At 73.7% G+C, this 57,402-nt stretch carries 46 protein-coding genes and 1 pseudogene; 33 read left to right on the top strand and 14 right to left on the bottom strand.

What is annotated here, in order from left to right; translation table 11 throughout:
• Positions 1-67: 67 nt before the first annotated feature.
• Positions 68-496: a DUF4395 domain-containing protein gene (locus ACFV6E_RS34150; RefSeq protein ID WP_385173364.1), complete on the top strand. Its 429-nt coding sequence runs from the start codon at positions 68-70 to the stop codon at positions 494-496.
• A gap of 185 nt (positions 497-681) precedes the next feature.
• Positions 682-1,410 (top strand): lysophospholipid acyltransferase family protein, encoded by a 729-nt coding sequence (locus tag ACFV6E_RS34145; protein WP_385173361.1) that lies wholly within the window; start codon positions 682-684, stop codon positions 1,408-1,410.
• 61 nt (positions 1,411-1,471) lie between these two features.
• Here the strand turns inward: ACFV6E_RS34145 and ACFV6E_RS34140 are convergent, their stop codons facing one another.
• The gene (locus ACFV6E_RS34140; protein ID WP_385466997.1) at positions 1,472-2,074 is read right to left on the bottom strand and encodes a transglutaminase domain-containing protein; all 603 of its coding nucleotides are present in this window, start codon (positions 2,072-2,074) and stop codon (positions 1,472-1,474) included.
• A 185-nt stretch (positions 2,075-2,259) separates the two neighbouring features.
• Here ACFV6E_RS34140 and ACFV6E_RS34135 point away from each other — a divergent pair, with 185 nt between their 5' ends.
• The gene (locus ACFV6E_RS34135) at positions 2,260-3,216 is read left to right on the top strand and encodes an SDR family NAD(P)-dependent oxidoreductase (protein ID WP_385173356.1); all 957 of its coding nucleotides are present in this window, start codon (positions 2,260-2,262) and stop codon (positions 3,214-3,216) included.
• 109 nt (positions 3,217-3,325) lie between these two features.
• On the opposite strand, the gene ACFV6E_RS34130 is transcribed toward ACFV6E_RS34135, so the two are convergent.
• Genes ACFV6E_RS34130 through ACFV6E_RS34120 form a run of 3 tightly spaced genes read right to left on the bottom strand, consistent with a single transcriptional unit; the run spans position 3,326 to position 6,590 of the window.
• Positions 3,326-4,405 (bottom strand): threonine aldolase family protein, encoded by a 1,080-nt coding sequence (locus ACFV6E_RS34130; protein ID WP_385173354.1) that lies wholly within the window; start codon positions 4,403-4,405, stop codon positions 3,326-3,328.
• Positions 4,402-5,196, bottom strand: coding sequence for an SDR family NAD(P)-dependent oxidoreductase (locus ACFV6E_RS34125; RefSeq protein ID WP_385173351.1), 795 nt, complete (start codon positions 5,194-5,196; stop codon positions 4,402-4,404). Before ACFV6E_RS34125 ends, ACFV6E_RS34130 begins: the two co-directional genes overlap by 4 nt.
• A complete protein-coding gene (locus ACFV6E_RS34120) occupies positions 5,193-6,590 on the bottom strand; it encodes a DUF6421 family protein (protein ID WP_385173348.1) in 1,398 nt (465 codons plus the stop codon). The genes ACFV6E_RS34125 and ACFV6E_RS34120 overlap by 4 nt, the downstream gene beginning before the upstream one ends.
• Positions 6,591-7,077: 487 nt before the next feature.
• Between ACFV6E_RS34120 and ACFV6E_RS34115 the strand changes: the two genes are divergently transcribed.
• On the top strand, positions 7,078-7,761 hold the full coding sequence (locus tag ACFV6E_RS34115; protein WP_385173345.1) for a glycerophosphodiester phosphodiesterase: 684 nt from the start codon (positions 7,078-7,080) through the stop codon (positions 7,759-7,761).
• 45 nt (positions 7,762-7,806) lie between these two features.
• Here the strand turns inward: ACFV6E_RS34115 and ACFV6E_RS34110 are convergent, their stop codons facing one another.
• Entirely contained in the window at positions 7,807-8,430 is a 624-nt protein-coding gene (locus tag ACFV6E_RS34110) for a GNAT family N-acetyltransferase (RefSeq protein ID WP_385173342.1), read from the bottom strand.
• Positions 8,431-8,501: 71 nt separating this feature from the next.
• On the opposite strand from ACFV6E_RS34110, the gene ACFV6E_RS34105 reads away from it, so the two are divergent.
• Both ACFV6E_RS34105 and ACFV6E_RS34100 read left to right on the top strand, forming a co-directional pair.
• On the top strand, positions 8,502-8,894 hold the full coding sequence (locus tag ACFV6E_RS34105) for a VOC family protein (protein WP_385173339.1): 393 nt from the start codon (positions 8,502-8,504) through the stop codon (positions 8,892-8,894).
• Positions 8,895-8,958: 64 nt separating this feature from the next.
• Positions 8,959-9,399 (top strand): annotated as a pseudogene (locus ACFV6E_RS34100) (hypothetical protein); the annotation flags it as partial.
• Positions 9,400-9,471: 72 nt separating this feature from the next.
• On the opposite strand, the gene ACFV6E_RS34095 reads toward ACFV6E_RS34100, so the two are convergent.
• Together ACFV6E_RS34095 and ACFV6E_RS34090 are read right to left on the bottom strand one after the other, a co-directional pair.
• Positions 9,472-10,005, bottom strand: a complete 534-nt coding sequence (locus tag ACFV6E_RS34095; RefSeq protein ID WP_385173379.1) for a MarR family winged helix-turn-helix transcriptional regulator — start codon at positions 10,003-10,005, stop codon at positions 9,472-9,474.
• Positions 10,006-10,694: 689 nt separating this feature from the next.
• Entirely contained in the window at positions 10,695-12,380 is a 1,686-nt protein-coding gene (locus ACFV6E_RS34090) for an FUSC family protein (protein ID WP_385173336.1), read from the bottom strand.
• A 254-nt stretch (positions 12,381-12,634) separates the two neighbouring features.
• On the opposite strand from ACFV6E_RS34090, the gene ACFV6E_RS34085 reads away from it, so the two are divergent.
• The 4 genes from ACFV6E_RS34085 to ACFV6E_RS34070 all read left to right on the top strand — a co-directional run bounded on the left by ACFV6E_RS34085 (position 12,635) and on the right by ACFV6E_RS34070 (position 16,275).
• Positions 12,635-13,192: a DUF5134 domain-containing protein gene (locus ACFV6E_RS34085; protein WP_385173334.1), complete on the top strand. Its 558-nt coding sequence runs from the start codon at positions 12,635-12,637 to the stop codon at positions 13,190-13,192.
• Positions 13,193-13,429: 237 nt separating this feature from the next.
• A complete protein-coding gene (locus tag ACFV6E_RS34080) occupies positions 13,430-14,365 on the top strand; it encodes a M56 family metallopeptidase (RefSeq protein ID WP_385173331.1) in 936 nt (311 codons plus the stop codon).
• A 136-nt stretch (positions 14,366-14,501) separates the two neighbouring features.
• Entirely contained in the window at positions 14,502-15,185 is a 684-nt protein-coding gene (locus tag ACFV6E_RS34075; RefSeq protein ID WP_385466994.1) for a phosphatase PAP2 family protein, read from the top strand.
• Between the two features lie 391 nt (positions 15,186-15,576).
• A complete protein-coding gene (locus ACFV6E_RS34070) occupies positions 15,577-16,275 on the top strand; it encodes an HAD family hydrolase (RefSeq protein WP_385173327.1) in 699 nt (232 codons plus the stop codon).
• Between the two features lie 268 nt (positions 16,276-16,543).
• On the opposite strand, the gene ACFV6E_RS34065 is transcribed toward ACFV6E_RS34070, so the two are convergent.
• The gene (locus ACFV6E_RS34065; protein ID WP_385173792.1) at positions 16,544-16,795 is read right to left on the bottom strand and encodes a DUF2630 family protein; all 252 of its coding nucleotides are present in this window, start codon (positions 16,793-16,795) and stop codon (positions 16,544-16,546) included.
• Between the two features lie 267 nt (positions 16,796-17,062).
• Between ACFV6E_RS34065 and ACFV6E_RS34060 the strand changes: the two genes are divergently transcribed.
• Complete coding sequence (locus ACFV6E_RS34060) at positions 17,063-17,755, top strand: TetR/AcrR family transcriptional regulator (protein ID WP_385173795.1); 693 nt, start codon at positions 17,063-17,065, stop codon at positions 17,753-17,755.
• Between the two features lie 70 nt (positions 17,756-17,825).
• Here the strand turns inward: ACFV6E_RS34060 and ACFV6E_RS34055 are convergent, their stop codons facing one another.
• A complete protein-coding gene (locus ACFV6E_RS34055; RefSeq protein ID WP_385173797.1) occupies positions 17,826-19,328 on the bottom strand; it encodes an LVIVD repeat-containing protein in 1,503 nt (500 codons plus the stop codon).
• 201 nt (positions 19,329-19,529) lie between these two features.
• Between ACFV6E_RS34055 and ACFV6E_RS34050 the strand changes: the two genes are divergently transcribed.
• Positions 19,530-20,216, top strand: a complete 687-nt coding sequence (locus ACFV6E_RS34050) for a DUF305 domain-containing protein (protein WP_385173800.1) — start codon at positions 19,530-19,532, stop codon at positions 20,214-20,216.
• Positions 20,217-20,249: 33 nt separating this feature from the next.
• On the opposite strand, the gene ACFV6E_RS34045 is transcribed toward ACFV6E_RS34050, so the two are convergent.
• Entirely contained in the window at positions 20,250-20,720 is a 471-nt protein-coding gene (locus tag ACFV6E_RS34045; RefSeq protein WP_385466991.1) for a DUF6214 family protein, read from the bottom strand.
• Positions 20,721-20,951: 231 nt separating this feature from the next.
• On the opposite strand from ACFV6E_RS34045, the gene ACFV6E_RS34040 reads away from it, so the two are divergent.
• Together ACFV6E_RS34040 and ACFV6E_RS34035 are read left to right on the top strand one after the other, a co-directional pair.
• Positions 20,952-22,301, top strand: coding sequence for an FAD-dependent oxidoreductase (locus ACFV6E_RS34040; protein WP_385466989.1), 1,350 nt, complete (start codon positions 20,952-20,954; stop codon positions 22,299-22,301).
• Between the two features lie 261 nt (positions 22,302-22,562).
• Positions 22,563-24,005 carry a nucleobase:cation symporter-2 family protein gene (locus ACFV6E_RS34035; RefSeq protein ID WP_385466986.1) on the top strand — a complete coding sequence of 481 codons (1,443 nt, stop codon included), beginning with the start codon at positions 22,563-22,565 and terminating at the stop codon, positions 24,003-24,005.
• Here the strand turns inward: ACFV6E_RS34035 and ACFV6E_RS34030 are convergent.
• Positions 23,925-24,287, bottom strand: coding sequence for an ArsR/SmtB family transcription factor (locus tag ACFV6E_RS34030; RefSeq protein WP_385173812.1), 363 nt, complete (start codon positions 24,285-24,287; stop codon positions 23,925-23,927). The genes ACFV6E_RS34035 and ACFV6E_RS34030 overlap by 81 nt on opposite strands.
• Before the next feature lie 188 nt (positions 24,288-24,475).
• Here ACFV6E_RS34030 and ACFV6E_RS34025 point away from each other — a divergent pair, with 188 nt between their 5' ends.
• The 3 genes from ACFV6E_RS34025 (at position 24,476) to ACFV6E_RS34015 (ending at position 32,484) form a co-directional block, all read left to right on the top strand.
• A complete protein-coding gene (locus ACFV6E_RS34025; protein WP_385466984.1) occupies positions 24,476-25,555 on the top strand; it encodes an NADH:flavin oxidoreductase/NADH oxidase in 1,080 nt (359 codons plus the stop codon).
• Positions 25,556-25,664: 109 nt separating this feature from the next.
• Positions 25,665-26,585, top strand: a complete 921-nt coding sequence (locus tag ACFV6E_RS34020) for a hypothetical protein (protein WP_385173817.1) — start codon at positions 25,665-25,667, stop codon at positions 26,583-26,585.
• A gap of 262 nt (positions 26,586-26,847) precedes the next feature.
• On the top strand, positions 26,848-32,484 hold the full coding sequence (locus tag ACFV6E_RS34015; protein ID WP_385466981.1) for a hypothetical protein: 5,637 nt from the start codon (positions 26,848-26,850) through the stop codon (positions 32,482-32,484).
• A gap of 56 nt (positions 32,485-32,540) precedes the next feature.
• Here ACFV6E_RS34015 and ACFV6E_RS34010 read toward each other — a convergent pair whose 3' ends face one another.
• The gene (locus ACFV6E_RS34010; RefSeq protein WP_385466978.1) at positions 32,541-35,372 is read right to left on the bottom strand and encodes an AAA family ATPase; all 2,832 of its coding nucleotides are present in this window, start codon (positions 35,370-35,372) and stop codon (positions 32,541-32,543) included.
• A gap of 186 nt (positions 35,373-35,558) precedes the next feature.
• On the opposite strand from ACFV6E_RS34010, the gene ACFV6E_RS34005 reads away from it, so the two are divergent.
• From ACFV6E_RS34005 to ACFV6E_RS33995, 3 genes are all read left to right on the top strand, one after another.
• The gene (locus tag ACFV6E_RS34005) at positions 35,559-36,221 is read left to right on the top strand and encodes a LuxR C-terminal-related transcriptional regulator (protein WP_385466975.1); all 663 of its coding nucleotides are present in this window, start codon (positions 35,559-35,561) and stop codon (positions 36,219-36,221) included.
• Between the two features lie 145 nt (positions 36,222-36,366).
• A complete protein-coding gene (locus tag ACFV6E_RS34000; RefSeq protein ID WP_385466972.1) occupies positions 36,367-37,074 on the top strand; it encodes a DUF4255 domain-containing protein in 708 nt (235 codons plus the stop codon).
• A complete protein-coding gene (locus ACFV6E_RS33995; protein WP_385466969.1) occupies positions 37,071-39,155 on the top strand; it encodes an ATP-binding protein in 2,085 nt (694 codons plus the stop codon). The genes ACFV6E_RS34000 and ACFV6E_RS33995 overlap by 4 nt, the downstream gene beginning before the upstream one ends.
• A 46-nt stretch (positions 39,156-39,201) precedes the next feature.
• Here the strand turns inward: ACFV6E_RS33995 and ACFV6E_RS33990 are convergent, their stop codons facing one another.
• A complete protein-coding gene (locus ACFV6E_RS33990) occupies positions 39,202-40,581 on the bottom strand; it encodes a ricin-type beta-trefoil lectin domain protein (protein WP_385176891.1) in 1,380 nt (459 codons plus the stop codon).
• A gap of 672 nt (positions 40,582-41,253) precedes the next feature.
• Here ACFV6E_RS33990 and ACFV6E_RS33985 point away from each other — a divergent pair.
• From ACFV6E_RS33985 to ACFV6E_RS33965, 5 genes are all read left to right on the top strand, one after another.
• On the top strand, positions 41,254-42,627 hold the full coding sequence (locus ACFV6E_RS33985) for a DUF4157 domain-containing protein (protein ID WP_385176890.1): 1,374 nt from the start codon (positions 41,254-41,256) through the stop codon (positions 42,625-42,627).
• Between the two features lie 151 nt (positions 42,628-42,778).
• On the top strand, positions 42,779-44,371 hold the full coding sequence (locus ACFV6E_RS33980) for a phage tail sheath subtilisin-like domain-containing protein (RefSeq protein ID WP_385466966.1): 1,593 nt from the start codon (positions 42,779-42,781) through the stop codon (positions 44,369-44,371).
• Between the two features lie 60 nt (positions 44,372-44,431).
• A complete protein-coding gene (locus tag ACFV6E_RS33975; RefSeq protein ID WP_385176886.1) occupies positions 44,432-44,875 on the top strand; it encodes a phage tail protein in 444 nt (147 codons plus the stop codon).
• Positions 44,875-45,369 carry a hypothetical protein gene (locus tag ACFV6E_RS33970; protein ID WP_385466963.1) on the top strand — a complete coding sequence of 165 codons (495 nt, stop codon included), beginning with the start codon at positions 44,875-44,877 and terminating at the stop codon, positions 45,367-45,369. Before ACFV6E_RS33975 ends, ACFV6E_RS33970 begins: the two co-directional genes overlap by 1 nt.
• Positions 45,366-45,524 (top strand): DUF6760 family protein, encoded by a 159-nt coding sequence (locus tag ACFV6E_RS33965; protein ID WP_385466960.1) that lies wholly within the window; start codon positions 45,366-45,368, stop codon positions 45,522-45,524. Before ACFV6E_RS33970 ends, ACFV6E_RS33965 begins: the two co-directional genes overlap by 4 nt.
• Before the next feature lie 1,250 nt (positions 45,525-46,774).
• On the opposite strand, the gene ACFV6E_RS33960 is transcribed toward ACFV6E_RS33965, so the two are convergent.
• The gene (locus ACFV6E_RS33960) at positions 46,775-47,221 is read right to left on the bottom strand and encodes a hypothetical protein (RefSeq protein WP_385176538.1); all 447 of its coding nucleotides are present in this window, start codon (positions 47,219-47,221) and stop codon (positions 46,775-46,777) included.
• 1,636 nt (positions 47,222-48,857) lie between these two features.
• On the opposite strand from ACFV6E_RS33960, the gene ACFV6E_RS33955 reads away from it, so the two are divergent.
• The 8 genes from ACFV6E_RS33955 to ACFV6E_RS33920 all read left to right on the top strand — a co-directional run bounded on the left by ACFV6E_RS33955 (position 48,858) and on the right by ACFV6E_RS33920 (position 57,226).
• On the top strand, positions 48,858-49,352 hold the full coding sequence (locus ACFV6E_RS33955) for an extensin (protein WP_385466957.1): 495 nt from the start codon (positions 48,858-48,860) through the stop codon (positions 49,350-49,352).
• Between the two features lie 99 nt (positions 49,353-49,451).
• The gene (locus ACFV6E_RS33950) at positions 49,452-49,877 is read left to right on the top strand and encodes a phage tail protein (RefSeq protein ID WP_385176533.1); all 426 of its coding nucleotides are present in this window, start codon (positions 49,452-49,454) and stop codon (positions 49,875-49,877) included.
• A 14-nt stretch (positions 49,878-49,891) separates the two neighbouring features.
• The gene (locus ACFV6E_RS33945; protein ID WP_385176530.1) at positions 49,892-50,623 is read left to right on the top strand and encodes a LysM peptidoglycan-binding domain-containing protein; all 732 of its coding nucleotides are present in this window, start codon (positions 49,892-49,894) and stop codon (positions 50,621-50,623) included.
• Positions 50,623-52,527, top strand: a complete 1,905-nt coding sequence (locus ACFV6E_RS33940; protein WP_385176527.1) for a VgrG-related protein — start codon at positions 50,623-50,625, stop codon at positions 52,525-52,527. The genes ACFV6E_RS33945 and ACFV6E_RS33940 overlap by 1 nt, the downstream gene beginning before the upstream one ends.
• Positions 52,528-52,648: 121 nt before the next feature.
• A complete protein-coding gene (locus ACFV6E_RS33935; protein ID WP_385176524.1) occupies positions 52,649-53,101 on the top strand; it encodes a GPW/gp25 family protein in 453 nt (150 codons plus the stop codon).
• A complete protein-coding gene (locus ACFV6E_RS33930) occupies positions 53,101-55,059 on the top strand; it encodes a putative baseplate assembly protein (protein ID WP_385466954.1) in 1,959 nt (652 codons plus the stop codon). Before ACFV6E_RS33935 ends, ACFV6E_RS33930 begins: the two co-directional genes overlap by 1 nt.
• Positions 55,056-55,613 carry a phage tail protein gene (locus ACFV6E_RS33925; RefSeq protein ID WP_385176519.1) on the top strand — a complete coding sequence of 186 codons (558 nt, stop codon included), beginning with the start codon at positions 55,056-55,058 and terminating at the stop codon, positions 55,611-55,613. Before ACFV6E_RS33930 ends, ACFV6E_RS33925 begins: the two co-directional genes overlap by 4 nt.
• Positions 55,614-56,209: 596 nt before the next feature.
• Positions 56,210-57,226, top strand: a complete 1,017-nt coding sequence (locus tag ACFV6E_RS33920) for an NADase-type glycan-binding domain-containing protein (RefSeq protein WP_385466951.1) — start codon at positions 56,210-56,212, stop codon at positions 57,224-57,226.
• Positions 57,227-57,402 lie beyond the last annotated feature (176 nt).

Raw genomic sequence — 57,402 nt, 5'->3', positions numbered from 1 at the left:
GCAGCATTCACGAGACCGCAATGATTCCCGGCGCCGGACATCCCGGTGGATACGGAATGCTTGATTCATGGATATCGACGTCAGGGGGCCGCGGTTCGGTGCGGCCGTGACGACCGCCGTACTCGCGGTCGTACTGATCACCGGCAGCGCCTGGCTGCTGGCCTGGCAGACGCTGGCCTTCGCGCTGGGCGCGGCGGGCGGCGTGGCCCGCTCCCCCTACGGGCTGCTCTTCCGCAGGCTGGTGCGTCCCCGGCTCGGGCCGCCGACGGAGTTCGAGGCGCCCGAGCCGCCGCGGTTCGCCCAGGTCGTCGGCTTCGTCTTCGCCGTGACCGGACTGGCGGGTTACGCGGTGGGACCGCAGTGGCTCGGCCTCGCGGCCACGGCGGCCGCGCTCGCCGCGGCGTTCCTCAACGCCGCTTTCGGGTACTGCCTCGGCTGCGAGACGTATCTGCTCCTACGCCGGACGACGGTGCGGGCGGGGCAGCGGACGGAGTAAAGGACGGGGAAAACACCGAGGTCGATCACGCAGTCGACGTGACGAGGATCTCGCCGTTCACAGGCACCAGGGGTGGTCCCCCGGGCGTTCTTGGGGCACGATCTGCGCAATGCCGTAAACCTACGGCTGCGTAACTTCCCGCCGGGAACCCCCTTCCCAGGCAGAGAGAAGGGTCCACCCCGTCCATGGCAGAGCTTGTCTACCGTCCCGTCGTCGGTTTCGCCCGCACGCTGTTCAAGGTCTGGGACCTCAAAATCGACTGCCGGGGATCGGAGAACATTCCGCGCTCGGGCGGTGCCGTGCTGGTGAGCAACCACATCAGCTATCTGGACTTCGTCTTCGACGGTCTGGCCGCGCTGCCGCAGAAGCGCCTGGTGCGCTTCATGGCGAAGGAGTCGGTGTTCCGGCACCGGATCTCCGGTCCGCTGATGCGCGGCATGAAGCACATCCCGGTGGACCGCAAGCAGGGCGAGGCGGCGTACGCGCACGCGCTGGACTCGCTGCGCTCCGGCGAGATCGTGGGCGTCTTCCCCGAGGCCACCATCTCGCAGTCGTTCACGCTGAAGAGCTTCAAGTCGGGCGCCGCGCGCCTGGCCCAGGAGGCCGGTGTCCCGCTGATCCCGATGGCGCTGTGGGGCACGCAGCGGCTGTGGACCAAGGGCCACCCGCGCAACTTCAAGCGCAGCCACATCCCGATCACGATCCGGGTCGGCGAGCCGGTCGAGGCGCCGGGCGACCAGTACGCGGGCGCGATCACCCGCCGCCTGCGCGAGCGCGTCCAGGAGCTGCTCGAAGCGGCCCAGCGCGCCTACCCCGTACGCCCCAAGGGCCCGGACGACACCTGGTGGATGCCCGCCCACCTGGGCGGCACGGCCCCGACGCCGGAGCAGGTGCGGGCGGCCGAGGCGAACTGAACGACGGCGCCGGGGTACGAGCGCACGGCTCACGCCGCTCGGGCCCCGGCCCGGACACCCGCTACGGGCAGAGCGCGCCGGGGAGGGTCTTCCACAGGTGCGGTCGGTCCGGAGCGTCTTTGAGCGCTCGCAGCACGGCCGGGTGCGGTTCGGCGTACAGGACCGGGTAGTCCATCTCGCTGGACTCCGGATCGGGGATCCAGGCCAGCCGCTCGCCCGTCAGCGAGAACTGCGCGTCGACGCCCGGCTTGTTGCCGCGGGGGTCCTGCCGGTGCCAGGCCCCGTTGAACCGCACGGCCACCAGCCCGTGCACCGCGAGCGCGCCACCCTCGTCGTCATCCAGCAGCCGCTGGTAGCACAGCGCCGTCGGGATGTCCTCCGCGCGCAGCAGCGCGGCCAGCGCGTGCGCCTTGGCGTAACAAATGCCGGTACGCAGCTCCAGCACGTCGGAGGCGCGCCAGGTGACCCGCGCGTCCCCGACGTCCTGCGAGTGCGGAATCTCGTCGCGTACGTACTCGAAGGCGGCCCGCGCATAGGCATACGAGTCGGCCGCACCGCGAGCAAGCCGCGCAGACACCTCGCGCACGACCGGATGGTGATGGTCGACGACCTCGTCAGCGGCCAGATACGCGGACAGGTCGGATGTTTCCTGGATCAGCTCCATGACCGCAGAGCTTAGGAAGTGAACGATCCCTGCGTCAATCAATTTACGTTGCAGTGCATAGCTATGCATTCAGTCCTCGGCGAGCGATCTGTCGGTGAGATGTCGGTGAGGTGTCGGTGGCGACTGCGACCTTGAGGGAGCAGGCGCCGCCCAGGAGGGGGCGCCCCGAGAGCAAGGAGCCCGCCGTGTCTTCCGCTTCCCAGAACCGGCCGTGGGACGTGCACCGGCTGCCGTCCGCCGCCGGCCTGACCGTCCTGGTCACCGGCGGCAACGCCGGCATCGGCTACTTCGTCGCCGAGCAGCTCGCCGGGGCGGGAGCCGACGTCGTACTGGGCAGCCGGACCCCGGCCAGGGCCGAGGCCGCCGAGGCCTCGATCCGCTCACGCGTGCCCGGCGCCCGGGTGCGGCACCTGCGTCTCGACCTCGCCGACCTGCCCTCCCTGGAGACCGCCGTACAGGCCCTGGACCTCGGTCACCTCGACGCGGTGGTCCACAACGCCGGGGTCGCCTTCGACGATCCGCCGCGCCGGGAGAGCAAGGACGGCCATGAGCTGATGTTCGCCACCAACCACCTCGGCCACTTCGCGCTGACCCGGTGGCTGGCCCCGCTGCTGGCCGCGGCGCCCGCGGGCCGCGTCGTGACAGTGGGCAGCTTCGCGGCCCGGTCCGAGCGCCTCGACCTGGACGACCTCCAGTCCCTCCGGGACTACCGGCCCAAGCGGACCTACGGCCGGTCGAAGCTGGCCCAGATGTCCTTCGGCTTCGAGCTCGACCGCCGCCTGCGGGCGGCAGGCAGTCCGGTGCTCAGCGTGGTGGCCCATCCCGGCGGTGCGCTGGACTCGCTCACGCCCTCCCGCCCGCAGGTGCACGAGACGACCGCCGGCGAGCGGCTGCGGGGCCTGCCCGCGGGCCTGCTCGTCCAGGGCAAGTACGCCGGGGCGTGGCCCATCGTGCGGGCCGTCCTCGACCCGGGCGTGCAGGGCGGGCAGTTGTGGGGACCCAGGGTCTTCGGCCTGCGCGGCACACCCCGGGCCGAGCCGGTCCCGCCCCACATGGCCGACCCCGGCGTCGCGGCCCGGCTGTGGACCGCGAGCCGCGACCTGACCGGCACCGATCCGGAACTCGGCTTCCGGAGGCGATAAGGCGACGGAGGCGACAAGCCGACAGGGGCGGCAGAGGCGGCAGAGGCGACAACGGTCACCCGGCGTCGCGGCGTCCGGCCGACGCGCCGACCGCCGCCGAGCGCGCTTTCTAGCGCGCCATCTCTTCCTTCAGCGCCACCACGAACGCGTCCACGTCGTCCTCCGTCGTGTCGAAGGCGCACATCCAGCGGACGTCGCCCGCGGCCTCGTCCCAGAAGTAGAAGCGGAAGCGCTTCTGGAGGCGTTCGGTCACGTCGTGCGGCAGGCGTGCGAAGACCGCGTTGGCCTGGACCGGGTGGAGGATCTCCACGCCGTGGACGGCGCGGACGCCCTCGGCGAGCCGCTGGGCCATCTCGTTGGCGTGGCGGGCGTTGCGCAGCCACAGGTCCTTGGCGAGCAGCGCCTCCAACTGCACGGACACGAACCGCATCTTGGAGGCGAGCTGCATGGACAGCTTGCGCAGGTGCTTCATATGCCGCACGGCGTCCTGGTTGAGGACGACGACGGCCTCGCCGTAGAGCGCGCCGTTCTTCGTCCCGCCCAGGGAGAGCAGGTCGACGCCGACGGCGTTGGTGAACGTCCGCATCGGGACGTCGAGGGCGGCGGCGGCGTTGGCTATGCGGGAGCCGTCGAGGTGCACCCGCATCCCGTGGCCGTGGGCGTGCTCGCAGATCGCCCGGATCTCGTCCGGCGTGTAGAGCGTGCCGAGTTCGGTGCTCTGGGTGATCGAGACGACCTGCGGCATCGCGCGGTGCTCGTCGTCCCAGCCGTACGCCTGCCGGTCGATCAGCTCGGGGGTGAGCTTGCCGTCGGGCGTGGGGACGGTGAGCAGCTTCAGGCCGCCCATGCGCTCGGGGGCCCCGCCCTCGTCGACGTTGATGTGGGCGCTCTCCGCGCAGATCACCGCGCCCCAGCGGTCGGTGACCGCCTGGAGCGCGACAACGTTGGCGCCGGTGCCGTTGAACACCGGGAAAGCCTCGGCCGAGGCGCCGAAGTGGCTGCGGACGATCCGCTGGAGGTTGGCCGTGTAGTCGTCCTCGCCGTACGCCACCTGGTGCCCGCCGTTGGCCAGGGCCAGGGCGGCGAGCACCTCGGGGTGGGCGCCGGCGTAGTTGTCGCTGGCGAAGCCGCGGACGTCCGGGTCGTGGTGCCGCCGGGCTGCCGTTTTGGGGGGATTCGAGGGATTCACGGCTTCTCGGTCAGCCACAGACGGTTTCCGTTCACTTCCGCGGCGGGCTTGTCCCAGACGCCGGCCACGGCCTCGGCCAGGTCCTCGACGTCAGTGAAGCCCGCGAACTTCGCTTTCGGGCGCTCGGCGCGCATCGCGTCGTGCACCAGTGCCTTCACCACCAGGATCGCAGCCGCCGCACGCGGCCCGTCCTCGCCCCCCGCCTTGCGGAAGGCGTCGGCCATGGCGAGCGTCCAGGCCTCGGCCGCGGCCTTGGCGGCGGAGTAGGCGGCGTTGCCCGCGGTCGGTTTGCTCGCCCCGCTCGCGCTGATCAGCACGTAGCGGCCGCGGTCGCTGCGCAGCAGTCCCCCGTGGAAGGCGAGCGAGGTGTGCTGCACCGTGCGGATCAGCAGCTTCTCCAGCACGTCCCAGTCGGCGAGGTCGGTGTCCGCGAAGTTCGCGCTGCCGCGCCAGCCGCCGACCAGGTGGACCAGGCCGTCGACCCGTCCGAAGTCCTTCTCGATGCGGCCGGCCCAGTCGCGGGCGGCGCGCGCGTCGAGCAGGTCGACGGTGTCGCCGACGACGGTGGCGCCGCCGTGCGCGTAGCGCGCCGCGTCCACGGCCTCCGCGAGCCGTTCGGGATCCGCGTCGGAGCCGACGACCACCGCGCCCGCCTCGGCGAGCCGCAGCAGTGCGGCCCGCCCGGCCGGGCCGCCGGCGCCCGCCACCGCGATCACCGCGCCGTCGAGCGCACCACCGTTGGGCTGGACCATCGTCTCTGCCTCCTGCACGTCGTCGGTGCGGGCGGTCATGCGGCGGCCCGCTCGGCGCTGCCCCTGGTGATGCCCCGGGTGCCCGCGATCACTTTCTTCAGCTTCTTGGCGAGCGCCTCGTAGAACATGCTCAGCGGAAACTCGTCGGGCAGCACGTCGTCGACGAGCTTACGCGGGGGCAGGGTCAGGTCCAGGGCGTCCGGGCCCTTGGCCCAGCGGGAGCCGGGGTGCGGGGCGAGGTAGGTGGAGACCAGCTCGTAGCCGGCGAACCAGTGCACCAGCTTGGGGCGGTCGATGCCGTCGCGGTAGAGCTGCTCGATGTCGGCGCAGAGCTGGTTGGTGACCTGCGGGGCGCGCTGCCAGTCGATGTGCAGCGTGTTGTCGGTCCAGCGCACCACGTCGTGCTTGTGCAGGTACGCGAAGAGGAGCTGACCGCCGAGCCCGTCGTAGTTGCGGGTGCGCTCACCGGTCACCGGGAAGCGGAACATCCGGTCGAAGAGGACCGCGTACTGCACGTCGCGGGCCTGCGGTACGCCGTCCGCCTCCAGTTCCACGGCCTCCTTGAAGGCGGTGAGGTCGCAGCGCAGCTCCTCCAGGCCGTACATCCAGAACGGCTGGCGCTGCTTGATCATGAACGGGTCGAAGGGCAGGTCGCCGTGGCTGTGGGTGCGGTCGTGGACCATGTCCCAGAGCACGAACGCCTCTTCGCAGCGCTTCTGGTCGCCGACCATGCCGCGTACGTCCTCGGGCAGGTCGAGGCCGAGGATGTCCACGGCGGCCTCGGTGACCCGGCGGAAGCGGGCGGCCTCGCGGTCGCAGAAGATGCCGCCCCAGCTGAACCGCTCGGGGGCCTCGCGCACGGAGATGGTCTCCGGGAAGAGGACGGCCGAGTTGGTGTCGTAGCCGGCGGTGAAGTCCTCGAAGGTGATGCCGCAGAACAGCGGGTTGTCGTAGCGGGTGCGCTCCAGGTCGGCCAGCCACTCGGGCCAGACCATGCGCAGCACGACCGCTTCGAGGTTGCGGTCGGGGTTCCCGTTCTGCGTGTACATCGGGAAGACCACCAGGTGCTGGAGGCCGTCCTCGCGGCGGGCCGCCGGCTGGAAGGCCAGCAGCGAGTCGAGGAAGTCCGGCACCGCGAAGCCCTCGTCCGCCCACCGGCGCAGGTCCTTGACCAGCGCCTCGTGGTAGGCCGCGTCGTGCGGCAGCAGCGGTGCGAGCTGCTCGACGGCGTCTATGGCGCGGCGTACGGCGAGATCCGCGTCGGACGCGTCGGGGGCGCCCTCCGCCGCGAAGTCGATCGAGCCGTCCTTGGACTGCCAGGGCCGGATCTCCTCCACGGCATCCTTGAGAACGGGCCATGCCGGGTGCTCGACCACCCGCCTCGGGGAAGGAATCCGCTCCTCCTGGCCCACCTGCACAAGAATTTCCGTCATGTCCCATCCTCCACGGGAGAACCTCGCGTAAGGACACCGTATGCAGGCGCGACAGGTCACCACAAGTAGAGGTTCGGAAGATTATCCTGTGCGACCCCCGCATTCACCGCTCTTTTTCCTGTCGGACACCGCAGAAGTCAGGACTTCCTCTCTGCATCGCAGGGTCGTGCGGGGCACCGGCGGCAGCTCACGTCCGCCGGGGACCACGCCGCACACCGCGTCGGCACCGCGCCGGTCGACCGCCCCGCTCGACCGCCCTGCTCTCCCGCCCGGTCAACCGCCTCGGTCAACCGCCCCGGGAATCGCCCACCCCGGGGTGACACGCCCGGGTCCCGCGGTGCCGACGTGCCTTGCGGGACACCCGTACCGGCCCGGGTACGGGCGGGTACAACGCGGCGGCGGTCCGGTTAGGCTGCGGCCCTGCCGCGTGGGTGCCCGTCCGTCCCGCGCGGGACCCGAGCCGCCGTCGACGGAAGCGAGTTGAACCTTGAACTTCCTCACCATCGGTCATCGCGGGGTGATGGGTGTCGAACCCGAGAACACCCTCCGTTCCTTCATCGCCGCCCAGCACGCGGGCCTCGACGTGATCGAACTCGATCTGCATCTGAGCAAGGACGGCGCCCTCGTCGTCATGCACGACGCCGACGTGGACCGTACGACCGACGGTTCGGGACCGATCGCCGAGAAGACCCTCGCCGAGTTGCGCGCCCTGGACGCGGGCAACGGGGAACGGGTGCCCGTCTTCGAGGAGGTGCTGGACGCCGTACGGGCGCCCCTTCAGGCGGAGATCAAGGACGTGGCGGCGGCGCGGGCGCTCGCCGAAGTGATGCACCGGCGGGATCTGGTCGGCCGGGTCGAGGTGATCTCCTTCCACGACGAGGCGCTCGCGGAGATGTCCCGCCTGGTCCCGGGCGTGCGCACCGCCCTGGTCGCCAGCCGGTACGGCACCGACGTCGTCGACCGCGCGGTGGCGGTCGGCGCCGCGACGCTGGTCCTGAACATCCGGCGGCTGACCCTGGAGATCGCCGAACGCGCCCGGAAGGCCGACCTGCGGATCATCGGCTGGGTGGTCAACACCCAGGACCACCTGAGACTGGTCCGCGCCCTGCAACTGGACGGCGCGACCACCGACTACCCCGAGATCAAACGCACGGGCCGGTTCACCGCCTGAACCGCGGGCCGTGGGCCGTGGGCCGTGGGCCGTGCTGCGTGAGCACTACACCAGCGGCTTGACCAGCGGCTTGACCAGCAGCTCGAAGCACAGGTCGTCCCGGCGCGGCACGCCGAAGCGCTCGTCGCCGTACGGGAAGGGTGTCGTCCTCCCCGTACGGCGGTAGCCGCGCCGCTCGTACCAGGCGATGAGGTCCTCCCGTACGGAGATCACCGTCATGTGCATCTCCGTGACGTCCCAGAGCTCGCGCGCGCGGCGCTCCGCCTCCGCGATGATCACCTTGCCGAGGCCCGCGCCCTGGCGGGCCGGGCTCACCGCGAACATGCCGAAGTAGGCGTGGTCGCCGCGGTGCTCGAGCTGGCAGCAGGCGACGACGGCGCCGTCCCGCTCGACCGTCAGCAGCCGACTGTCCGGCGCCTCGATCACCGCGAGCACGCCCTCCGGGTCCGTCCGCTGCCCGTCGAGGATGTCCGCCTCGGTGGTCCAGCCCACCCGGCTGGCGTCCCCGCGGTAGGCGGACTCGATCAGCGCCACGAGGGCGCCGACGTCGGCGGCGGTGGCGTCGCGGAACGTGAGTCCGTCGGTGACGGTGGCGGTGGGGGTGGCGTCGATGCGAGTGGCCGCGGTGTCGGTGGGCGCCGGGGTGTCGACGGGGGCTGAGGTCTCCATGGGGGCGGTTCTCCGTTCTGTGGCGCGGCTCGGCCACTGGGCAGCGTAATACTCCCCTAGGCTGCGGGTGCATGGTGCATGTACTGAGCAGCCGGACGTTGTTGCGTCCCACCGATCCCGACCGTTCCCGGGCCTTCTACGGCGAGCAGCTCGGCCTGGCCGTCCACCGCGAGTTCGGCACCGGGCCCGAGCGCGGCACCGTCTACTTCCTCGGCGGCGGTTTCCTCGAGGTCTCGGGCCGCTCGGACACCCCGCCGTCGCCCGCGCTGAAGCTGTGGCTCCAGGTCGCGGACGCGGCCGCGGCGCACGAGGAGCTGACGGCGGCCGGCGTCGAGATCCGGCGCCCTCCGGTCAAGGAACCCTGGGGACTGATCGAGATGTGGATCGCGGACCCGGACGGTACGGAGATCGTGCTCGTGGAGATCCCGGGCGACCACCCGCTGCGCTACCGGCCGGGTATCTGACGCGGCCGACGCCGCCCGGTTCGCGCGCGGGACCACTGGAACGGGCCCCGCGCGCGGGCCGGGCGCGGCCGACCGGTTCCACACCACGCTGTTCGGCCGGCGCACCGAGACCGACCCGCGGCGGCCGGCCGGCGGCTACACCGTGGCGCGACTCGGCACGGAGGCCGTCGCGGCACTCGCCCCGGCGGAAGGGGCCTCCCGGCCGGAGGGCGACTCCCGGCCGGTCGGGTGGAACGTCACCTTCTCGGTGACCGACGCGGAGCCGCAGTGGAGCGTCGACGGCGCAGACTTCGGCGGCATGGTCGCCATGGACGACGGCTTCCCGCCGGACGTGCCTCCGCACTGGCTGCCGTACTTCGCCGTGGCCGACGTGGACATCACGACGCGCGCGGCGTCAGCCGTGGGCGGCACCGTACTGATGCAGCCCACCTCCGTCCCGGACGGCCCACGGATCGCAATCCTCAAGGACCCACAAAGCGCGGTGTTCGGCATTCATGTGGCGGGCGGAGGAGCTGGAGCCGGGCGGACGGAGGAGCTGGAGCCAGACGGACGGAGGAACTGCAGCCGGGCGGGAAGCTCAGGCGCGCGGGCCGCCCAGTCTGCCTTCGAGCTGGCCCAGCAGGTCGCCGAGGAGCGCGGCGAGTTGCCGCTGCCGGTCCGGGCCGATGCCGGACAGCACCGCCGTCTCGTACGAGAGCTGGTCGGGCAGGATGCCGTCGACGAGGTCGCGCCCTGCGTCGGTCAGCCGGACGTGGGCGACTCGGCGGTCCCGGGTGTCGCCGCGGCGCTCGACCAGCCCGCGCTCGGCGAGCTGCTTGAGGCGCTTGGTGACGGCGGCGCCCGAGGAGAACGTCTCGCGGGCGAGTTCGCCGGGCGTCAGCTCGTGGCCGGTACGCCGCAGGGTGCCGAGCACGTCGAACTCGGGGCGGGTGAGCCCGGCCCGGCGCAGCGGGGCGTCCTCGGCCTGTTGCAGGAGGGCGGCGCTGCGGTTGATCCGGCCGATGATCTCCATGGGCCCGGTGTCCAGCTCCGGGTGCACCTTGCGCCACTGCCCCACCACAACACCGAGCGTGTCCACGGGCACGGCCCCGCCCCACGCGGCCCGAGGCACCTCTTCGCCACCCGCCGCCGTTCCGGCACCGGTGTCCGCCGGAGGCACCACGTCCGCGAGGCCCGCCGGATCAGGCACGTCGCCGCGGTCCGCCGCCACTGCCGCCTCGGCGCCCGCCGCCGGACCGAGCGCGTCATCGCCGGCCGCCGCCACTCCCGGCTCAGCGCCCGCTGCCGCTCCAGCCCCGGCGCCCGCCGGGAGTGGCGTGTCCGCGGGGGCCACCGGGCCCAGCCCGGCAGCGCCAGTCGCCACCGGCCCCGACCCGGCGCCCGCCGCAGGCATGGCACCCGCAAACGCCGCCGGGGCCGGTCCGGCGGCGCCGACCGCCACCGGTTCGGACCCGCCGTCCGTCGCCGGCTCCACGTCCGCGGGCGTCGCCGGACCAGGCGCGACACGGCGGTCCGCCGCCACTCCCGGCTCAGCGCCCGCTGCCGCTCCGGCCCCGGCGCCCGCCGGAGGTACCCCGTCCGCTGAGGACCCCGGGCCCGGCTCCGTAGCGCCGTCCGTCGTCGGACCGGACCCGGTGTCCGTCGGAGGCCGCCCCGCCGCCGCGGGCGCCGTCGAACCCCGACCGGCTTCGCCGCTCCCCGCCGGTTCGGACCCGCCGTCTGCCGCGGGCGTCGCCGGGGCCGGGGCGGCGGTGTGATCGTCGCCCGTGTTGCGGGGCGCTGCGGGTTCGTCTTCTGGCGTCATGCCTCCGCGTCCTCCAAGGAGTGCCGTCCCTGACGTCGTACCGTCGCCGCGAGCGTACGGTGTGCGGCCTGCTCGGTGAGCATCACCCGTTCCTCGGGCAGCGCACGCTGCCACCACTCGCCGGCCGCGGCGTCGGCCGTGGCCCGCAGGTCGACGACGGCGGCGGCCAGGGCACGGTGCGCCGACACCAGGGCGCCGGAGGTGCCGGCTCCCGACCCCAGGGCGCCAGAGGTGCCGGCTCCCGTCGCCAGGACGCGGGCCGCATGCTCCCGGGCGCGTTCGACGGCCTCGATGGCCGACTCGATGCGGTCGCCGGCCCGCCGGTTCGTGACGGCGATCGCGGCGACGAAGCCGACCAGCGCGCCGACGAGGGTGTCCACCACCCGGTCGGTCATCAGCTCCCCGGCCTGCTGCGGCCGGGCGAACTCGGTGATGAGCAGCGCCATGGGGGTCACGCAGATGCTGCCGAGCCAGTAGTTGCGGCCGATCAACGCCTCGGCGCCGAAATTGAAGGCGAGGCAGCACAGCACGAGGGCCGTCTGCCCGACGTGGGCGAGCGGGACGACGGCGGCGAAGACCAGCACCCCGATCAGGTTGCCGACGACGCGCTGGACGCCCCGGTTCCAGGTCAGCGTGACGTTGGCCTGGTAGAGCGAGGCCGCGGTGACCAGGGCCCAGTAGGGACGGCCGATGCCGAGCGCCAGCGACACGTACCCGGCGAGGGCGCAGCCGATCAGCGTGCGCAGCGCGATGGGGCCCAGCGGGCCGAGCCGCGCGGCCAGTGAGCGCGCGGGGCTGTCGAGCTCGGCCGCCACGCCGACCAGTTCGCCGTCGGCCGGTTCGGGCACCTGCGGGACGGGGCCCGTGCCGCGCACATCGCGGGCCCAGGCGCGCAGCCGCTCGGGGTCCGCGTCGGCGGGCGCCGCGATCGCGACCTCGGCACGGACCACGAGCCGTTCGAGCGCGTGCCGGGTACCGGCGCGGGCCCCCCGGGCGCCGGTGGACAGCAGCGACTGCCAGGCGGCCTGCACGGCGGCGGCCGCGGCGGCCCGGCCGCGGGCGTGGCCCTCGCCGGTGCCCCGGGTGTCCGCGAAGGCTGCGGCCGCGTTCAGGGCGTGCGCGGTGGCCCGCCGCTCCGGCCCGTGCGGGCGGACCAGACCGGGCACCATGCAGACGACCCAGGACCAGACGCCGGCGGCGAGCGCGAGCGCCAGGTGCCCGGGGATCTGCCCGGGGGTCTGCGGGGCGAAGAGGGAGGCGGAGGTGATGAAGGCCAGGACCACATGGGCGGGCGGCCCGAGCCGGGTCGCGTCGCACAGCGTCTTCTGCGCGGCGGCCAGCAGCGCGCCGACGGTGACCAGTACGACGGAGTTCGTGGTGAGCGAGGCGGTGACGAGGGCGACGGCCAGTCCGCCGACCATGCCGAGCACCACCCAGACCAGGACGCGGGCCCGGGCGGCGTACGGGCGGTTGTGGGCGTAGAGCGCGCACAGGGATCCGGCCATCGTGTACATCGCCAGGTCGAGGCGGCCGAGCGCGAGCAGCAGCAGGTTCGGCGGACCGGCCGCGGCGACGGCGCTGCACGCGGGCTTGAACCAGATGTCGGAGGGCCGGCCGAGGCGCAGCGCTCCGGCGAGCGGCAGTCGGCGGACGGATCGGGAAGCGGGGGACGCACTGCTCATACCCATAAGCTTAACAGGTGTTTTACTCGTAAAAGATATCGCGAGCTCCGCCACTGCCAAGCCGCTGACCTGCGGTGCACGCCTGTACGCTCCCCCGCTTGCACCCTTGCGCTCGCGTGCGCGCCGCGCGGCCGGGGCATGCCCTGACCGACCGGCCGGCGGACCGGAAGACTGGGATGACCGGCTGACCGGATCCCCGGTCCTGACCGGCCGACCGGCCGACCGGCCGAGAGCGTCGAGCGGGGAGGTGCGCGGTGCACGGACCGGCTTCGCCCGGATGGCTGCTCGTCGCGCTGTGCGCGGCGACCGGCGCCTACTGCCTGCTGCGGATGCGCAGCGCGCTGGAGGAACAGCGGCGTACCGCGGGGGGCGAGGCCCTCATGGGCTTCGGCATGGCGGCGATGGCCGTCCCCGCGGCGGTGGCGACGCCGCCGCGCTGGACCTGGCTGGTGTACGCGACCGTGTTCGGCGCGGCGGCGCTCCGCGCGCTGTGGGCCGCGCGCACCGGCCCCTGCCATCTGCACCACTCAATGGGCGCCGCCGCGATGGCGTACATGGGCGGAGCGATGGCCGCGGCGCCCGGGCACCACGGGCACGGCGGTTCGGGGACGCCGCTGGTGACGGGGGCCCTGCTGCTCTACTTCACCGGGTTCGTCCTGTGGGCGGGGGCCCGGCTGCTGCCCGTCACGGCCGTCGCGGCCGTCCCGGTGCCGCAGGGCGGGACGCTCGGCTGGGGCGACCGCCCGGAGGTCGCACGGGCATGCCGGCTGTCGATGGGAATCGCGATGGTCGCGATGCTGCTGACCCTCTGAGCGGAACGGCGACGCGGGCCGCGGCACAGAGCGGTGGCGCGAGCTGTGGCCCGAACCCGTGACGCGGAACAGCGGCACGGACCGCGACGCGAAACCGCGCTACGAGCCGGGGCGCGGAACAGCGATACGGGCCGTGATGCGTAACGGCGGTACAGCCCATCGTGCGAAACCGTGGTGTGCGTCACTTGCCGCCGCAGGTCGTATCCAGCGGCACGCACCCCTCATAGGCTGCACCCCATGATGCTCCCCGCGGCACTGTTGCTGCTCGGCGCCCTGACCGCCGTCGTCGCCCCGCGGCTGCTCGCCCGGGCCGACTGGCCGGATCGAGAGCCGGTGGTCGCGCTGTGGGTGTGGCAGTGCGTGGTGGCGGCCGTCCTGCTGTGCTGCGTGCTGTCGATGACGCTGAGCGCGGCCGCCGCCTGGGCCGCGGTGCGGGGCCATGTCTTCGCTCCGGCACCGCACTCGGTCGTGGACGCCTACGCCCTGCACACCGGCGACTCCTGGGCCGCCGCGACCGCCGTGGCCCTGGCCTGCGGCGGACTGTGGACGGCGACGATGCTGGCCCGCGAGATCGTACGGGCCCGGACGCGCCGTCGGCGGCGCCGGGCCGAACTCCTGGTCCGGGCGCCGTTGTTGCCCGGTGAGGAGCCCGGTACCGACCGTCTCGTGGTACTGGAGGGCGAGCGTCCCGACGCGTGGTGGCTGCCCGGAGCCGCGCCGCAACTCGTCATCACCACCGCCGCGTTGCGCCGGCTCAAGGGGCGGCGGCTCGATGCCGTGCTCGCCCATGAGCAGGGGCATGCGCAGGCGCGGCACGACTGGCTGCTGCACTGTTCGGCGGCGCTGGCGGGCGGCTTCCCGCAGGTACCGGTGTTCGCCGCCTTCCGCGACGAGATGCACCGCCTGGTCGAGCTGGCCGCCGACGACATGGCGTCCCGCCGCTTCGGCCGCCTCACCATCGCCCTGGCCCTGGTGGAACTGAACGAGGACCGCGGTGTGTTCGGTCCCTGCCCGGCCCAGCACGCGCACGTGCCGCAGCGCGTGCACCGGCTGCTGACCCCTCCGGACCGGCTCCCCGCCGCCCGCCGGCTGCGCCTGACGGCCGCCGCGGCGCTGGTCCCGGTGGTCCCGGTACTCGTGGCCTTCGTGCCGGGGCTGCGGGCGCTGGGCTAGGGCCGGCCACTCCGACCGCGCCGCCCCCGCTCCCGCCCATCTCCGCCCTCCTCCGTTCACTTTCCGGCATCCGGCCGTTGGCCTCGCCGTCCCCGTATGTTGGCGTTCGGGCCCGGGTGTCGGCGAGGATCTGCGTATGCACTCGCCGCCCACCGACTCACCGTCCCGCACGCCCTCCCCACGGGCCGTGGCGCCCGCCGCGCTGGTCCTGGCCGCTGCTTGCGTGGTGCTTCTGCTGCTGGTCGCCTTCTCCTGGGGGCCGCTGATCACGCTCGACGCCGACATCGCACGCGCCACGCACCGCTGGGCCGTCGACGAGCCGGCGCTCACCCGCGTGTTCCGCATCCTGTCGGACTGGGTGTGGGATCCGGCGACGATGCGTCTGCTGTGCCTGGCCGTCGCCGGGTGGCTGGGGTGGCGGCACGCGGCGTGGTGGGCGGCGTTGTGGCTGCTGGTCACCTGCGCGGTGGGCACCGTGCTGCAACAGGGCCTGAAGGCCGCCGTCGACCGTCCGCGTCCGGTCTGGCCCGACCCGGTGGACACCGCCCACTACTCCGCCTTCCCCTCCGGCCACGCCCTGACGGCGACCGTGGTCTGCGGACTGCTGCTCGGCGTGCTCCGCCATCACGGGGCCGGGCCCGTCCTGTGGCGTACGGCGGTCACCGTGGCCGTCGTCTCCGTGGTGGGCGTCGGACTGACCCGGGTGTGGCTGGGCGTCCACTGGCCCTCGGACGTCGTGGGCGGCTGGCTGCTCGGCGCGCTGGTGGTGACACTGGCGGTGGCGGCGTACGGGCGGTGGGTCCGGGCCCCACGGCCCTGACCTCGGGCCGGGGCGGCCCGGACTCGCGGCAGCGGCACGCGACGCCGGCCCGCCCCGAAGCGAGTCCGCCCCGCCCGGGAAGCCAGCACCGCCCCGCCCGGGAAGCCCGGGCCACCTCCGGACCACCCCCGGTCCGCCCCGGACCACCCCGGACCTCCCCGCCCGGGAAGCCCGGACCACCTCCGGACCACCCCCGGTCCGCCCCGGACCACCCCGCCCGGGAAGCCCGGACCACCTCCGGACCACCCCCGGTCCGCCCCGGTCCGCCCCGGACCTCCCCGCCCGGGAAGCCCGGTCCGCCCCGGACCACCCCGGACCACCCCGGTCCGCCCCCGGTCCGCCCGTCAGGCGTTCTTGACGGGTGCGGGGGCGCCCCGAAGGATCAGCCGGTATGACGATCAAAGCCGCGCTCTTCGATTTCTCCGGCACTCTCTTCCGTATCGAGTCCGCCGAGTCCTGGCTGCGGGCGGTGCTGGCGGAGACCGGTATCGCCCTGTCCGAGGGCGAGCTGACGCGTGCGGCACGGGAGCTGGACGCGGTGGGCGCGCTGCCCGGCGGGGGTTTCCCGTCCCGGCCGGTGCCCGGGGAACTGGCCGGGATATGGGACGAACGCGACCGCAGCGCCGCCCTCCACCGGGCCGCCTACACCGGCCTCTCCCGGCAGGTGCCGCTCCCCGATCCCCGGCTGCACGACGCGCTGTACGACCGGCACAGCACACCGGCGGCCTGGACCCCGTACCCCGACGCGCGTGACGTGCTCGCGGCGCTGCGCGAGCGCGGCGTCGCGATCGGCGTGGTCAGCAACATCGGCTGGGACCTGCGCCCGGTCTTCCGCGCGCACGGCCTCGACGCCTACGTCGACACGTACGTGCTGTCGTACGAGCACGGCATCCAGAAGCCCGACGCGCGGCTGTTCGCGACGGCCTGCGCGGCGCTCGGGGCGGACCCCCGGGAGACGGTGATGACCGGGGACGACCGCCGTGCGGACGGTGGCGCGGCGGCGCTGGGCTGCGCGGTGCACTTCGTCGACCATCTCCCCGCGGCCCAGCGTCCGGACGGCCTCCGCCCGCTGCTCGACCTGGCCGGCTGACGAACGGCGCGGCCCCGGTACGCCGGACGCGGCAGCCGGCGCCCGGCGGAATGCCGTAGCGGCCCCCGCACGGCCCGGCCCCGAACCCCCGGCCCGGTTCTCGCACGGTCCGGCCCCGTACCCCCGGCCCGGTTCTCGCGCGGCCCGGCCCCGAACCCCCGGCCCGGTTCTCGCGCGGCCCGGCCCCGAACCCCCGGCCCGGTTCTCGCACGGCCCGGCCCCGAACCCCCGGCCCGGTTCTCGCACGGTCCGGCCCCGTCCCCCCGGCTCAGCTCTCGTACTGCTCGACCTGGGCCGTGGGGCGGGCCCTCGCGTCGTCCGGGTTCTCGCCGAACTCGGTCTTCGCGCGGCGCTGTCGCAGCAGGTCCCAGCACTGGTCGAGGCCGCGTTCCAGTTCGGCGAGCCGGGTGCGCTCGGTGGCGGTGTCGATCGTGCCGGCGGCCACCGCGTCGCGCAGTCGCCGCTCCTCGTCCACCATCGCGGTGATGCTCTCCAGGATGCGGTCCTGGTTGCGGTCCATGTCCGGGCACCTCCTCCAGCCTCTGTGGGGTTTCCTGCCCACCCGCCCACTCCAGGAAGGGTCCGGCTCGACTGCGACAGCGGCAGGAGCAAGGTCGGGGACAAGGGCGGGGACAAGGGCGGGAACAGCGGCGATGCCCCGCCGTCCGCCCTGGACGATCCCCCGCGTCGCCCAGGGCGGACGGCGGCCGGGCGGACCCGCGCAAGGGCTTGGCCCGGACACGTTGAGTATAATTGGCTGGCAGCCAGTCAACGCAGGAGTTACAGCATGTCCCCGCGCAGCGCCTCGGTCAATGAAGAGTTGCGACGACGTTCCCGGGAACGGCTTCTGCAGGCCGCGGTGGAGCTCGTCCGCGAGCGCGGTTTCGAGGCGACGACGCTCACCGACATCGCGGACCGCGCGGGTTCGGCGCGGGGCCTGGTCTCGTACTACTTCCCCGGCAAGCGGCAGCTCCTTCAGTCGGCGGTGCACCGGCTGATGCACCGCACCCTGGAGGAGGCGCTGGAGCGGGAGCCGTGCACCGAGGACGGCCGGGAGCGGATGGCGCGCGCGATCGACGCGATCCTGGGGCTCACCGTGGACCATCCGGTCCTGATGCGCCAGCACATGGCGGGGCTGTTGCAGGCGCAGGGGTTCGTGCAGTGCCCGGAGCAGCAGCGGCTCGCGGAGCTGCTGCGGGAGACCGTCGCCCGGCACGGTTCGCCGGACGCCGCCACCGACTATCCGATGCTGCGGGCGCTGCTGATGGGCGCGGTGTACGCGGCTCTGGTGCCGGGTGCGCCGATGCCGGTCCCGGTGCTGCGGGCGGAGCTGTTCCAGCGCTACCGGCTCGACCTGGCCATGGGCGCCCCGCCGGCTGCCGGAACAGCCGACGGGGTGTGCGACGTGGACCTGTCACGGTTCTTCGCGACCGGCAGCCTCGACGCGGACGAACCGAGCCGTCCGGGCCGGCCGAAGTAACGCGCATCGGTCGTCACCCGAAGCGGTCAAGGCCGGTAGCCGTGATCCAGGTCAGCCGAAGCAGTCACGGTCAGTCGAAGTAGTCCGGCTGTGTCTGGACGTTGAGTTCGTCCAGCCGTACCCGCTTCGCCGGGTCCGTGCGCCGGTCGGTCAGCTTCAGCACGTCGAAGCCCTTGGCGATGTCGTTCGAGTAGATGTAGCCGTTGTAGTAGTACGCCGACCAGGAACCGCCGGTGACCAGGGACTCGGTGCTGATCGGACCGCGCTCGAAGTAGGCGATCTCCTTGGGCTTCGAGGAGTTGGTGAAGTCCCAGACGGAGACGCCGCCCTGGTACCACGCCTGGACCATGAGGTCCTTGCCCTTGACCGGGATCAGCGAGCCGTTGTGGGCGACGCAGTTCTCGGTGTCCGCCTGGTGGCGGGGGATCTTGTAGTAGTTGCGGAAGACGAGTTTGCGCTTGTCGCCCTTGCCGACGATGTCGTAGATGCCGTCGGCGCCGCGGTCCGGGCCGATCCCGGCGTTGCAGGTGGCCGCTCCGCCGCCGCCCAGTTCGTCGGTGAAGACGACCTTGTTCGCCTTCTGGTTGAAGGTCGCCGAGTGCCAGAACGCGAAGTTCACGTTGTCCTGGACCCGGTCGATGACCTTCGGGTGCTCCGGGTCCTTGATGGAGAACAGGATGCCGTCGCCCATGCAGGCGCCCGCGGCGATGTCCTCGGAGGGCAGCACGGTGATGTCGTGGCAGCCGGTGGTCTTGGAGACGCCGGGGTTGGTCGGGGAACCGGGGTTGCCGCCGCCGTCCTCGCCCTCACCGGGGAAGAGCACGGGGAAGCCGACCACCGCGGCCTTCTCCGGGTGGTTGCGCGGCACCTTGATGACGGAGATGCCGTCGTGCGGCGGCTGGCAGTCCGGGAAGGTCGCGCTCGGCGAGTACGAGGAGACGTAGATGTAGACGTATCTGCGCTCGGGCACCAGTGAGTGAGTGTGCGAGCCGCAGGCGGTCTCCACGGCGGCGACGTACTTCGGGTTCCGCTTGTCGCTGATGTCGAAGACCTTCATGCCCTCCCACGAGGACTTCTCGGTGGCGGGCTGCGACGTGCTGCTGCACGAGTCGTCGCTGCGCGAGGAGTCGGTGGACAGGAACAGCAGGTTCCCGGAGACGGAGACGTCGTTCTGCGAACCGGGGCAGAGCACCTGCGCGACGGTCTTCGGCGCCTTCGGGTTGCTGATGTCGAAGATGCGGAAGCCGTCGTAGTTGCCCGCGAAGGCGTACTTGCCCTGGAAGGCGAGGTCCGAGTTGGTGCCCGCGAGGGCGTCCTTCGGGATGTTCGTGAGGTGGGTGATGTTGTCGGAGTGGACGATCTCGTCCTGGCCGGGGATCTCGTCGGCGGCGATCGCCGCCTTCACCTCGGCGGCCTCGCTCTTCGAGACCTCCTCCCGCGCGGCGGGGCCGTCCCCGGGGTCGGGGGTCGCGGCCGCCGGTCCTGCCGTGAGCAGCGCCGCCAGGAGTCCGGCCGCGGCCGCGGCGACTCCCAGACGTCTGCGCCGTGTTCGGGGATCGTTCAACAGGGTCACTGTGCCCTCCCTTGTCTCCGCCCGGTTTCGGACGGTGCACGGACCTCCGAAGTATCGTCTTCATCATGCACAGATCAACAGAGGGCAACGAGCCCGTAATGAAAGTTTTCGATCAACCAAACGCCCGCCCGTGCTAGGACGGTGCCCAGCACGGAAAGAATCGAGAGGTGTCCGTCCACGCAAGGGCCACAGGAGGTCGTTGTGCTCGTTCGCCGTACGTCCCGCGCGTCCCTGCTCATGGCCGCGCTGGCGGCCGCCGTCCTGACCCTGGCGGCCTGCGACTCCGGATCGGACGGCGCCGCGAAGTCCGCCCCGGACAGCGGCCCTTCGGTGATCGCGCCCGGCAGACCGGGCGAGGCGGCCGAGACGCTCTCCGCCGAGGAGGCGGGCAGGCAGCGCTCCGACGACTCGCCCAACTCCGCGGACGTCTCGTACGCGCGGATGATGATCCAGCACCACGCCCAGGCTCTCGAGATGACCGAACTGGTCCCCGACCGCGCCGGGTCGGCGCCGGTGCGGCGGCTGGCCGAACGGATCTCGGCCGCCCAGGGGCCGGAGATCACCGTCATGGAGAGCTGGCTGAAAGCGCACGGCAAGGACACGGACAAGGACACGGAGGAAGGGAGTGACGGGGGCGGCGGTGCCGGGCACCAGCACGACGCCATGCCGGGGATGGCGACCGAGGCGCAGCTGAAGAAGTTGCGGGCCGCGAAGGGCGAGGCGTTCGACGAGCTGTTCCTGAAGCTGATGATCACCCATCACGAAGGGGCGGTCACGATGGCCACCGACGTGAAGGCGCAGGGGAACAACGTCCAGATCGAGGAGATGGCGGACGACGTGATCGCCCAGCAGACGACGGAGATCGGACGCATGCGCGACATGCTCTGACGCGCGGCCCCGACCAGCCCCTGTGTGCTGGTGTCAGCGGCGGGCGTGGCGCGAGGGCAGGAAACCCGCGTCGCGCGCCGCGGCGATCAGGCCGAGTGAGCGGCGGCGGCTGTGGCCGGTCGCGCCCATCACGGCGAGGACGGGATCCAGACCGTCCCGCTGGGCCGCCCGGTACTCCTCGGCGACGAGCCGCCACCCCTCGGTGCCGTGCGGCCAGGCGGGCCTGGCCCGGCGCGCCGGTGCCGTCCGCCGCGGCTTTCCGGAGGGCCCGTCGGCACCGGCGCAGCACGCCTCGAACAGCGGACCCTCCAGCCACTCGGGGAGCAGCGTCAGATCGTCCAGGGAGAGCGGCGGCCGGGCCCGTACGTCCTCGATGGACACCTGTTCCTCGTCGACCACGGCCAGTACGTCGATACGGGCGCCGTCCGCGAAGCCGAGCCGGACGTTGAACCACGACGTGGCGCTCTCGTGCTCCCGCACTTCCCACGCGGGCCATACGGACACCGCACCATCCGGTCGATCACGATCAGAAAGATTCAGAAAGGATGCTTTCAGCACCTGCCGAACGTAACCGCATGATCACACGTGTGCGCTGAGGCACGCATGCCGTGGCCGGGTCCGCACCCCGTCGGCCCACCTGCGTGCCGGTCCCCTCCCCTCCCCCGCCGCCCGGTGCCATGCTGGAACCATCACCGATCTCCTCTGCCCGTTCGGGCGTCGGGAGGGAGTCCGGCCGTGCTCAATGTCGCCGTCGTCGGATCGGGGCCCAGCGGGGTGTACACCGCTCAGGGACTCGTGCAGCAGAGTTCGACACCCGAGGTCCGGGTCGATGTCCTCGACCGGCTGCCGTGCCCGTACGGGCTGGTGCGCTACGGCGTGGCTCCCGACCACGAGAAGATCAAGTCGCTTCAGAACAATCTGCGCACCGTGCTGGAGGACGAGCGGGTCCGGTTCCTCGGCGGCGTGGAGATCGGGCCGGGCGGGCTGCCCGCCGCCCGGCTGCGGGAGCTGTACCACGCGGTCGTCTACTGCGTGGGCGCCGCCACCGACCGGCACCTCGGCATCCCGGGCGAGGAGCTGCCCGGAAGCTGGTCGGCCACCGAGTTCGTGTCCTGGTACAGCGCCCACCCGGACGCCGCCGCCGACGGCTTCGTGCGCGGCGCGCGCTCGGCCGTGGTCATCGGCGTCGGGAACGTCGCGGTCGACGTGACCCGGATGCTGGCCCGGGGCGCCGCCGAGCTGGGCCTGACCGACATGCCGCAGCCGGCCCTGACCGCGCTCGCGGCGAGCGAGGTGACCGAGGTCCACATGGTGGGCAGACGCGGCCCGTCCCAGGCCCGCTTCACCACCAAGGAACTGCGCGAGCTCGGCGGCCTCCCGGACACTCAAGTCGGCGTACGCGCGGCCGAGTTGGCGCTCGATCCGGCCTATCTCGATCCCTCGGGGCTGCCCGCCGCCGCCCGGCGGAACGTGGAGGTGCTGCGCGGCTGGGCCGCCGCGCCGGCCCCGGACGCGGCCCGCCGGGTCCGGCTGCGCTTCTTCCTGCGCCCGGTCGAACTGCTCGCCTCCGGCGGACGGGTCGGGGCGGTGCGCTTCGAGCGGACGGTGCCCGACGGCGCGGGCGGCGTGCGCGGCACGGGCCAGTACGAGGACATCGCGGCGGAGCTGGTGCTGCGCTCCGTCGGCTATCGCGGAGTGCCGCTGGAGGGGCTGCCGTTCGACGCCGCGCGCGGCACGGTCCCGCATCTGGCGGGGCGGGTGATCAGGGACGGCGCGGTCGCCCCCGGCGAGTACGTGGCGGGCTGGATCAAGCGCGGCCCGACCGGCGTCATCGGCACCAACCGGCCCTGCGCCAAGGAGACGGTCACCTCGCTGCTCGCGGATGCCCCGGCGCTCGTACGGCGGCCGGTGCCCGGGGATCCGCTCGCCGCGCTGCGTGCCACGGGGACGGCGCCCGTGGAGTGGGCGGGCTGGCAGGCGATCGAGCGGGCCGAGGCGGAACTGGGCGCGTCGCTCGGGCGCGGCGTGGTCAAGCTGCCCGACTGGGCCTCACTGCTGGCGGCGGCACGGGCGCAGCGAACGTAGCCCCGCCTTCTTCGGAAGCGCAGCCCAAGCCCAGCCCTTTACGGGGGCGCGCAGCCCCGCCTCCTCCGGGCGCGCAGCCCCGCCTCCTCCGGGCACATAGCCCCGCCTCCTCCGGGCGCGTAGCCCTGTCCCCTCCAGGCGCGTCGTCACACTTCCCGTGGGCATGACACACGGCGGCAACAGTCCCGAAATCAACAAATTGTGCAAGCCCCTTACGGTCTCGTGCTGTCCCCGCCCGACCCCGCCGCCCCTGGAGTGCCCATGGCCGAGAACACACCCGCGCGTCCCGTGGACGAGGTGCATCCCGTGGACGAGGTGCCGCCCCTGCGCCGGCTGGCGGCCTTCGGGCTCCAGCACGTGCTCGCGATGTACGCGGGCGCGGTGGCGGTGCCGCTGATCGTGGGCGGGGCGATGAAGCTGTCGCCCGCCGACCTGGCGTACCTCATCACCGCCGACCTGCTGGTGTGCGGGATCGCGACGCTCATCCAGTGCGTGGGCTGCTGGCGCTTCGGCGTACGCCTGCCGATCATGCAGGGCTGCACCTTCGCCGCCGTGTCACCGATGGTGCTCATCGGGACCACGGGCGGCGGACTGCCCGCGATCTACGGCTCGGTGATCGTCGCGGGGCTCGCGATCATGCTGCTCGCCCCGGTCTTCGGCAAGCTGCTGCGCTTCTTCCCGCCGCTGGTCACCGGCACCGTGATCCTGATCATCGGCGTCTCACTGCTGCCGGTGGCGGGCGACTGGGCCGCGGGCGGCGCCGGCGCCGGGGACTTCGGTGCCCCGCGCAATCTGGCACTGGCCGGCTTCGTGCTGGTCGTAGTGGTGGCGGTGCAGCGGTTCGCGCCGCCCTTCCTCAGCCGGATCGCGGTGCTCGTCGGCATCGCCGTGGGCCTGGCGGTCGCGGTGCCGTTCGGGTTCACCGACTTCGGCGGGGTCCCGGACGCCGACTGGCTCGGCATCAGCACACCGTTCCACTTCGGCGCGCCCACCTTCCACGTCTCCGCCGTCGTCTCGATGCTCGTGGTGGCGCTGGTGACGATGACCGAGACAACCGGTGACCTGATCGCGGTGGGCGAGATGACCGAGCGCCGGGTCCGGCCCCGTACGCTCGCCGACGGCCTGCGCGCCGACGGTTTCTCCACGGTGCTGGGCGGCGTGTTCAACACCTTCCCGTACACGGCGTTCGCGCAGAACGTGGGCCTGGTCGGGATGACGCGGGTGCGCAGCCGCTGGGTGGTCGCCGCCGCGGGCGGCATCCTGGTCCTGCTCGGCCTGGAGCCGAAGCTCGGCGCGGTGGTCGCGGCGATACCGGCCCCGGTGCTCGGCGGCGCGGGCCTGGTGATGTTCGGGACGGTCGCCGCGAGCGGTCTGCGCACCCTGGCCGAGGTGGACTTCAAGGGCAACCACAACCTGACGGTGGTGGCCGTCTCGCTGGCCGTGGGCACCCTGCCGGTGGGCGTGCCCGCCGTCTACGAGAAGTTCCCCGACTGGTTCCGGACGGTGATGAACAGCGGGATCAGCGCGGGCTGTCTGACGGCGATCGTGCTCAACCTGCTCTTCAACCACCTGCCGGGCGGAACGGCACCCGAGACGCCCGCGACCCCTTCGGCCGACGGCCTGTCAGCCGTCGCCGAGCCGGACCGCCTGCCGGGCGGCCGCATCGAGGACCCGGTCGAGAAGCCCGGGGAACAGCGCGTCTAGGTCGTCCTTGCGCAGCCCGTTCATCTTGGCCGTGCCCCGGTAGATCTGCCGGATCACCCCGTTCTCGCGCAGCACCCGGAAGTGGTGCGTGGTCGTGGACTTGGTAACCGGCAGGTCGAACTGCGAACAGGAGAGCTCGTCGCCACCGGCGGCGAGCTCCCGCACGATCCGCAGCCGCATGGGGTCGGCGAGCGCGTGCAGCACCCCCTCCAGACGGATCTCGTCGCCCACGGGGTGCGGGAGATCCCGGGCAGTGCCGGCAGCGCTGGCGGCGGTCGTCACGGCGGCTCCAGTTCCTCGGAGGTGATCCGTCCGGCGACGGGTCGGAATCCGGTCCGTATCCGGTCCGCCGCGCCGCGCACGGGGGCAGCACCTCCGATTGTACGAGACTCATCGTAGTTTGACATCTACCGTATTACGATGCCTATCGTACGAGTCGTCCATCGGTCCCGTGACGATAGGAGTCCGCCGTGAGCGCGCTCTTCGAGCCCTACACCCTGCGCAGCCTGACCATCCCCAACCGGGTCTGGATGCCGCCGATGTGCCAGTACAGCGCCGCACCCGAGGGCCCGCTCACCGGCGCTCCCACGGACTGGCACCTCCAGCACTACGGCGCCCGCGCCGCCGGCGGCACCGGCCTGATCATCGTCGAGGCCACCGCGGTCTCCCCCGAGGGCCGCATCAGCCCGTACGACCTCGGCATCTGGAACGACGCGCAGGTGGAGGCGTTCCGCCGGCTCACCCGCTTCCTGGCCGGCCAGAACACCGTGCCGGCGATCCAGCTCGCGCACGCCGGCCGCAAGGCCTCCACCGACCGCACCTGGACCGGCGGCGCGCCGCTCGGGCCCGACGCGCTCGGCTGGCAGCCGGTCGCGCCCAGCCCGGTGCCGTTCGACGCCGGGCACCCGGTCCCGGCCGAGCTGAGCGTCGCGGAGATCCAGGAGATCGTGGGCCAGTTCGCCGACGCCGCGCGGCGCGCCCTCGACGCCGGTTTCGAGGTCGCCGAGATCCACGGCGCGCACGGCTACCTCGTCCACGAGTTCCTCTCCCCGCACACCAACCACCGTACCGACGCCTACGGCGGCTCCTTCGAGAACCGGATCCGGTTCGCGCTCGAGGTCACCGACGCCGTGCGGGAGGTCTGGCCCGAGGACAAGCCGCTGTTCTTCCGCGTCTCCGCCACCGACTGGCTGGAGGAGGGCGGCTGGAGCCCCGACGACACCGTCCGCCTCGCGGGACTGCTGGAGGAGCACGGCGTCGACCTGCTCGACGTCTCCACCGGCGGCAACGCCCCCGGCGTCCGCATCCCCGTCGGCGCCGGCTACCAGGTGCCCTTCGCCGCCCGGGTGAAGAACGAGACCACGCTGCCCGTCGCCGCCGTCGGCCTCATCACCGGGACCGAGCAGGCCGAAAAGATCCTCGCCAACGGCGAGGCGGACGCCGTGCTCGTGGGCCGCGAGCTGCTGCGCAACCCTTCCTTCGCCCGCCACGCCGCCCGCGAACTCGGCGCCGACGTGCACGTACCGGACCAGTACCACCGCTCCGTCTGAAGCCGGCGGAAGGGGCGGGACCGGCAAAAGCGGCCTTAAGGAGGCCCGGGCACCCCGCCCGCGCCTCCCGGCCGCCGCCGCGGCACAGACGTGCGGAACAATCGGCTGCGTGCCGGACTATCCCTCGATCGCCGCGCTGGACGACCTGCTCGCCGAGATGCGAGTGGGGCAGGCGCGGCTGCGCCAGCTCGGTATGGTCCGGGGCGAGTTGCGGCGGGCGCTGGAGCGGGGCGGACTGCCCGTGGCCGCGCGGCGCAGTCTGCGGCGGCTGCTGGAGCGGGAGTCGCTGAAGACGTATCTGCGACTGGCCGAGTCCGGTGCGCTGCGCGAGCGCGAGGTGCGCGGCGGCCACCCGCCCACCTCGCAGGCCACCAACGCCGCCCGGCACCGCTGCCTGCACCTGCTGCGCACCGCGTACGGGCTGCCCGAGCTGCGGCTGGGCGGCGGCGGCCGGATACCGCTGCGGCCCACCCCCGACCACAGCACCCTGACCACCCTGCGCCGCCGGCTCGACCAGGACCTCGCCACCGTCATGTCACCGGCCCGCACCCGGCTGACCGCCGTGCTCGCCCTGGTCCTGGACGCGGCCCCGCGTGCCGGGGAACTGACCGCCCTGCGCCTGGACCACTTCGCTCCCGGCCACAGGGCGGTGCTCGTCCGGCGGCGCCCGCAGAACGGGACCCCCGACGCCGCCGACGCGGACGAGGAGTGGTTCCCCCTCTCCCCCCTCACCCGGGCCGCCCTGGACCGCTGGCTCGCCGTCCGCGCCGACCTGGTCGCCCGCGCCCACGGCACCAGCCGCCTGTGGGTCAGTCTGTTCGTCAACCACGACGGCACCCGCCACCTGAGCGGCCAGGCCGTCCTGCGCCCGCCCGGCCTCCCCCTGGAGGAGAAGGGACTCCTCCTCAGCTACCGCCGCGGACGCGCCCGCTACGACCTGATCACCCTCCTCCCGCCCAAGCTCGAACAGCTGCGCCGCGCCGTCCTCGACCACACCCCGCCCACCCCCCTCACCGGCATCGATCACTGAGCGTTGCCCTGAGGGCCTGTTATTACTGGTTCAACCACTGACGTGATCACCGGCGCGACGGCAGCGTGACCACGGCTGCGGGCGGGTCACGGGCCGCGAAAGTGGAGCCCCGGTGTACTGCGGGAAGACCGTGCGTTTGCAGCGGCTGTCGGTCTTCCGCAGTCCGCGATCTTGAGGCCGGGACGGACCCCGCCGTGGCTACGCTCCCCCGGACGGATCCGATGGGAGCGGCAGCGGCCGCTCCGTGGCGGGATGGCTCACAGTGCGTACGCAGCGGCAGGCATCGGGCGGCAACGGCCAAGCCGGGAACGGCAGGACCGGTACGGACGGCGGGGGCGCGAAGAGCGGTCCCCTGCCCGGGCGCCCGGCCCCGGTGGTCCACCAGGACGACATGGCCGCGCGTCCCCCGTCCCCGTCCGCCGCGTCCGGGATGACGCCGCAGGCGCTGCTGGCCTTGCAGCGCACCGCGGGCAACGCGGCCGCGGCCCAGGCGCTGCAACGGCGGCCCGCGGTCGAGGGCGTGACGCGGTCGCCGCGCACGCCCCGCTCCGCCGGCACCCCGCTGTCCGCGATCACCGAGGGCGACGAGACCGAGAACTCGACGCCGACGGCGCCGCCCCGGGCGGTACGGGGCACCGGCGCCACCGGGCTGTCCGCCCCGCTGTCCGTGATCCACGAGGACGAGGAGACGGAACAGGCCGACGGGAGCGCGCGGTCCGAGGAGGCCGCCAAGGCAGGCGGGACCGGCCGGAAGGCGGCGACCGACCGGCCGGACCGGGTCCCCCGTACGCCCCGTTCCCGCCGCCCCGGCGGCAGCCGCCCCGGGCCGTCCGGCGCGCCCGCCGTCGCCGCCCCGATCGGACTGCCGCCCTATCTGCGGGACTTGCGGGCGCCCGGCCTGTCCACCGCGTACCGGCCGACCGGGCACGAGTTCGTCGCCACCACCCTGTCCACGGTCGTCGGGCGCACGGACGGCACGGTCGCCGAGATCGTCGCGGACCTGGCGGGCCGCCCGGAGACCTTCTACGGACAGGGCCGCTCCTTCGCCGTCCAGGGGGCCGAGGGCCGGGGCTGGTACGACGTCACCGTGACCGTCTCCCGGGGCAGCGGGGACCGGCCGGAGACGTTCGTCGCCCCCGAGACCGTGCAGGCGCAGGCGAAGGCGGCCGAGAAGCAGCAGGCCATCGCCGCGTTCCTGGCCGAGCGGGAGGCCGCGGCGGGCAAGGGGAAGGGCAGGGCCAGGGCGGAGACCTCGGGGACGGACGGCGCCGCGCCCGCCCCCGCGCCCGATCCCCGGCTGGCCGAGGGCGCCGACACCAAGGTCGACATGCAGCACAACACCTCCGCCGTGGTGAGCCACACCGCCGCCGCCTCATCCAGCGCGGGTGTCAACTTCACGGCGTTCGGCCTGGCACCCGTCGTGCCCGGTGTGTGGCTCGGCGGCGCGGTGATGGCCAACGCCCAGCCGTTCCAGTCGTCCTCGGACTCCCGGGTGCAGAAGACGGTGTCGGAGCCGCGCGTGCTGCGCAGCGACAAGGGCTCTGTGGAGATGCTGCGCCGGGTGCGCTACGGCGTACGGATCCAGCGGCTGGACGAGGCGCCGCAGGACTTCGGCGCGGAGGGCACGCTGACGATGCGGGTGCCGACCGAGCACCTGGTGCCCGTCACCGCCGCGACCCCGGCGCCGGGCCGGCTGTCCCCGCTGAACCGGCGGGCCGCCCGCGGCGTACGCCTCGCCGACTCGCTCGCCCCGGTGGCGCTGGACGACTCCGGTGCTCCGCACCCGGGCGGCGGCGGGCTGTTCGACACGGTCCGCTCCGTACTGCACCCGTCGCTGACCTCCCGCGGCGCGCCCGGGCGGGCCCGGCTGTACGACGCCACGTCCAGCGCGACCGTCCTGGAGGACCTGCCCCGCCTGCTGAACGGCTGGGTGATGGGCGAGGACCTCACCGCCAAGGACGGCAGCATCACCGGCACCTACCGGATGCGCGCCGATCTGACCGCGCTGACGCCCGCGTGGTCGATCGGCAAGACCCAGTTGCGCACCCACCAGCAGACCCAGCACTCGGTGGCGAACACGGCGGCCAAGGGGCGTGCCGTGACGGCCGGCGCGGGCCCGGCGGCGGGCTTCGGCGTGCTGGGCAGCGCCGCGGCCGTACGGGGCACGGTGATGCCGACGGCGGGCGCCCGCAAGGCACGCTTCACCGTGGCCGAGCAGACGGTGTCGAGCCGGCAGGGCGCCGAGGTGCGCGGCGACAAGGTGCTCTACTTCGGCACGGTGCGGTTCAGCGTCGAGGGGACCGGGCCGCTCTCCCCCGCCATGAAGGTGCGGGCCGGGACCCGCAGCGCCCGGCACACCATGGACGTGTGGGTCAGCCTGCGGGCCGACGAGGCGGCGTCGCTCGGTCTGGAGCTGCCCGAGGGCGTGACGGCGGGACCGATGGTCAGCCGGCCCGCGGGGGCCGACGACAAGGACAAGGGCGAGGGCAGGGAGCGCGAACTCGCGCCCGGCGAGTCGGAGGCGGAGTCCAGCACCCGCAAGACAGCGGACACCGAGCGGCACCTGCCGTTCGGCGCGATGGGTTCGAACGTGGCGATCAGCCAGCTCGACACCGCTCCCCTGCTGTCCGGCATCGAGCGGCTCTTCGCGAGCGACCCGCGGCTGGCCGGCTATCTGCCCGGGTTCGGCGCCGCCACGACCCGGACGGGGGCCGAGGCGAGCGCCGAGGACGCCGAGGTGCAGCGGCGCAACTACCGCGAGCTGGTCGCCGTGCTGTCGGAGACCAACCTGCGGGTGAACAAGGACCAGTTGATGTCCTCGGGCATCCGGGTGCGGATGCGGCGCAAGAGCCGCTGGCACGCGCACGACGTGCAGATCCGGGTCGTCGGCGCGTTCCGCGAGACGGGCTATCTCGGCGAGACCAGGGACTGGCTGGTGCGCAGCCACTCCGGTGTCACCGGCAACGTGCAGAGCGGGCGCTCCAGTTCGCGTTCGGTGGGCGGGCTCGCGCTCGGCCAGTTCCGGCTGATCCCCGGCGCCCTGTCGGCCTCGCTGCGCGGCGAGCGGACCTACCAGTCCTCCCGGCGCAACCAGGCGGGCCCCACCACGCGCTCCGACGTCCTCACCAACGGCGGCGAGACCACGAGCACCTTCGGCGGCGCGCTCCGGCTCGACGTGGACGTCACCATGACCACCCGGGAGCGCAAGGCCAAGCGGTCCCTCACCCCGGGCGGTCCGGGCCGTGACGTGCCCGAGGCCGAGCACATCGCGTCCTCGGCGGACACCGCGGACCTGGCGCTGGAGGAGCAGGACGTACGGCTGCTCACGCCGACCGGGTTCACACTGGACACGGCCGCGAAGGACCGGCTCGACGCGCGTACCCGCCGGCGTACCGCCGGGGCGGGCCCCGCGCAGCGGCAGTTCCAGGCGGCGGGCATCGGCGACCTGTCGGCCATGACGCCCCAGCACCTCGCCCGCCCGGTGGTCCGCGACTGGTCCCTGGTGGAGACCGTCGGCGACGGCGCGCCGATCCGTGAGCTCGCCTTCCAGCTGCTCGGGCGGGCCGCGGCCCGCGACCGCAACCTGCGCTCGGACCCGGCGCTGGCGACCGAGGGACTCGCCCCGCGGCTCGCCGTCGAGGAGCGCTTCAGCCCGCAGGCGGTGACGGCCGCGCTGCGGCAGGCGGTGTCGTCGGGCTGGGTGGTCAAGGACCTGCGTCATCCGCGCCGGCTCGCCGGGCTGAACGGCGCGGTCGGCACCCGGTTCGCGCTCGCGGGCGCCAGCGTGATCGCCTCGGGCACCGGCCCTGGCACGGAGACGTTCATCCTCGGCGGCCATCAGGCCACCGGGCAGGAGGGCAAGGGCGTCAGCACCTCCGTGCAGGGCGGCATGCTGGGCTCCGAGAACGGCCCGGAGTGGCGGCTCGGCCAGGGTGTCTCGGCGAGCCGGAACCTGAGCAGCGGCGCCGCCACGGCGACCACGCTGAGCGGCACCGTCGAGCGCAACGCCCACACCCCGCGCAAGCGCCCCCTCTACCTGGTCCAGTGTGACCTGGTGGTGCGGATGGTCGCCGAGGTCAAGGTCACCGGCGGCGGCCCGTACGTGGTGACGGGCGAGCGCACGCTGCCCGCGGCGGCCGCGGTCTGGCTCACCGCGGAGCAGGTGCGGGCCGCGCGGCTGAGGCTGCCCGAGTCGGTGGCGAAGACCGCGCCGCTGCCGGAGCGCAAGGCGCCGGAGGCGGAGAAGGCCAAGGCCACGGAGAAGGCCGCGGTCCAGGACGGCGGCACCGGCGCCTCCACCTCGGCGTCCGGTGCGCCCGCGCCCGGTCCGTCGCTGGCGCGGCAACTGCCGCTGGGGTTCGGCATGATCGAGGAACTGCCCGACTTCGTGCCGCTGCTCGAACGGTTCCGGGGACGGATCGGGGAGCGCGACCGTGCCCTGTCCGACGCGCTGCTGCCCAGGCGGCAGCTGGCCGACCGCAACGACAACGTGCAGCGGCTGATGCGCGTCCTGGACCGGGACGGATCGGCCGGACTGCTCTCCGGCGCGATGGACGGCGGTGTGACGGTCGAGCTGTTCCACGGCCGCAGGACGCCGTACTGGGCGGTGTTCCGGGTGAACCGCACCGGGCCCGGCACCTCCGAGGGCGAGGCGGACGACGGGCGCGACATGGAGTACATCACCTCCGCCGCGGCCCAGCGCGCGTCGAGCCGCGAGTCCACCGACTCGCGTGCCCTCGAAGGCACCTTCGCGGGGGCCGGCAAGCCCGACGGGGGCGCCGGTCAGCTCAAGAACGTCGGCGGGGTCGCCGGTGCGGGTGTCGGCAAGAGCGACTCGGTCAAGAACGCCGACGTCAGCCGGGGACAGCTCGGCATGAAGACGGTCGCCGAGGCCGCCACCGCCCGCTCGGTGCGGCTGCGGCTGCCCGTCGAGGCGACGCTCGAACTGCACTCGGCGGACGGCGTGGTGGCCCGCGCCGTCCTCGCCGACCAGTCCCTGGTCCACCGCATCCTGGTGAAGGACGCCGAGGCGCTGTCGCGGCTTCAGCCGGTGCCGCGGGCCCAGCAGGGGCAGTCGTATCTGCGGCGCGACGACGCCGAGGCGAACCGGCTCGGGCCCTGGCACGCCCGCGGTCTGCGGCTGCCGATGGAGGCGCAGGTCAACGGGTTCAGCGGGGCGCCGGACGTGCGGCGGGTGATCGACGACACGGTGCGCGCGGCCCAGGGCGGCGACCGCTTCCGCAAGGCCGGCGAGACCGCCGCGTACACGCAGCGCGAGGCGGTGTCCACGGAGTGGCTCCTGTCGGCGCTGCCCCTGCTGACGGCGGCCGGCGCGGACCTGCCGGTGGTGCACGCCTCCGGGGCGCGGGGGCAGGACCTGCGGACGTCGCTGCACGCCAGGCTGCGCGGCGGCCGGGTGCTGGGCGCCGGGGACAAGATGACCTTCGAGACGGTGGCGCAGAGCGGTCTGGACGGGCTGCGGCCCACCGGCACCGACCACCAGCAGGCGGCCGAGCACTCCAGGACGGCGCGTGGCCTCGGCGGCGCGGGCGTGCTGAACGCCGACGAGTTCCGGATGAACCAGCTGCTGGCCAACGCGGACTCGGTCGGGGGTGCCACCGACACGGCGGTCAACGCGTCCGGTTCGATGCCGCTGCACAAGCCGAAGGCGCAGTCCGTCCTGGTGCAGTTCACCCTGGACGTGCGGGTGGTGGCCCGGGTGCGCGACCGCGGGCGCTCCCGCGACTCGTCCGTCGCGGTGCGGGACCTCACGCTGCCGGTGCCCGTGGTGGTGCGGATGCCGGCCCCCGCCGTACGCGCGCTGCTCGCCGACCCGGACAACGCGGCGAAGCTCCAGGACCCGGACGGGCGGCTCGCCCCGGCGCCGCCTGCCCCGTAGATCGCGCCGGGGCTAGGTGTATTGACCCGCGAGGTTGTTGACGCGGGTCAATACACCTAGGACGCGCCCCGTTCCGGCTCCCGGTCGCCGATCACGGCCGGGAGTTCGGCCCTGCGCCGGATGCCGAGCTTGCGGTAGGCGCTGGTGAGGTGGGTCTCCACGGTGCGGCGGGCCAGGTGCAGCAGGTCCGCTATCTCGACGTTGGTGCGGCCGTCGGCGGCGAGGGCCGCGATCCGGCGTTCGCTGCCGGTCAGTGCCTGCCAGCCGGTGAGCGCCGTGGTTCCGCCGCGCGGGCGGCCCTCGCTCAGCGCCTCCTCGGCCAGGGTGCGCAGCCGCAGCGCGCCCAGCGGCTCGGCGTGTTCGACCGCCTCGCGCAGTACGTGGCGGGCCCTGCCGCGCTCGCCCGCCGCGGCGAGCTGCCGTCCCTGGGCGATCAGGGCCGGTATCAGCTCGGTCTCCGCTCCGTCGTCCCGCAGCAGCGCCACGGCCTCCTCGGCGAGTTCGAGGCCGCGTCTGCCGCCGGTGGCGGTGGCCACCGCGCGCAGCGCCCGGCCGATGTACCGGGGGGTGTCCCACACCCGGGCGAGCCGCAACTCCTCCTGGGCCAGGGCGAGCGCCTCCAGGGGGCGGCCCAGCGCGCTGTGGCAGTCGGCCGCCGCGGACCGCCACGGGGTGACGACCGGGCTCAACACGTCCCGGGCGGTCTGCCGGCGGCCGCACTCCAGGAAGTCGTCGAGCGCGCCCGCCCGGTCGCCGGTGGCGGCGCGCAGCACGCCGCGCGCGTACAGGAACCGGTTGAGCTCCCAGCCGTCGTAGGCGTCGCGCAGGTCGAAGCGTTCGGCGAGCCGGACCGCCTCGGCGGTGCGGCCGGTCTCGACCAGGGCGACGACGGCGTGCGCGTGCCGGTTGGAGGGTCCCGGCCTGCGCGGTCCGGTCCCGGTGGGCTGCCACACGCGGGTGTCGGCGAGAAGTTCGGCGTACCGGCCGCACATGGCGGCGGTGTCCGCGCGTACGTCGAGCAGGGCCAGGTGCATGGGGTGCAGCAGGGACGGGCGCTGGCCCGCCAGGCCCCGGCGGACCAGCCGTTCGGCCTCGGCCGGTTCGTCGGCCCACTGGGCGACGGCGGCGGCGGTGCCCAGCAGGAAGGGTTCGGCGAGCGGGTCGTGCGGTTCGCCGAACAGCGCCCGGATGCGGGTCATCGCGGTGTCCGCGGAGATGACGCCGGCCGTGGAGTCGTGCCGCACCAGCAGCGCCTGCCCGGCCGCGCCGACGCGCTCGGGCGACCGCTCGGCTGCGGTGCGCAGCCAGTGGTAGGTCTCCTGGCGGATCCCCGGGTCGTGGTCGGACAGCAGCGCCGAGGCGGTCTGGAGGACGCGGATCAGGTCCGGATGGCCCGTCAGGTGCTCGTCGAGGCGCCGCAGTACGTCGACGGCGGCGCGGGTCTCGCCGCGCCGGGCGAGGGCGGTCGCCAGGGCGACGGCCGCGCGGACCCGGTCGCGGGGCAGGGCCGGCAGCCGGGTGGCCTCGGCGAGCCGGGGTATCCCGGCGGACGCCCTGGCGGCGGCGAACTCCAGGGAACCCAGCTCGGTGAGGACCGTGGCCCGGCGGGCCGGGGTCAGCGGCTCGTCCAGGACGCGGCGCAGGTATGACACGGCGTCGTCGGTCCTGTCGTGCCGGACCGCCACGGCGGCGGCGTCCACCAGGGCGCCGCTGGCCCACGGTTCGCCTATCTCCGGTGCCCGCAGCAGTTGCCCGGCCACGGCCTCGGCGCGCTCGCCGCGGCGCAGCAGCACCTCGGCGGCCGTCCGGTGGGCGGCCTGCCGCCGGGCGCTCGACCAGCCGCTGAGCACCACGTCGCGCAGCAGCGGGTGGGCGTAGTGCGGCCGGCCGTCCGGGTCGGGGCGCAGCAGGCCCAGGGTGGTCATCGCGGTGAGCCAGCCGCGGACCCGGACGGGGTCCGCGCCGGCCACCTGGGCGACGAGGTCGGCGAGCGCGGTGTCCCGGCCGTCGTCCGGGGCGGCACCGTCCAGCGTCGCGAAGGCGCGGGCGACCCCGGCCGTCGCGGCTCCGGCGCTCTCCAGCCACCACGCGACGGCGGCCGGGTAGGCGCCCGGGTACAGCGCCGCGCCGGTGTCGGGCACCGGCGCGGGCCGCGCGGCCCCGGAGTCTGTGGACCGCAGGTCGTCGAGGAGCGCGCGCAGCAGCAGCGGACTGCCCGCACCGGCCCGTACGCAGGCGTCCGCCCAGTCGGCGGGCGCGGCGGGGCGCGCGGCGGAGACGATCTCCGTCGCGGCGGCGGTGCTCAGCGGCGCGAGGGTGTGGGTGCGCACGAGGGTGGGCGAGAGCGAGTGCGCCAGTCCGGCCGGGGGCTGCCCGATGTCGTACTGGCTGCGCTCGGTCGCCACCAGCAGCACCGGTAATCGGTCGATCCGCCGGACGGTCTCGACCAGCCAGCGGCGCGAGGGCTCGTCGGCGAAGTGCACGTCGTCCACGGCCACCAGCAGGGGGCCCTCGTCGGCGTACGCGCGCAGCCGCTGCCACAGCGTCGCCGCGTACGCCCGGGCGCGCGGGGCCCCGGCCTCGTCACCGCCGTCGTCGCCGTCCGGGAACGGCTCGATGTCACCGGTCGGTCCGGGCGCGCAGGACAGCAGCCGGTGGGCCGCGGCGAACGGCACGGTCAGCTCGTCCGGCGAGCAGCGGGCGCGCAGCACCAGGGTGCCGCGCGCCTCGGCCTGTGCGGCGACGGCCTCCAGCAGGGCGGTGCGGCCCGTGCCGGTGGCGCCTTGGAGCAGCAGCAGACGGCCGGTGCCGGACCGGGCGCGGTCCGCCTCCGCGGCCGCCAGCTCCAGGGCCCCACCGCGTTCCCGCAGCGGTCCGAGTCCGCCCATCGCTTCCTCCTGTCGCAGACTGCCCGTGATCCATCTCGTGGTACGTCTCGTGGTCCTCCACGATTGCGCGCCCCACACCCGGCACTGAAGTCTGGGATGTGCACGTCGGCCACTGGCGTCGCAGCGGCAACCAGCGCGTGGACTCGGGAGAAACGGTTGCGTTCATTACGGACCACAGACGCAGGCGTGTCACACCGGCCCACCGAGACCGGTTCCGCCGATTCGGGCCCTCACATATCCGTGGTCGTCCAGGCACCGGACCCGATATCCCGGGCGGGGGTGCGCAGTCAGCTCGCCCAGCACCCGGTCATCGACCTGCTGGACGGGTCGGAGGCGGGGCCCGGTTCCGTCGTCGTACTGATCAGTGAGATGCCGGACGAGACCGTGCTGTCGCGGCTGCGCCGGCTGGTGCGCAGCGACGGCGCGCGGGCCGTCCTGGTGGCGGGCGCGATCCGCGAGGCGGAGCTGCTCGAGGTCATAGAGTGCGGGGTCGGCGCGATCGTCTGGCGTCACGAGGCCACCGCCCACCGGCTGGTGCAGGCCGTGCTCGCGGCCTCGCGGGGCGACGGCGACCTCCCCTCCGACCTGCTCGGACGGCTGATCACGCAGGTGGGTTCGTTGCAGCGGACGGCGTCCGGACGCACCGGGGCGCCCTCCTCGGGGCTGCTGCCGCGCGAGGTCGACGTGCTGCGGCTGGTGGCGGACGGGCTCGACACGGGAGAGATAGCGAGCAAGCTGTCGTACTCCGAACGCACCGTCAAGAACGTGATGCACGGCCTGACCACACGGCTGCATCTGCGCAACCGGGCCCACGCCGTGGCCTACGCGCTGCGCGAGGGCTACATCTGACCGGGCCCGCGATCGGGCCCGTGTTCACACCCTGTTGTCCGATCATGATTTTCGCCATGTCCCCGACCGGCCGTACCCTGGTGCACCCGTACACGGCGGCAGCGGCCGCACAGCCAACGACACAGCCAGGGCAGGGAGCACGGCAGTGATCCACGAGGTGGACGAGGTCCTCAAGAAGCTGCTCGGCGACGGCGCGCTGGCGGGTTCCGGCATCGACGTCGCGTTCGACGCGCCGACGCGCGACTGGGCGGCGCGGCGCAACTCGCCCACCGTGAACGCCTATCTGTACGACATCCGCGAGGACGTCTCCCGGCGCGAGCGCGGCACGATGGCCGTGAAGGACGAGCGGGGCCTGGTGGTCCGCCGCCGGCAGCCGCCGCGCTGGTTCCGGCTCTCCTATCTGGTGACGGCCTGGACCAAGCAGCCGCAGGACGAACACCGGCTGCTGTCGGCGGTGCTCGCCACGCTGCTGCCCCGCGAGATCCTGCCCGCCGACGAACTGCCGGGTGCGCTGGGCGCGCTGGGCCTGTCCGTGCCGCTGACCGTGGCGAGCCTGCAGACCGAGGCGCGTTCCCTGGCCGAGATCTGGTCCGCGCTGGGCGGTGAGCTGAAGCCGTCGCTCGACGTCGTGGTGACGGCGCCGTTCCCGGCGTTCCCCGAGTACGACGCCGGGCCGCCGGTCACCGAGGGTGCGGGCGTGCGGGTGCGCGGCATCGACGGCAGCCTGGAGGGCTCGCCCGAGCGGCACCACCGTCCGCACCACCTGGCCGCCGCGGGCTCCGGCTCCGCCGGCTCGGACTCCGGCTCGGGCTCGGGCTCGGGCTCGGGCTCCCGCGAGGAGAGCGCCGAGTGACCGTCCCGACCTCAGCGACGGCCGGCCCGGACGCCGCACCGGCCTGGGACCCCGCCGACGCGCTGCTCGCCCCGCTGGCCCGGCTCCGTGACCGGGTCGCGCTGCTCGTCGAGCACCGCAGCGCCGCCGACCCCACGGCCGCCGACCCGCTGCGCGGCCTGTACCTGTCCGAGGACGCCGTACGACGGCTGCTCGCGCCCGCCGGGCAGGACCCGGAGGGCGCCGGCTGGGACCCCGAACGGGACACGGCGCCCGGCGACCGGCTGGCCGTGCTCGCCGCCCGGCTCGGGCTGACCGCGCTCGACGTCCGGATCCTGCTCATCGCCCTCGCGCCCGACCTGGACCGCTCCTTCGAGCCGCTGTACGGCTACCTGAACGACGACGTCAGCCGCCGCCGCGCCACCACCGCGCTCGCCCTCGACCTGTGCGGTCTGCCCGCGCACCGGCCTCAGGCGCGGGCCAGGTTCCATCCGTCCGCCCCGCTGTGCGCGTACGGGCTGATCGTGGTCGAGGAGTCCGAACGGCCCTTCCTCAGCCGCTCGTTGCGCGTCCCCGACCGGCTGATCGCCCATCTGCTGGGCGACGAGACACCGGACGCCGCGCTTGCCGGGCACGTGCGCCCGGTCCCGGTACCGGCCCAGGACGGCCCGTACGACGAGGAGTTCACCCGCCGGCTCGCCGCCCGGCTGGCCGCCGCGCCGCTCACCGCCTACCTCCGGGAGCACCGGGCCGGGGACGGCCTGGCCTGCGCGGCCGCCGCGCTGCTCCGGGCGGGCCGGGAGGCGCTGCACTTCGCGCCGGACGGTCCGCCGGCCGAGCAGCCCGTGGCGGAACTGCTGCGCGAGGCCCGGCTGCGCGACTCGGCGATCGTGGTCTCCCCGCTGCCGGAGGAGCCGGCCCCGCTGCTGCGGGCGCTCGCGGCGGCCGACGTCACCGTCCTGTTCACCGGTTCCCGGCCGTACGACCCGCACTGGTACGACCACGGCGACCCGCTCGTCCTCGACGCGCCCCGGCTGCGGTCCGGCGCGGTGGACGCGTGGGCGGCGGCGCTCGGCACCGACGGCGCGGGCGACGGTACGGGCATCGGTACGGGCGACGCCGCGCAGCCGCCGGACGCGCCCGGCTTCGACCTCGCGCCCGTCGTCGCCCCGTACCGGCTCGGCGGTGACCGCATCCTGCGCGCGGCGCGGGCCGCGCGGCACCTCGCCGCGTTCGACGGGACCGAGCTGACCGCCGCCCATCTGCGGCTCGCCGCAAGGCAGCAGTCCGCCTCGGGCCTGGAGCGGCACGCCCGCCGGATCCGCCCCGACGTCGACTGGCGGGACCTCGTACTGCCGGACAAGCCGCTGGTGCAGCTGCACGAACTGGCCCTGCGCGCCCGCCACCGCGACCAGGTGCTCGGCGACTGGCGGCTGAGCGCGGGCGGCGGCCGGGGCCGCGGTGTCCTCGGGCTCTTCGCGGGCGAGTCCGGCACCGGCAAGACCCTCTCCGCGGAGGTCGTCGCCGCCGAACTCGGCCTGGACCTCTACGTGGTGCAGCTCTCCTCGATCGTCGACAAGTACGTCGGCGAGACCGAGAAGAACCTGGAGCGGATCTTCACCGAGGCCGACCGTACCGACGCCGTCCTGCTCTTCGACGAGGCCGACGCCGTGTTCGGCAAGCGGTCCGAGGTCAAGGACTCGCACGACCGGTACGCCAACATGGAGAGCGCGTACCTGCTCCAGCGCCTTGAGTCCTTCGACGGCATCGCGCTGCTCACCACCAACCTGCGCGCCAACATCGACGAGGCGTTCACCCGCCGGCTCGATCTGGTGGTGGACTTCCCGTTCCCCGACGCCGAGCAGCGCCTCGCCCTGTGGCGGCACAGTCTCGCGCACGTGCCGTGCGTGGACGGGATCGACGCGAAGGCGGTCGCGCACGGCTTCGAGCTGGCGGGCGGTTCGATCCGCAGCGCCGTGGTCACCGCCGCCTACACGGCCGCGGGCCGCGGCGAACCCGTCACCGCGGCCGACCTGGCGGAGGGGGCCCGCCGCGAGTACCGCAAGGCGGGCCGACTGGTGCCGGGCGAGGGCACCTGGTAGCGCCTTCCCGCCCGGTCACCGGGCGGGAAGGCACCGGGGGTGCTCGCTACTCCACTCGCCACTTCTGGTTGGGCGTGCCCGCGCAGGTCCACAGCTGGAGCTTGGTCCCGTTGCCGGTGCCGTTGTCCTTGGCGTCCACGCACTTGTCGGCCTGCGGGTTCACCAGGTCACCGGCCTGGCTCAGGACGAACTGCTGGGCCGGGTTGCCGCTGCACCGGGCGAGCTGGATGGCGGCGCCGTCCTCCTTGGAGCCCCACGCCACGTCCATGCACATGCCCATCGAGCGGACGGTGCCGTCGTCGCGGAAGTCCCACTTCTGGTTGGCGCGGTTCTTGCAGTCGAGGATCTGGAGCTTGGTGCCGTCCTTGGCCTTGCCGTCGGTGAGACCGGTGACGTCGATGCACCGGTCCGAGCCCTGGCCGATGATCCAGTCGCCCACCAGGGTGGTCGTGGACTTCTTGGGCTCAGGCTCCGTGTCGCCGCCTCCGCCACCGGTGGAGGGCTTCTCCTCGGATCCCGACCCGGCCGATCCCGAGCCGCCGGAGCCGCCGCCGTTGTCCTGCTCCTGGGCCTCCTGGCTCGGCGCGCTCGCCGCCACCGACGGTACGGGCACCTCCAGGCTCGGGGAGGCGCTCGGCGGCAGGGTGCTGACACCGGCCTGTTCGAGCTTCTCGGTGGCGAGGCTGCGGACCTGCGGCTTGTAGGCGAGCCAGAGCATCAGGAACGTGATCGCCAGCGCCATGCAGATGCCCATGCAGGTGGCGAGCCAGCGCGGCAGGAACCCGCGCTGCACGTAAGTGCCGTCGACCGGCTGCGGGTTGGCGCCCGAGCGCTGGATGGCGAGGGTGTAGGGCCGCTGCTCCTTGGAGCCGAACCAGATGATCTGCCGCGGCTTGAGCGTCGCCTTCACGAAGGCGGCGCGTCCCGGCTCGATCTGCACATTGCTCGGATGGATGTCGTAGGAGAGCTGGTCGCCGTTGTCGCTGCCGCTGATCGACGCCGTGAGCCTGGTGTTGCCCAGGTTGTCGACGGCCAGCTTCGGCTTGCCCCGGAACCTGCCCTTCACGGTCGGCGGCACGAGCTCCGCGCGCACCTCCGTGAACGGGGTGATCGTCAGGTTCCCCTCGGGCACCGTCGTCGCGTCCGGCTGCTCGGTCGGCGTGATCCGCACGGCGTACGGATTCGGCCCGGCCGTCGCGTCGGGGCTGCGCGGCGGGGAGAAGGTCAGCTCCACCGTGCCCGTCGTCCCGGGGTACAGCCGCAGGGTCTGCGGCTCCACGGTGGTCCAGGGGGCCACGTCACCGACCGGCTCGAAACGGTACTCGTCCACCACATCGCCGGTGTTCCGCAACCGCAGCCGCACTCTGGTGCTGCCACCCGGGTCCACAGTGCTGGAGGCCGGCTCCAGAGAAGTCCATAGGCTCACACGGGGACGGTAAGCGGGGCACCGCCGCGCCGTCTGCAAGCGTACGGGCACGCCTGGTTGCCCCGACAGACACCTCGTCTGCCCGGGTACACCGCCCGGCACGCCCGCACGGCCCACCGCGCCCGCCACGGCCCCGCCGCACACCGGATCCTGCCAGCCCCCGGAGCCATCCGTACAGCCCCGGTGGACGATCCGCCGGCTCGGGGGGAGGCGGGAGCGGACGCACGTGACGGCGGCGGGGTGGAGGCGGGGGCGACGACGGTGCGGGCGGCGGGTCCGACGGGGTCCGCGGGCTCGTGCGCCGCGTCCGGGCCGGTGCCGGGCGGCCAAGGCGGGCCCGCGGCGGCAGAGGCGGCGAGGCCGAGGGGATCTGCGGGCCCGCGCGCCGGGCTCGTGTCGGTGCGGGACGGCGGGCGGGCACCGGAACTTCGACGACACGGCACGTGGCCGGCCGGGCGCCCCCGGGCATTCCCCGCCCCCGGGTCTTCGCCGCCCCTGAGCCTCCCCTGTCTCCGTGCTCCCCCTGCTCCCCGTACTGCCGCCCGGCTGTCGGCGCCGCCTCCTGACCGCCCCGGGATCTGCCCCCGGATCTGCCCCCGCGGCTCTCCCCGTCCGGGCCCGCGGCGTGTACCGATGGGGATTTACCGCATCCACGCCGTCTCAGGGATTCGTATGCGCAGCCAGGACAAGTCGTCGGACGCGAACAGGGCATCCGCCGCCGGACCCCGCCCGTCCCGTACCGGGAACGGTCGGTCCGGCGACTCAGCCACCCCACTGAACCACGCCGTCGCCAGCCGCTCGCCGCAGGCGATCCTGGCGCTGCAACGGGCCGCGGGGAACGCCGCGGTGGCCGGTCTGGCCGCGCAGGAGCAGCACGTCCACGACGCGGGGTGCGGGCACCAGCAGTCCGTCCAGCGTTCCAGCGTCGACCAGGTCGTACGGTCCTCGGGGTCGCCGCTCGCCGCGCCGGTACGGCAGGACATGGAGGCCCGCCTCGGCGCCGACTTCAGTGACGTACGGCTGCACACCGACACCGTCGCCCAGCGTTCCGCCGCCGAGGTGGGCGCCCGGGCGTACACCTCGGGCAACCACGTCGTCATCGGCGCGGGCGGCGGCGACCAGCACACCCTGGCGCACGAACTCACGCACGTGATCCAGCAGCGCAAGGGCCCGGTCGCGGGCACCGACCACGGCAACGGAGTGCGGATCAGCGACCCGTCGGACCGTTTCGAACGGGAGGCGGAGGCGACCGCCCAGCGGGTGATGTCCGGGCCCGCGCCGGCCGTCCAGCGGGCGCCGGCGGACACGGCCGACGGACAGCACGCGCACGGGGCGGCGCCCGTGGTGCAGCGGATGCAGACGGCCACCAGCAGCCCGCCGGTGGAGCTGTCGTTGATGCCGAACGCGACCGTGCGCGACATGGGCGGCGGCTTCAAGAAGTACACCGTGACCGGTCCCAACCCGGGCGGTGACAACAGCTCCCTGTTCCGGGGCATGAAGCAGAAGGAGTTCTCCGACCTGTCCAAGGGAGAGCTGCCGCAGGGCGCCTCGTACCAGGGGTTCTCGCCGACGCGTGAGTACTCCGAGGGCTACATCACCAACAATCCCGAGTCCGGCACCCACCTGGTCGAGTTCTACCGGACCGACGCGGCGAACGGCCCGCTGCCCGATCTCGACACCTTCCTCAAGAACGCCGGTGCCGGCACGAAGGCCGAGAGCGGCATCCTCTCCACCGCCACCGGCATGACCGCCACCTACTCCCAGGCCGTGCTCAGCAACACCTCGAAGAACGACGCCCGCGACGCGAAGCTCGAGAAACTGCGCACCGAGCTGGCCCAGGCGCAGCAGGACGTGGCCGACCCCAAGAAGGCCAGATTCAAGAAGCAGGCGGAGAAGCGCGTCACCGCCAAACAGACGGAGATCAGCACGCTCGAGGCCAAGGGGCCGCTGTATCCCGCCAAGGGCGACGCGGTGAAGGCGCTCAACGCGGCGCTCGCCAACGGGACGGTGGCCTGGCGGCTCATCACCTTCAAGACGCCCGCCTGACCCTCGCCGTCCCGGCGCGCCCGGCCGTGCCCGCGTTGCCCTCAAGGGCAACGGAGATGCCCCCGATCAGGTACCGGAGGACGTTTCGGGGAGCGCGCTTCGCGCGTGAGGGTGAGAGGCGTCTTGTCCTGTACCCCGAGGAGCGCCAAGCATGCCGTCCTACCTGTCGCCCGGCGTTTACGTCGAGGAGGTGGCCAGCGGCTCACGTCCGATCGAAGGTGTGGGCACCTCGGTGGCGGCCTTTGTCGGGCTCGCCCCGACCGGCCCCCTGAACGAGCCGACGCTCGTGACCAACTGGACCCAGTACGTGGCCGCCTTCGGCGAGTTCACGGACGGTTACTACCTGGCCCACTCGGTCTACGGCTTCTTCAACAACGGCGGTTCGGCCGCCTATGTCGTACGCGTCGGAGGTGCGCCCGGCGGTGCCTCCGGTGACGCCGCCGCCCCGGCCGCGGTGACCGGCTCCGCCGCCCCGGCCGAGCTGACCGCGGGCGAGCCGAAGCAGCTCGGCACCTTCACGGTGAACGCCGTCGCCACGGGCCAGAACGGCGGCCCGCTGAGCGTCGAGGTCGCCGACCCCGAGGGCGAGGGCGCCGCCGAGCGCTTCAAGCTGATCGTCAAGGAGGGCGACAAGCCCGTCGAGACGTTCGACGTCACCGCCAAGAAGGGCGGCCGCAACTACGTCGTCACGCAGGTGAAGGAGCGCTCCAAGCTCATCACCGTGACGGAGGCCGCGCCCGCCGCGCAGCTCGCGCGCCCGGAGAACCAGACCGTGGCGCTCGTCGCCCCCGCGTCCGCCGCCCCGGCCGTCCCGGCCGGCACCGAGGACGCCCACCCCGGCCCCGCCCAGTACCTCGGCGACTCCTCCGACCGCACCGGCTTCGGCGGTCTGGAGGCCGTGGACGAGATCTCGATGGTCGCCGTCCCCGACCTGATGGCCGCCTACCAGCGCGGCGCGATCGACCTGGAGGCCGTCAAGGCCGTGCAGCTCGGCCTGATCGCGCACTGCGAGCTGATGGGCGACCGCGTCGCGGTCATCGACCCGCCGCCGAACATGAACGCCCGCCAGATCCGCGTGTGGCGCCAGGAGACGGCCGGCTACGACTCCAAGTACGCGGCCCTGTACTACCCCTGGATCAAGGCGTTCGACCCGGCCACCGGGCAGACGCGGACGATCCCGCCGAGCGGTCACGTGGCCGGCATCTGGGCCCGCAACGACTCCGAGCGCGGTGTGCACAAGGCGCCCGCCAACGAGGTCGTGCGCGGCGCGGTGGACCTGGAGATCCAGATCACCCGCGGTGAGCAGGACCTGCTCAACCCGATCGGCGTCAACTGCATCCGCGCGTTCCCGGGCCGCGGCATCCGCGTCTGGGGCGCCCGCACCATGTCGTCCGACCCGGCGTGGCGCTACCTGAACATCCGCCGGTACTTCAACTACCTGGAGGAGTCGATCCTGATCGGCACCCAGTGGGTGGTGTTCGAGCCGAACGACCACCAGCTGTGGGCCCGGATCCGGCGCAACGTGTCCGCCTTCCTGGTCAACGAGTGGCGCAACGGCGCGCTCTTCGGCTCCCGGCCCGAAGAGGCGTACTACGTCAAGTGTGACGAGGAGACCAACCCGCAGGAGTCGGTGGACCTCGGGCGGGTCATCTGCGAGATCGGCATCGCGCCGGTCAAGCCCGCCGAGTTCGTCATCTTCCGCCTTGCCCAGTTCTCCAGCGGCAACGGCGAGCTGGAGGAGTAGTCCCTTCCGCGCCCGCCCGCCCAGCTTCCGCACGCACGAACCTAGAAGGACAGACAGAACATGAGTCTCCAGCCGGGTGACGCCCTCACCTCACATAATTTCGGTCTCCAGATCGACGGCGTCATGGTCGAGTACCTCGCCGAGGTCAGCGGCCTCAGCATCGAGCAGGACGTCATCGAGTACCAGCAGGTCTCCTCGCAGGGCAAGCCCGTCACCAAGAAGCTGCCGGGTGTGAAGAAGGCCGGCACCTGCACGGTGGTCCGCGGTATGACGCAGTCGGCCGCGTTCAACCAGTGGATCACCGAGTCCGTCGCCGGTCAGATGGGCACGGCCCGCAAGAACGCCACGATCATGGTGATGGACTACCAGAACAACCCGGTCAAGCGTTACAACATGCGCAACGCCTGGTGCAGCAAGATCGACACCAGCACCGTGAAGGCCGGCGAGGCCTCCGCGCTGACCGAGACCGTGACGATCACCTTCGAAGAACTGGTCATCGAGTAATGCGCCGTACGGCTCCCAGGACGGCGGCGGCCCAGGCCGTCGCCGATCCGGTGCCGCAGACGGAGACCCGCCCGGAGCCGGAGCAGCAGGCCGCTGCTCCGGCTCCGGGGCCGGGCCCCGAACCGCTGCGCACCGAGTTCGAGTTCGAGCTTCCCCGCGGTTACGTGGACGAGTCGGGCACCGTGCACCGGCACGGGTCCATGCGGCTCGCCACCGCCCGCGACGAACTGATCCCGCTGCGGGACATGCGGGTGCAGGAGAACCCGGCGTACCTCTCCGTCGTGCTCCTCGGCCGGGTGATCACCCGGCTCGGCACGCTGCCCCTGGTGCACGACGGCGTGGTGGAGAACATGTTCGCCTCCGACCTCGCCTTCCTCCAGGACTTCTACCGGCAGGTCAACGCCGAGGGTCACACGCGCGCCGCCGTCACCTGTCCGCACTGCGAGGAGCCGTTCGAGGTCGAACTCGGCGGGAGCCGCCTGGGGGAATCGTGACGTACGCGACCGACCGTATCCACGAGGAGATCGCGTACATCGCCTACCACTTCCACTGGAGCCTGGAGGACATCCTGGATCTCGAACACCGCGACCGGCGCCGCTTCACCGAGCAGATCGCGGCGCTCGTCAACCGCGGTGCGGGCGAGGGGTGAGCGCACGTGGGTCTTCTTGATCGGATGAGAGGCGGGGGCGGCGGCCGGGAACGGCGGGCGTCCGGGATTTCGGGGTCGGGGTCGGGTTCGGGGTCGGGGTCGGCGGCTGTGCCGGGTTCGGCTACGGGGTCGGGTTCGGCTACCGGGGCTGTGTCGGGTTCAGGGTCGGCTTCGGGTTCGGGGTCGGCTTCCGGGTCGGCTTCCGGGTCGGCTTCGGGTTCGGGGTCGGCTTCCGGGTCGGCTTCGGGTTCGGCCGGTGTCGGGGTGGGCGGCGGTACGGGGCCGGTGCGGCCGGTCGCCTGGCCCGCGCTGCCGCCGATCCAGCGGGCCACGGCCGGGCGCGGCGCCGTCGCGGACTCCGGGTTCGCGAACCGGCTGTCGACCTGGCAGAACCCGTCGTTCACCGGCACGCTCTCGCACGCCGTGCTCGACGGCGCGCCGGGCGGGCTGGTCAAAGGCGTGCTCGCCACCCCTGCCGAGCCCTCCTCCGGGCTCGAACTCCCCGCCCTCTCCCTGCCGGTGGCCCCGGCCGAGGAGCCGGGCGCGGACGGTACCGGCGCGCCCTCCGTGCAGCGTTCGGCCCTGCCGGTCGCCGCCGCCCGCCCGACGGGCACCCGGGTGACGCCCGCACGGCCGACGACGGCCGCGCGTCCGCCCGCGCTGACCCGGGCGCCTTCGGCACCGGCGGTACAGCGGCGGGCCCTGCCCACGGTGGCTCCGTCACCGGCGTCGACCGCTTCGGCCTCGGCCGCATCGCCGGTTTCATCGCCGGTTTCACCGACAGCGACTTCGTCGGCCGTGTCGGCCGTGTCGGCTGCGGCGCCCTCGTCCGGCGCGAGCACGTCCGGTTCCTTCGGTCCCGCGGCCGGGTCCGGGTCCGGTGCCACGGTGCAGCGGAGCACGCTGGGCGAACGGCCGGGGCTCGGCGAGCGGCCGGGTCTTGGCGCGCCTACGCCGTCCGCCGATCCGTCGCCGCGCTCCACGTCGTCCTCGTCCGGCGGAGAGACGTCACAGCCTGCCCGTCGGCGGTCGATGCTGGGCGCTCCCCTGTCCGCACCGGCTCCGTCGGCCGCACCACTCACCAGCACGGGCACGGACGCGGATCGCAACTCGCCGGCAGGGGGCTCCGGTTCGCAGCCGGTCCAGCGTGCGGCTCGCGCCGCGTCGGGACCGACGAGCGCGTCCGCCACCGGTACGCCGTCGAGCGCCCCGTCCGCGCGTCCGTCAACTCCTGCCGCCGGTGCGGCCGTTCAGCGTGCCTCCGCCTCTCCGAGCGGCGGACCGGCGAACGCGGGCGGCGACAGCAGCGTCGGCACCGGCTCGTCCACCGGCGGTCCGGCGGTCGACCGTCCGGCTTCCGGTTCGTCGTCCGCAGGCGCACCGGTGACTCGTACCGACCGTACGGAGTCCTCGGCGCAGCCGGTCGTGCAGCGTGCGGTGACCGGTCGGCAGCCGACCACTCCCGCCGCCTCCACGACGGCCGCCGTGACCCCGGTCGCGAGCGAGCCCCGGGCCTCCCGGACCGCACCTGCCAACCCGACCAAGGTCGGACAGCCGCAGGCCGCGCAGTCGGGCGCCGACAGGGCGCCCGTCGCGCCCAGGCCCGTCCGGCCCGCCGTCCGTGCGCTCACGCCCGCCCGCGCGCTGACCTCCGCGCTGCCCGCCACGCCCCCGTCCGGGGTCGTGCAGCGCCGCACCACCACGGCCGTACCACTGCGTCGGCCCCAGGCATCCGGCGGCCGGGGCTCCAAAGACGGCGCCTCCAGCGGCGCGGGTACGCCCAACGCGGGCGCGGGACACCCGGGTTCCGGCGGTACGGGCCGGCGGGGCGCCGGTGGTGGCGGTGCGGGTGGCGGCACGCCCGTCCCCCGCTCTCCCGTACCCGTCCCCCGCTCTCCCGTACCCGCCGCCCACTCTCCCGTACCCGCCGCCCTCCAGCGCTCCACGACCGCCGCCGGTCCGGTAGCGCCCGCAGGCGGTCCGGCAGTGCCCGGCGTCGGCAACGCTCCGTTGCCGCAGGCGCTCCGCGCACCCGCGAACGCCCCCGCAGCCACAGCCGCGCCCATACCGACGCCCATGCCTGTGCCCGCGCCCGTAACGGCCGCCTCCGCACCGGCCGTTCCGCTGTCGGGCCTGCCCGGTGGCGCCCCGGTCGTCCAGCGGAGCACGGCTCCGGGAGCGGGAGCGGTCGGTTCCCGGCCCGGTCCGCTGCCGGTCCAGCGGCTCGCCGCCGCCGCTCCGGCCGCTGTGCCCGGCGCCACGGCCACCACCGCCCCGCGGCCGTCGACCGGCGTGCCGAACTCGCCCGTCACGCCCGCCGCCCCCGCAACCCCTGCCGTTCCGGTTGTCCGGCGGGTCTCCGCGGTCGCGCCCGGCGTACGCGGCGGCACCGGTACGGGTGCCACGGCGCCCCGCGCCACCGCGACCGGCAGCCCTGTCGGCCCCGCCGGAACCCCCGTACAGCGCCTCGCCACCGCGACCGGCACGCCCGTGACCGGCATGCCCGGAAGCGGAACCGGTGCCGTGCCGTCGGCGGGACCGCGTGCGGCGGCGCCGTCCGCCGGTGTCCCCGCCGTCGGCGGTACCGCGCCCACGCCGGTCCCGTTCACCGGCCCCGCCGGACCCGCACCCTCGCCCGGCGGCGTCACCGCGCCGTCGAGTCAACAGCCCCTGCCCGGTGCCGACTTGACCGGTCCGGGCAGGCCCTCGGCCGTCCCGTCCCCGACGAACGCGCCGCCCGTGCAGCGGCTCGCCGCCGGTCGGCCGGCGGCGTCCGGCACGGCACCGCGCCCGGGCGGCGCCGCCACGCCGCCGTCGGGCCCGGCCGTGCACCGGCCCGGCGGTTCGGCGGGACCGGCAGCCCCGGCCTCGGCGCGTCCGCAGCGTGCCGCGTCCGCTCCGGGGCCCGCTCCGGTGCGCCCGGCGCGCCTCGGTCTGGGCGCGCCCGTCGTACAGCGTTCCGCCGCGCGTCCGGCAGGCGTCGAGGGTGTCGCGCCGGTTCCGGCTTCCGGAGGTCCGGGAGCCGGACCCACGACACCGAGCGCGAACGTCTGTGGCCCGCCCGTGACGCCGGGCACGAGCACGCGCACGGGCACCGGTGACACACCCGTCGTGCAGCGCGCGGCGACGCCAGGCGCTCCTTCGGCGTCCGGGGCTCCGTCGGTGTCCGTGGCTCCCTCGGCGCCCACGCCCTTGCCGTCGACGGCCCTCCCCGTGACCGGCCACGCACCCGGACAGACACCGGGCACGCCTCCTGGCACGGCTCCGGACGCCGTACCCCCCGTCCAGCGTGCCGCCGCGTCGCCGCTGCCGTCTCTGCCGTCCCTGCCGACCGTGCAGCGGTCGGCAACGGCGCCCGCACCGGTCCCCGGCAGCGGCGGTCCCGTCCGGACCGGGCCCGGTGGGCTCGGCCCGGCGCTGTCCGGACCCGTGCCGCTGGGCGCGGTGCCCGCCGCCGCGCCGATGCCCCTGCCGGTGCAGCGGACCTCCGTGGCGGCTCCAGCGTCGCCCGCGCCCGCTGTCGTCCCGCCGTCCGTCGCCCGGGGCACGGCGCCGCAGGTACAGCGGGTTCTCGACCAGGACACCGCCCCGCCCGCCTACACGGCGAGCGCGCCGCCGTCCCCGCCGGGCGGGCCGCTGTTCGTCGACTGCGATTCCGAGGAGCCGCCTCCCGCGTACACCCGCGTCCCCTTCGATCCCCGTGCCCTGACCGACGGTCAGGTCGATGAGCTGACGCACAAGCTGGCCGGCCCGATCACCAGGCTGCTGCGGACGGAACTCCGTCTGGAACGCGAGCGGATCGGCAAGCTGCGCGATCCGCGCCGCTGACCGGACGTCGGCCCTCCGCCGTCGTACACCCGGCACCACCCGGCACCACCCGGTACCACCCGGTACCACCCGAGACCACCCCAGAAAGGCCCACCTCCGATGCCCACCGATCTCGATCCGGGCTCCACCATCTTCTTCACCCTGACCATCGACGGCGAGAGCCTCGGGTACTTCAACGGGTGTGAGGGACTGTCGTCCCAGGTGGAGATCGAGCAGCGCCAGGAGGGCGGCAACAACGGGTTCGTGTGGCAGCTGCCGTCCCGCGTGACCTTCTCCAACATCCGGCTGACCCGTCCGCTCACCCCGGACACCGCGAAGGTCGCCGCCTGGATCTCCTCCGTGACCACGGGGGTGAAGCGGCCGACCGCGCAGATCGCGGCGTTGCGCGCGGACGGTTCCGAGGTGGCCCGCTGGGGGCTGATCGACGTACTGCCGGTGAGCTGGCAGGGCCCCTCCCTGAATCCGGAGAGCCCCGGTGTGGCGACCGAGGTCCTGGAAATCACCCATCACGGCTTCACGGACTAGGGCGGCGAGACAGCATGGCAGGCAAGTCGGGCAAGGGCGGCGGCGCGGGCAAGAGTCTGGTGCGCGCCACGCTCGCCATCCACGAGCCGCCCATCGGGTACAGCACCACACCGGGCGGGCTGATCAAGACCTTCAACTTCGACTTCAACCCCTCGACGCTCTCGCTGAGCCGCCGGGCCCGGTGGAAGACGACCCCGACGGCGGCCGTACGGGACGGCTCCCTGCCGGAGTTCATGGGGCCCGAGCCGCGTGAGCTGACCGTCGAAATCTTTCTCGACTCCTCCGACGAGCCGACCGGGAACACCGTGCTGAAGAAGGTCGAGGCGCTGTTCTCCTGCTGCGAGGTGACGACCAAGAGCATCGCGGCGAAGCAGCCGTCCACGCCGTGGGTGGTGTTCCAGTGGGGGTCGTTCTCGACCGCGCGCTTCACCGCGTACGTCAGCTCGGTGGAGGCGAGTTACAGCCTGTTCGGGACGACCGGTGTGCCGATCCGGGCCACCTGCCAGGTGCACCTGCACGAGATCCCGAGCAAGACCGCGGGGCAGAACCCGACGTCGGGCGCGCTCACCGCGCAGCGCGTGCACCGCGTGGTGGCGGGCGACTCGCTCCAGTCGCTGGCCTGGCGGGAGTACGGGGACGCGTCCGCGTGGCGGGCGATCGCGGAGGCCAACGGCATCGACAACCCGTCCCGGCTGACCAACGGCACCGAACTGGTGCTGCCGGCCGCCGAGGAGGTGGGTGCCTGATGGTGCAGGCAGCTTTCTCCAGTGTCATCCACGTCAAGCTGGGCGGGGCGCCGCTGCCGGAGAAGATCGCCTCGGAGCTGGTGGGCGGCTGGGTGGACCAGGGCGCGGGCGTGCCCGCCGCGTTCCGGCTCACCTTCCGCGACCCGCGCCGGCTGGTCCTCGGCAAGCTGAACGCCGAGTGCGGCATGCCGGTGGTCATCGCGCCCGTCGCCGACGGCCAGGGCGCCGCCTCGCCGCTGCTGACCGGCGAGATCACCGGCATGGAGACCGATTACGACGGCACCGGCACCTTCACCGTGATCCGTGGCTACGACCTCGGCCACCGGCTGATGCGCCAGCGCCGGGTGGCCGCGTACCGCAACCAGACGGCCTCCGACATCGTGCGCAAGCTCGCCGGCCAGAACGGCATCCCGGTCGGCAAGGTGGACTCCACCAAGACGGTGTACGAGTTCATCAGCCAGGCCAACATCACCGACTGGGACTTCCTCGCGCGGCTCGCCGACGAGAACGAGATGGTGATGTCGCTGGACGCGAAGGGAAAGTTCCAGTTCGTCACGCCCGACCCGGCGTCCGGGGCGCCGCCCACCAGCACGCCGGGCGAGAAGAGCCCCTTCGTCCTCCAGGCCGGTGAGGACGTGCTGCGCTGCCGGGCCGCGGTGACCTCCGCCGACCAGGTCGCCAAGACCGAGGCGCGCGGCTGGGACGTCACCACCAAGAAGAAGCTGACCGCGACGGCGCCCGCGACGGCCAACGCGGGCATCGCGATCGGCACGACGCCGAAGAAGACGGCGGCGAAGTTCAAGGCCGCCACCCTGGTGGAGACCGACACGCCCTACGACCGGCAGTCCGAGGTGAAGTTCGCCGCCGACTCCCTCGCCGACGACGTGACGTCCGCCTTCGCGGAGCTGGAGGTCACGGTGCGCGGCAATCCCAAGCTGCGCCCGGGGGTGCCGGTCACGCTGACCGACGTGGGCAAGCCCTTCGAGGGCAAGTACACGGTCACGTCCGTGCGGCACGAGTTCGGCGACGACGAGCACTACCAGACCTGGATCACGGTGAGCGGCCGGCAGTGGCGCTCGCTGTTCGGCCTCACCTCCGGCGGCGGTTCGACCACCGCGCCGCGGCTGCCGAGCGTGGCGAACGCGCTGGTCACGGACGTGCAGGACCCGCTGAAGCAGGGCCGGGTGAAGCTCCAGTTCCCGTGGCTGGACGACGTGTACGTCAGTGACTGGACGCGGACGGTGCAGCTCGGCGGCAAGGGCGGCGGCGGGGTGTTCCCGTACGACGTCGGTGACGAGGTGCTGGTGGCGTTCGACCGGGGTGCCCTGGACCATCCGTTCGTCGTCGGCGGTCTCTACAACGGGCGGGACAAGCCGACGGTCGTCAAGGACGTGCCGCTGCACGACGGGCTGAAGAAGCAGGCGATCCGGCACACCCTGTCCGACCGGCAGGGCAACCGGGTGGACCTGCTCAGCCAGCAGACCGGCGGCCGCAAGCAGGGCGTGCGGATCGCGTCCGGCAACGACAAGCTGACCATCAACCTCGACCGCACCAAGACCGAGATCACCGTGGACAGCAAGGGGTCCGTGACGATCAAGGGCAGCCGGTCGGTGTCGGTGGAGGCGGGCACGGACCTGGACCTGAGCGCCCGCCGCAATCTGACCATCAAGAGCGGCGGCATGCTCAACATCGAGGGCCGGGGCCTGGTCAACCTCAAGTCCATGGCCGGTGCGGTCACCGTGGACGCGATGGGCGCGCTGAGCCTGAAGGCGCTGGGCGCCGCGACGCTCAGCGCGGGCGGCACCATCCAGGTCAACTCCATCGCCAACGTCGGCATCCGCGCCGCCACGCTCATGCTCCAGGGCATCGTGCTGGTCAACAACAAGCCGTATCCGATCCCGTGACGGCCCGCACAGCCGCCGAGCGGACCACCGGGGACGTGCGGATCACCGGGAGCGTCCGGAGGGACGTCCGCGAAGACGCCCGGAGAGCCCTCCGGAGAGAGAGAAGGCAGGTGGCCCACTGATGGCCGAGCAGTTCGTCGGGTCCGGCTGGGCGTTCCCCCTGCGCATCGGGCCCACCGGGGGCATCGCCCTGGTCAGCGGGGAGCGGGAGATCGAGGAGGCCATCCAGCTCGTCCTCGCCACCGCGCCGGGCGAGCGGCCGATGCGCCCCGAGTTCGGCTGCGCCATCCACGACCTGGTGTTCGCGCCGGTCAACGAGGCGACCGCGGGCCGCATCCAGCACGAGGTGTACTCCAGCCTGGACCGCTGGGAGCCGCGCATCGAGGTCAACGACGTCGAGGTGACGGCCGGCCCCGACCAGGGCGTGCTCTACATCGACGTGCGCTACTCGATCCGCGGCACCAACAACCCGCGCAGCCTCGTCTTCCCCTTCTACGTCATCCCCTCCCACGACGAACCAGAGACCGGGTCCGGCCGTCCGGCCGACGGACCGGCCACCGAAAGCGACCGCTGATGGCACTCCCCTCCCCGAACCTCGACGACCGCCGCTTCCAGCAGTTCGTCGACGACGCCAAGCGCTACATCCAGCAGCGCGCCCCGGAATGGACCGACCACAACGTCTCCGACCCCGGCGTCACCCTCGTGGAAACCGTCGCCCACATGGCGGACCAGATCGTCTACCGGCTCAACCGGGTGCCGGAGAAGAACCACCTGGCGTTCCTCGACCTCGTCGGCATCACGCTCTTCCCGCCGTCGGCCGCCCGCACGGACGTCACGTTCTGGCTGTCCGCGCCGCAGGAGGAGCCGGTCGTGCTGCCCGTCGGCACCGAGGCGGCCACCGTGCGCACCGAGAGCGAGGAGGCCGTCGTCTTCGCGACCGAGCGCGAACTGACGGTCGTGCCCAGCGCGTTGCGGTACCTCGTCGTGCAGTACGCCGGCAAGCCGGTCACCGACCGGACCGCCGACCTCGCCGAGGAGAAGGACGTGCTGTGCTTCGCCGAGGCACCGAACCCCGGCGACTGCATGCTGATCGGGCTCACCGCGGCCGTGCCGCACTGCGCGGTCGCGGTCGGCCTGGACAGCCGGGTCGACGGTGTCGGTGTCGACCCGCGCCAGCCGCCGCTGGTGTGGGAGGCGTGGACCGAGGACGGCTGGGCGGCCTGCGAGGTCGACCAGGACGGCACCGGCGGTCTGAACCGGCCCGGCGAGGTCGTCCTGCACGTGCCCGGCGGTCACACCCTGTCCCGCAACGGCGGCCAGGAGGCCGGCTGGCTGCGCTGCCGGGTCACCGAACCGCTGCCGAACCAGCCCTTCTACACCACCTCCCCGACCGTGCGGCGCGCGGAGGCGTTCACCCTGGGCGGCACCACCTCCGCCGTGCACGCCGAGACCGTCTACGACGAGGCGCTCGGCGAGTCCAGCGGACTGCCCGGGCAGCGGCTGCGCCTGGCGCACTACCCGGTCGTCGGCGACAACCCGCCGGTGCTCCTCCAGACGGCCGAGCGCGACGGCTGGACCGACTGGCAGGTCGTCCCGCACTTCGCCGCCTCCGGACCCGAGGACCGCCACCTCACCCTGGACGCGACCACCGGCGAGATCGCCTTCGGACCGGCCGTCCGCGAACCCGACGGCACCCTGCGCCAGTACGGGGCGGTGGCCCCCAAGGGCGCCGTCATCCGGGCCCGCCGCTACCGCACCGGCGGCGGCCGGGCCGGCAACGTCGCCCGCGGCGCCGTCCAGGTGCTGCGCAGCTCCGTCCCGTACGTCGCCGAGGTCGTCAACCGGGAGGCGGCCCGCGGCGGCGTCGACGGCGAGACGGTCGAGGAGGCCAAGACCCGGGCCCCCATCACCCTGCGCGCCCAGGAGCGGGCCGTGACCCTGCGCGACTACGAGGAGCTGGCCCGGCGGGCCGCGCCCGAGACCGCCCGCATCACCTGCCTGGAGGGCGAAGAGGGCGAGCACGGCGCCTACGCGGTACGGGTGCTGGTCGTCCCGCAGGCCGTGCCGGACCCGGGCGGGCGGCTTCGCTTCGAGCAACTGGTGCCCGGGGACGCCCTGTTGCAGCGCATCACCCGGCATCTGGACGAGCGGCGGCTCATCGGCACCCGGCTGGCGGTCGGCCCGCCGTTCTACCAGGGCGTCACCGTGGTCGCCACCGTGCACGCCTTCCGCGGGGTGGACACCGACCGGGTACGCCGCCAGGCGCACGACGCGCTCTACCGCCACCTCGACCCGCTGACCGGCGGCGCCGACGGCAAGGGCTGGCCGTTCGGCCGTCCGGTGCAGGCCGGTGAGGTCTTCGCGGTGCTCCAGCGGGTGCCGGGCGTCGAACTCGTCGACGCGGTGCAGCTCCACCCGGCCGACCCGCTGACCGGCAAGCGCGGCGACCCGACCGACCGGATCGATCTGGAGGCGCCGTCCCTGGTCTTCTCGTTCGACCACCGGGTCCGGGTCATCGGAGACGGCTCGTGAGGGGCTCGGTCGACGGGCTCGGCTCCTCGGCACCGATCGGGATGATGCTGCCCGCGATCTTCGCCGACGACGACCTGGCCCTGCGCTTCGTGGCCGGTCTCGACGAGGTGGTCGCACCGATCCTGCTCGCCCTGGACTGCCTGGACTCCTACTTCGATCCGGCGCTCGCGCCGAACGACTTCACCCGGTGGCTGGCCACGTGGGTCGGTGCCGAGACCGACGGCACGGAGCCGGACGCGCGGCTGCGCGCGGCCGTCGCCGCCGCCGCGTATCTGCACCGGGTGCGCGGCACCCGCCGCGGTCTCTCCGAGGCGATCCGGCTGGCCTTCGGTGCCGAGCCGGACATCGTCGAGAGCGGCGCCGCGGCCTGGGACCCCCGGCCGCTGGGACCGGTACCCGGCGACCGGCGGCCCCGGCTGCACGTGACCCTGCGGCTGCCCGCCCCGACCCCGGCGGACGAGTACCGGCTCGACCGCCTGGTCGCGGCGGCCCGTCCCGCCCACATGCCCTACACGGTCAAGGTGACCGTCGCCGAAAGGATCTCCGAGACATGACCACCCCAACCTCAGGCACCGGCCCCGGCTCCGGCGGTGCTGCGGTATGTGCCGAGTGCGGCACCCGGGCCGAGCCTGGTCAGTCCTTCTGTGACGCCTGCGGTGCGGTACTCCACTGGTCGGTGCAGGCGGCTTCGCAGACGGCCTCGCAGGGGGCTGCGCAGACGGCCTCCCCGGCGGCTTCGGCGGGCGAGGCGCGGGCGCGGAGCGGGGACGGGCCTCGCGCGACGGCGTCGGTGACGGCCCGGGACGAGACGGCGTCGGGGGCGGCGGGGGCGGCGCCTGCGCCGACGCCTGAGCCCGTGCCTGCGCCGGCCCCTCCGGCTGCTCCGGCCCCTCCGGCTGCTCCTGTTGTGCCGGCCGCGGCTCCGGTGGTTCCGGCGGCCGGGGCGGATACGGGTGGTGGCGACGGTGGGGCCGGGACGGGTGCGCCGCACGGGGCGGGAGCCACGGTCGGGGCCGGGGCTGCTGCGGCCTCCGGGGCCGGGGCTGCGGCGGCGGCGGCCGGGAACGGCGAGCCCGGTGCCGACGGTTCGCACGGTCGTCCGGGCCCGAGCCCGAGCCCGGGCCCGGACGCGCGGCAGTGTGCGGCGAGCGTGGCCCCGGCGGCGCACGGCGGCCCGGAGGGCCACCCCGCCGGAGGCGCCCCGGCCGCCGCGCAGCCCGACGGCGACCCCGACACGGAGGAGATCCCGACCACGCCGCCCGCCCCGGGCTCCGACTCCGAGCGGATCAGGTCGCTGCTGGTGCCGGTCGCCGATCCCGAACAGCGGCCCGCGGCCCCCACGGTGGCCCCCGTGCTGCCGGGCGTCCCCGACGCGCACCGGCCCCAGGTCCGCGCTCCCCAGGTGGACCCGGGCGACTTCGGCGGGATCCCGTGCCCCTGGTGCGGCACGCCCAACCGGCCCGACCGGCACTTCTGCGGACGCTGCGCCCTGTCCATGGCGGGCAGCCGGGTGGCCCCCGACCGGCTGCCCTGGTGGCGCCGGCTGCTCAACGGCGGTAACGGCGAGACGCCGTGGGCCGGCGAACGGCCGCGGCTGCGCCGGGGCTTCGGACGCATCCTGAACTGGATCGTCGGTGCGCTGGTGCTGGCGCTGCTGGTCTTCGTCGTGATGAACACCGGTACGGCGATCCAGGCGGTCAAGGACCACTTCGCCAAGCGGGCCCCCGTCGGCCCTGACACCTACAAGGCGTCCCGGTCGTTCCCCGACCACGGGGCGAAGTTCGCCTTCGACAAGATCAACAACACTTGGTGGGGCCCCGGCGTCTCGCAGTCCGGGCAGGGCGAGTGGATCGAGGCCCACTTCGCGGAGCCGACCCGGCTGCTCGACCTGGTGATCACGTCGGGTGTCTCGACCAAGTCGGACCAGTTGACCCAGTCGGCGCTGCCGCACCGTATCGAGGCGCAGATCACCACCAAGGACGGCAAGAAGACCACGCGGACCATCACGCTCGACCAGGCGGCCGGCGGCCAGCGCCGCAAGTTCCGGGCCGGGGACGTCACCGCGGTCCGCTTCACCATCCGCTCGGCCTACGGCGCCGCCACGGACAAGCAGGTCTCCATAGCCGAGATCGAGTTCTTCGGACCGTCGAGCGGCAACGACTCCTGAGGACGTGGCGGCGCAGCGGCGTGACGGACCAGCGCGTGACGGACCAGCGCGTGACGGGCCGGCGGCGTGACCGCTCAGCGGACGTGACGGCTTAGCGGATGTAACGGCGCAATGGTGTCGCGGCACAGCGACGTGACAGGCGGCCCCTTCCATACGGGGGCACGGGCGGCGAAGGC

This window comes from Streptomyces sp. NPDC059785 (genome assembly GCF_042732375.1).
Lineage (GTDB): Bacteria > Actinomycetota > Actinomycetes > Streptomycetales > Streptomycetaceae > Streptomyces.
The sequence above is the reverse complement of the archived record's forward strand: the minus strand, read 5'-3'. Positions and strand labels throughout refer to the sequence as shown.

What these genes read in the sequence shown, in the direction of transcription:
- ACFV6E_RS34150 (WP_385173364.1), top strand. Translation starts at nt 68, where the DNA reads ATGGATATCGACGTCAGGGGGCCGCGGTTCGGTGCGGCCGTGACGACC.
- ACFV6E_RS34145 (WP_385173361.1), top strand. Translation starts at nt 682, where the DNA reads ATGGCAGAGCTTGTCTACCGTCCCGTCGTCGGTTTCGCCCGCACGCTG.
- ACFV6E_RS34140 (WP_385466997.1), bottom strand. Translation starts at nt 2,074, where the DNA reads ATGGAGCTGATCCAGGAAACATCCGACCTGTCCGCGTATCTGGCCGCT.
- ACFV6E_RS34125 (WP_385173351.1), bottom strand. Translation starts at nt 5,196, where the DNA reads ATGACCGCCCGCACCGACGACGTGCAGGAGGCAGAGACGATGGTCCAG.
- ACFV6E_RS34120 (WP_385173348.1), bottom strand. Translation starts at nt 6,590, where the DNA reads ATGACGGAAATTCTTGTGCAGGTGGGCCAGGAGGAGCGGATTCCTTCC.
- ACFV6E_RS34110 (WP_385173342.1), bottom strand. Translation starts at nt 8,430, where the DNA reads ATGGAGACCTCAGCCCCCGTCGACACCCCGGCGCCCACCGACACCGCG.
- ACFV6E_RS34105 (WP_385173339.1), top strand. Translation starts at nt 8,502, where the DNA reads ATGGTGCATGTACTGAGCAGCCGGACGTTGTTGCGTCCCACCGATCCC.
- ACFV6E_RS34090 (WP_385173336.1), bottom strand. Translation starts at nt 12,380, where the DNA reads ATGAGCAGTGCGTCCCCCGCTTCCCGATCCGTCCGCCGACTGCCGCTC.
- ACFV6E_RS34080 (WP_385173331.1), top strand. Translation starts at nt 13,430, where the DNA reads ATGATGCTCCCCGCGGCACTGTTGCTGCTCGGCGCCCTGACCGCCGTC.
- ACFV6E_RS34075 (WP_385466994.1), top strand. Translation starts at nt 14,502, where the DNA reads ATGCACTCGCCGCCCACCGACTCACCGTCCCGCACGCCCTCCCCACGG.
- ACFV6E_RS34070 (WP_385173327.1), top strand. Translation starts at nt 15,577, where the DNA reads ATGACGATCAAAGCCGCGCTCTTCGATTTCTCCGGCACTCTCTTCCGT.
- ACFV6E_RS34065 (WP_385173792.1), bottom strand. Translation starts at nt 16,795, where the DNA reads ATGGACCGCAACCAGGACCGCATCCTGGAGAGCATCACCGCGATGGTG.
- ACFV6E_RS34060 (WP_385173795.1), top strand. Translation starts at nt 17,063, where the DNA reads ATGTCCCCGCGCAGCGCCTCGGTCAATGAAGAGTTGCGACGACGTTCC.
- ACFV6E_RS34035 (WP_385466986.1), top strand. Translation starts at nt 22,563, where the DNA reads ATGGCCGAGAACACACCCGCGCGTCCCGTGGACGAGGTGCATCCCGTG.
- ACFV6E_RS34010 (WP_385466978.1), bottom strand. Translation starts at nt 35,372, where the DNA reads ATGGGCGGACTCGGACCGCTGCGGGAACGCGGTGGGGCCCTGGAGCTG.
- ACFV6E_RS33985 (WP_385176890.1), top strand. Translation starts at nt 41,254, where the DNA reads ATGCGCAGCCAGGACAAGTCGTCGGACGCGAACAGGGCATCCGCCGCC.
- ACFV6E_RS33980 (WP_385466966.1), top strand. Translation starts at nt 42,779, where the DNA reads ATGCCGTCCTACCTGTCGCCCGGCGTTTACGTCGAGGAGGTGGCCAGC.
- ACFV6E_RS33975 (WP_385176886.1), top strand. Translation starts at nt 44,432, where the DNA reads ATGAGTCTCCAGCCGGGTGACGCCCTCACCTCACATAATTTCGGTCTC.
- ACFV6E_RS33970 (WP_385466963.1), top strand. Translation starts at nt 44,875, where the DNA reads ATGCGCCGTACGGCTCCCAGGACGGCGGCGGCCCAGGCCGTCGCCGAT.
- ACFV6E_RS33950 (WP_385176533.1), top strand. Translation starts at nt 49,452, where the DNA reads ATGCCCACCGATCTCGATCCGGGCTCCACCATCTTCTTCACCCTGACC.
- ACFV6E_RS33945 (WP_385176530.1), top strand. Translation starts at nt 49,892, where the DNA reads ATGGCAGGCAAGTCGGGCAAGGGCGGCGGCGCGGGCAAGAGTCTGGTG.
- ACFV6E_RS33940 (WP_385176527.1), top strand. Translation starts at nt 50,623, where the DNA reads ATGGTGCAGGCAGCTTTCTCCAGTGTCATCCACGTCAAGCTGGGCGGG.
- ACFV6E_RS33935 (WP_385176524.1), top strand. Translation starts at nt 52,649, where the DNA reads ATGGCCGAGCAGTTCGTCGGGTCCGGCTGGGCGTTCCCCCTGCGCATC.
- ACFV6E_RS33930 (WP_385466954.1), top strand. Translation starts at nt 53,101, where the DNA reads ATGGCACTCCCCTCCCCGAACCTCGACGACCGCCGCTTCCAGCAGTTC.